Here is a 57,231-nt window from a genome sequence, read left to right as displayed (position 1 = left end):
CGGGATGCGACTTCGGCGGCAACACGTCCACGAATGGCTCGTCGGCGTAGCGTTGCTCGAATAGAGCCTGTAAGTCAGCGTCGGGAACGGTCAGGGTCGCGTACAAGGTGGCATGAATGCCGCGGATCATCGGGATCAGGTGCGGCACGAATACCAGATCCAGCGCATCGCTGGCCGCCAGCACCAACCCTTGGCGGATTTCCGGCAAATGGCGGTGCCCCGGCACGTTGTAGGCTTTGAAATTATCGCCGGCCTCGGCCAGCAGGATACCGATTTCGGCCTTGCGTCCGGCGCCGCTGACACCGGATTTGGCGTCGGCGATCAGCGATTGCGGATCGACCACACCGGCTTCCAGCAACGGTAAAAAGCCCAGTTGCACGGCTGTCGGATAGCAGCCGGGATTCGCCACCAAACGGGCGGAGCGGATCGCGGCGCGATTGACCTCGGGCAAGCCATATACAGCTTCCGCCAGCAAATCCGGGCAAGCGTGCGGCATTCCATACCAGCGTTCCCAGTCTTCGGTCCGCCGCAATCGGAAATCGGCGGCCAGATCAATGACCTTGACGCCTGCTTCCAGCAGCGCCGGTGTACTCCGCATGGCGGTGCCGTTGGGGGTGGCGAAAAACACCACGTCGCAACCCGTCAGTACGGTATCGTCCGGCTCGACGAAGGCCAGATCCACTCGACCGCGCAGGTTGGGAAACAACGTGCTGACCGGGAGGCCCTTTTCGCCACGCGAAGTGATCGCCGCCAGTTCCACCGCCGGATGCACCGCCAGCAACCGCAACAATTCGACGCCGGTATAGCCCGTCCCACCGACAATGCCTGCCTTGATCATGTTTCAGTACCCGCAATCGCTTTCTGAACGACGCACATCATACGGTGTTGGCTATCCCGCGCAAACCCGGTACGTTCTGGCATAATTAACGCGATGTTCGACTTTTCAGGCGATCAGGCTCTCAAACTGCAGGTCTGACCGACCGATTTGCCGGTTCATGAAAATACCCAAGGTGTGCGCCAAGATTTTTCGGGCGATCCGACTCGTTAAGTGCCAAACATCCCGCGCCCGGATTTTCTCAAAATGAAACTGCTCGGTCAGTTGACCGATGACGGTTTCCACGAGGCGGCGGGTTCTCGTCAGTTGTTGGATGATCCAAGGCGCACGGGAATCGGCCATGTTCGCCCGCAAGGGGGTTTGCAAATCGATCCCCGTGGTTGCCAGTTCCGCCTGAAGACAGGCGCTCAGGTATCCCTTGTCGCCAATGACCAAGCCGTGAACGCCGTCCGTCAAATCCCAAAGCGCTTCGCGTTCATCACCGGCGGCGGGGGTCACCGTCCACGCCGTGATCACGCCATCGAATGTGATCATCAAGTGACCATGAAGTCCATAATAATACTGCTTTTTTGCCGCGCAATAGCCGAAGCCGGCCGCCTCGGGAAAACATCGGCATTGCGGGGCACGGGTCAGCATACACACCGGCATGGGGCAGCCATCGACGAGGTGAATAGGGTCCGTCACCGCCCCCAAGTCGATCAGCAGATGCCGATGCAGCCGCTGTTTGACGACCCAGAGATTGGCCGCTTGCTGGGCAAACGTGGTTCGCGATCCGAGTCTTGGAAACCACGACGGCCAATGACGACGGAAATACTTCCAGATGCCCACATCGGTATCCAAACCCAGAAACTCACCCACCACCTCCATGGTGATCACTTCGCTGTCCGCCAACTTCGGGGCAAAACCACGCTGGCGCAAGCGATGATCCCCCAGCAGGGCTTCCAGGTGTTCTTCTACCCAGCAAAACACCGTGATGATAAAGTCTTCAAGCGGCATGGCGGTCTCTCCGTGCGGTTGAGGTGGTTGGTTCCTCTCAGCTTAGCTCGCACCGTCATGCCGCATCGGTCTGCCCTCATCTCTCCTCGAAAAAGTCGAACATCGCGTATAATTACGCCGCCACTTTTGACGGTTGCGGCGGTCTCATCCCGGCACTGGTTCGGTATTTCGACCGACCTCCACCGCAACCCCATCATAGCGGGAGATCCTTGCCGTGAAATTGCACAAAGAAACCGCCATCGCCGGCCTTGCGCTGGTGGTGGTTCTGGCATTCGCCGCGGTCTGGTTCATGCCCGCTAGCCTACGCGAGGCGCCGCCGCTGGTCGGTCAAACCCTGGACGGCCGTACCTTGACCCTGAAGCAGCTACGTGGCAAACCGGTGCTGGTCACGTTTTGGGCGACGACCTGCCCGTCCTGCGTCGAGGAAATACCGCACTTGATCGAACTTTATCGGGAACTAAACCCGAAAGGCTTGGAAATCATTGGAGTCGCCATGGCCTACGATCCACCAGAGCAAGTACGCACCATGGCGCGGCAACGACAAATCCCCTATCCCATCGTCCTGGATAGCGAGGAACGCATCGCCCGCGAGTTCGACAATGTACAGCTGACCCCCACCTCGGTGCTGGTCTCGCCGGAGGGGCGCATCGTGCAATATCGACTGGGCTTACTGGACATGTCCGAACTGCGGAACACGATTGCGGGAATGTTGTAGCGTGTGGGGACAAGGGGGTTAAAGCGGTTGCTCGCTACCCCCTCCTTGATGGATTCGTTCAGACGAAACAAGCGTTGGCTCGCTCCAGGCATTCGCAGGCCTGGTCGAGATCGGCGTGGCAACGCATCACCCAGGCATCGCCCCAGAAAAAATTGCAACTGGTTTCCGCCCGCAACACTCGCCAGTGCGCGTCCTCCAGCAAATCGAGCAACTCCGGACTGCGCGAACCGATATAGGCGGCGTTGCGCAGCGCGGCTTGCACGGCCTGGCTGATCTCATCGACCCGCGTCAGCGCATCTTGCTGCGCCGGCGAACCCTTCCATTGCAGGAAATCGCGACCGTCATGCCAGCCGGTGTTCCACGCGCCCGGCCCAACCGTCACCTCGCCGTCGGCGCCGAATCGATCGAGATAATCCTTGATGAAGGTCGGTCGGATCGCGTGCTGGCCGGCACGCGCCGCACTCAACAACGGCTTGTAAAAGGCGTCCCAGAAGTTGCTACCGGGGGTGACGTTGCGAAACCAGCCGCCGTTTCCACCATCGGTGCAAGTCATCACCAGCGGCGCAAAATCGCACTCTTTCGTCCGCTCCTGGACCTCCCGAACGAACCATTGCAGCTCCATGCCCGACTCCTGGGCATTCGACAGCTCCCGGTCCCGCACGATCACGATGATTTCCTCATCGCCGAATCGAGCGATGTGCGGCCGGTAGCGCAATTCCTGCCAGCTCATCGGCGTGACGGGTCGCACATGCTCGCAATCGACCAGCACGAAGCGGTAACCCATCCGGCGCAGCAAGGGGATCATCTCCATGCGGAACCCCATCTCCGGCGGCCAAAATCCCTGAAAATTACCGCGAAAGAACAAATGGCGGGCAATCCTTTGCCAGCGGTCCAAGTGAGCCTCCCAGTCGGCGGGCGGGATTAACGGCAATACGGGATGATAGTAACCGGTGCCGAGAATATCGATGACCCGGTTATTTTGCAGATACCAGAGCAACGAGCCGCAATCCACGGCTCCGTACACCCGGTTTTGAAAATCGGGATTCGACAGCACCTCCAATAAGGTGCCGGACAGCGCCAAGTGAATCCGGCCGATGTCCTGGTAATCCCACAGCGAACGGGGAATACGGTCCATGGCAAACAGAATTTCCCTGGCCTCCCATTCGTTGTGCTCCCACAAATGCTCCAGATTGCCGGGTGGCTGGTGCAGATTCAGCACCAGCGCATGATAGAAGGTGTCCGCCATGATTCATGCCTCCTCCTGTGATTCGTCGGCAATCGGCGCCGGGAAGACCTCGGCGCCCGCCACGACCCTACTTTTTATAATGATAAATCGGAAACCGGCACGGCGGAATAGCCCGGATGGCTAAAAATCGGTTTCGACGATGCTGCTGGCCCGCCGACAGATTTCGCGGCCGTAATCGGTCCACAGCCCCTGCCCCCAGTAGCGATAGCAACTGGTCTGCGAACACATCAGATGGAACAGCGCATTGCGAAAACGCGGATCGTTGGGAGAGACCTTCTTCGGCTTCAGCACCTTCTCGAAGAATTGCGAGCTGGCCTTTTCCATCGGCCCGAGCACGTTGTCGTAGCCGCGCACCCAGGAAATATCGTTGGTCCAACTGCCGCCATCCATGTGGAAGCGACCGTCTTCCTGCTTGAGTTCGGCGATGACCTTCTCCAGCTTTTCCGGCCCGCCACCCGGCTGAAACCGGTCCCAGATTCGTTTTTGGAACTGCGGTTGGAGCACCGGCAGGTCGGTTTCCTTGATCCCCAGGGCAAATAGATGCTCCAGATACTCGGTGGCGTTCATGAACGGCGTGTCGGACCCCGAAGCCTCGTTCACCGAATCGAAGAACTTGCCGGGGAACTCGTTCATCATCACCCCGCCGTTCTCGCCATCGGCGATCTGGGTCACCAGCGGTGGCACCGATTTTCCCGCCAGTTCCCAGCGTGACAGGCTCTTGGCTTCGTAGTAGGGCTGCATCTGCGCCACCAGCTTGGTGTCGCTGCCCTGGGTCTTGATGATGGCGATGATGCTGACCGTTTCGCCCTTGGAATTGGTGCAGACCAACCGGTGCGGCAGGTGCTTTTTCTCCGGCCCCGAGCCATTTTCCGGCTGCTCCACGGTGTGTTCCTGCACCAGCAGCCATTGATAGCCGCAGTCCACCAAGGTCTTGATGTACTCGTAGGCAATATCGGGATGGTTGGGCAGAGCCATTTCCGAGGGTGAAAACCCGCGCACCCGCTCCAGCGCCTCCAGCCCGAAGATGGCGGCGAAATGCTGTTGCCAAGCCTTGACGTGGAGGCGGAAATCCTGCGCGGGCGTCGAAGGCGCCACCGCATGGCCCCATGGACAACCCAGCCATTCCACCCCCCGCCGGTAGGCCGGGTTGCAGGTCGCATTCTTGAGCGCATCGAGCGCATCGTGCAGGCCCATGGCGCGCAAGCCGTGAAACAGCGTGCCGGAATATTCCAGCATCACGCGTGGCTCCTTGCCCTCCTCGATCAATTGCGGGACAAACTCACCGATGCGCTTGTAGCACCAATGAAACACCGGCGCATTGTAATTATCACCAATACCCTGATTCTCCATCATGTACTGGAGATTGCTGATGATAGCCGCGGTGTGCAAATCGCCGCCACCGGCTGGAATCAAGGGCTGATGCATGTGCAGGGCGATGGCGCAGGCGGCGCGGATGTGGCCGAAATCAACGCGGCTTTCCGGCAGAAACACCGGGCGGGCGCGACCGGCGCGCAAAGTCTCTTCCACGAGCGGCTCCGAACCGCAGATATTCGGCAAACCGTCAACGTACTCTGGAAGCTGGCTCATGCGTGGCGTTCTCCTGGACAATGGCTGGATGAATCGGGGACTGGCGGCTGGCCCGACGCCTGGACCCCATGCAATCTCGGGCGCGACCACCGGCGACGGCGATGCGCCCGATCGTTTACTTGCAACGGATGTGCTCGTAGATGTTCAGGTAATCCTGGCCCGGCCGAGCCCACGAATAATCGTAGCTCATGCCGTGGATCATCAGGCGGCGGAAATCGTCCGGATAGTTATGCCACAAGGCAATGGCGCGGTGCATGGCCGACTCGATGCCGGCGTGATCGACCCCCTGGAAAACATAGCCGTTGCGCTCCTCGAACGGTTTGTGGGAGTAATCCTTGTCGAACACCGTATCCTTGAGGCCGCCGACCTCACTCACAATCGGCACCGTGCCGTATTTCAACGCAATCATCTGGGTCAACCCGCAGGGCTCGAACAGGCTAGGCATGACCACCATGTCCGCCCCGGCATAGATCAAGTGCGATAACTCCTCATCGAAGCCCAGCTCCAGGTGACAATCCGGGCTGTCATTGAGATGCCGCTTCAAATTCCAGAAATGATGGTTGATGTGCGGGTCTGGACTGGAGCCGAGCAACACGAACTGGGCATTGTTGCGCAGGGCGTAAAAAATGGCGTGATGGATCAGATGGACGCCTTTCTGACTATCGAGCCGGCCGACGTAGGCGATGATCGGCTTGAACTCCTTGCTCAGCCATAGCCGATCGCGCAACGCTTCCTTGTTGGCATATTTGTCATCCAGGGTATCGATGCCGTAGCGGCTGGGAATATGCGGGTCGATTTCCGGGTTCCAGATCTCGTAATCGATGCCGTTCAGCACCCCACCGAACTTGCTGTTATGCACGTTCAGCGCATGGTTCAGCCCACTGCCCTGCTCGGTGAAACGCGCCTCGTGTGCGTGGGTCGGCGACACCGTGGTCACGAAATTCGAATAGACGATGCCGCCCTTCATCAAGCTGACGGCCGTGTGGTTGAAGTTGTCGCGCAGCCGGTCGAAGTTGAAATAGTGAGCGATATTGGTTAGGCCGGTCGCCCACAGCACGTACTCGCCGGTCAAACCCTGATGTTTGAAGTTGTGGATGGTGTAGCAGACCCGCTGCCAGTGCAGCCCGCCGTGCGCGTACTGTTCGAACAACAGCACCGGCACCAGCCCGGTCTGCCAGTCGTGGCAATGGATGATATCGGGACGACGGTTGTCCTTGAGCAGGAATTCCAAAGCCGCCTTGCTGAAGAACGCAAAGCGGCTGACATCGTCCGAGAAGCCGTAGTAATGCCCGCGGTTGAAGAAATTGTCCGGGGAGTGCGGCTCGATGAAAAAACATTTGCGACCATGGACGAAGCCGAACCAGACCGAGCAATGCACGGCGCCGTTGTACCAGGGGACCCACAGATCCTTCATGGTGACTTGCAAGCCCCAGATCTGGTCATAGCGCATGCAGTCGTACTTTGGCAGGATAATCTGGACCTCGTTGCCGCGAATTTCCAGCTCCCGGCTCAGGCCGAAAATCACGTCCGCCAACCCGCCAACTTTAGCCACTGGTGCGCATTCAGTAGCAATTTGAACGATATACATAACTGCCGTCCTGTATTATGTCGGGTTCCTAGGCCGGACGCGGCAGTCCGGGCCACCCCTACTCCAGAATGAAGACTCGAGCCGCGCCCGCGCGCCTCTCCCCGTTAAGCCGGCAAATGATCGCGGCTGGCGACCATCACGAAAGCCTGGCCTGGCCGCAAATCGTAACCGAAGGGTCGGGGAATGTATTCCAGGGTATGTTCCGGCGACACATCCAGCAGCGGAGCACCGGCCTGGATGTAGGTGCCCAGATTTTCGGCGTAGAAGTACTGATGGTTCCAGGGATCTTTATTGAGGATGATCAGTGCTTCTTCGTGGGTACGAACCGACGCTTTCCACATGAGCAGAATATTGGGATTCTGGTAGGGCAGGATCGTGGTCGGGGATTCCTCCCGGAAAATGGCGTACTGGCGCTTGATCGCATTGACGGCGGTGATGAACTCGCACAAATCGGCGTTGGGTTGTTCCCAGTCGCCGGGGCGGGTATTGACCACATGCAGGCGGCGACGGAACCCATACTCGAACCCAATCGGCATCATGACGCCGGCGGAAAACAGGGCGGAGAACAGATAGCGCTGCTTCATCGCCGCCACGTTGCCGTTGACTTCCTGGAACAGCCGATCGGTATCGTGGCTCTCGGCGAAGCTGATGGACGGGGCGATGTCGCGGACCAGTTGATACTGCTCCAGCAGCCAGGCCCCGTGGAAATCCCACCACTTGGAGCTGTTGAAGACGTAATCGAAACCGGCCTGGGCGGTCTGCTTGGTCTGGTCGGCGGTACAACCCAGAGTCTCGGCGGTAAATACCGTATCCGGATATTTTTGCCGGATCTCACGGATCAGCCGTCCCCAGATATGACCGGGAATCTGATAGGCCGCATCGCAGCGGAAGCCCTTGAAGCCCAGTTTCAGCAGATATTCGACGATCTTGTAGAAGAAGAGGTAGAGCCCTTCCGGATCGGAGGTGTGCTGGTGGTTGAAGCGGACCAGGTCGCCCCATACCACTTTGCGACCGTCCTCCATGCAGAACGGATGGGCGATGTCGCCGTTTTCCTCCATGAACCACTCGCGGTGCTCGCGCGTCAGTTCGGAGTCGAAGGCGCAATGGTTGATCACCAGGTCCACCATCACCTTGAGACCCAGCCGGTCGGCGGCGGCAAGCGCTCCCTGGATCTGTTGCTCGGGGGAAAGCTTGGACGCCGGGTCCACCATCAGGGGATTGAGTTTGAAGTAGTCGGCGATGGAATAGAGGCTGCCCGAGGAACCGGGTTTCTGGACCGGATTAACAAAAATCCAGTCGAACCCCATGTCGGCGGCCCGTTTGAAGTGCGGTTCCCAGTCCCCGAACGGCCCGGTCAACAAGGGAAAGAGGTTATAGATCAGCATCGGCGACTCCCCAAAATTTTTCATTCTGATGGCCGGGGCACAGCGACGCGCTCCGGCGGATGATGTTGGTTTGGCACGACAGGCCATTTGGTGGAATCGTAGCACGAAACCACCGCCTACAGCAGTCCGACCCGCACCCGGCCAGTGCTGGGCAACGGTGGAGCAGCCTCACATCTGGGCCTGGAGGTAATTAGGTAAACCCAGGCGTCCAATCAACGTCAACTGGGTTTCCAGCCAACTGATGTGTTCTTCCTCGCTGGCGAGGATGGCGGCCAGCAGATCGCGGGTGACGTAGTCGGCGCAACTCTCGCAGTAGCCAATGGCTTCCCGGTACAGCGGGTGGGCGTCGTATTCAAGTTTGAGATCTCCCCGGAAGATTTCCTCGACGTCTTCGCCGATGTAAAGCTTGCCGAGATCCTGCAAGTTGGGCAGACCCTCCAGATCCAAAATCCGCAGCACCAGCCGGTCGGCGTGCTTCATCTCGTCGATCGACTCATCGTATTCGTGCTTGCCCAGTTTGCCGAGTCCCCAGTTGTCGAACATGCGAGCGTGCAGGAAATATTGGTTGATGGCGGTCAACTCGCTTCTGAGGGCCTTGTTCAGGTACTCAATGACCTTGGCGTCGCCTTTCATCGGATTGCTCTCCTGGAAATCATAAGTCCACGGCAAACCAGGCTGCCCGCTGCGGGACGGGTTCGGGCGTAGCCTGCGGTGGCGTCACCTCAACCGCCGTCTTGGCGGTCGTTGGGGTTGATGGCGGGGCCAGCAAACAGGCATCGAGAAACTGGCGCACCTCGTCCAGGCACTTGCCGCATTCGGCGCCGAGCCCAAAGCGGGCGCTTATGTCGCCGATGGTGCGGGCGCCTTGATCGACCGCCTCGCGGACTTGTTTGTCGGAAACCGACTTGCAGATGCATAAAAACATGGAAATCATCCTCCCCGGTTGAACTGAAAGAACCTTGACCGATCACCCTAAAGACTGTCCGCAACCGGTTTGGTTGCCGAACCTTCACCGACTCTCCACCCTGGACCCGACCCATCCGCCATGTCCATCGCCCTCGTCTGGTTCCGCCGCGACCTGCGGCTTAGCGATCATCCCGCCCTGCGCCGCGCGGCGGCCGAGCACGGGCACATCATCCCGGTCTACATCCATGCCCCGCGCGAGGACGCGCCCTGGGAACCCGGCGCGGCGTCTCGCTGGTGGCTGCATCATAGCTTGGCCGCGTTGGATCAAGCGCTGCGGCGGCAGGGCTCGCGCCTGATCGTCCGGCGGGGTGACAGCTTGGCGGCACTGCGGGAGCTGCTGCGGGAAACCGGCGCCAAGGCGGTGTACTGGAACCGGCTGTACGAACCGGCCAGCATCGCCCGCGACCGTGCGATTAAGACCGCGCTGCGCGAGGATGGCGTCCTGGCCGAAAGCAGCCAAGCCGCGCTGCTGCTCGAACCCTGGACCCTGCTGAAGCCCGACGGGCAACCTTATCAGGTGTTTACGCCGTTCTGGAAGGCGTGCCTGCAACGCCTGCCGCCGCCGGCGCCGCTACCCGTTCCAGCATTGCCCGGTCCCGAGCAGTGGCCGGACTCGCTGTCGCTGGAAGCGCTGGAGCTGCTGCCGCGCACTCGCTGGGACGAGGGGCTGGCCGCCGCCTGGCGGCCCGGCGAAGCGGGAGCGCAAACACAACTGGAACGGTTTTGCGAATCCGGGCTGGCCGGCTACCAGCAAGGGCGCGACTGGCCGGGACGGGACGGCGTATCGCGACTGTCTCCGCATCTGCACTTCGGCGAAATCGGTCCCCGGCGGATCTGGGCCGAGGTCGCCGGCGCCACGGACGGCGATCCGCTGGGCGACCGGGGCGCGGAAAGCTATCTGCGGGAAATCGGCTGGCGGGAGTTCGCTCACTACGTGCTCTATCACTGGCCCCAGACACCGGAACAACCGTTGCGGGAGCGCTTCGCCGCCTATCCATGGCGGGAGGAATACGCCGATCTACTGCGCGCCTGGCAACAGGGTCGGACCGGCTACCCGATGGTGGACGCCGGGATGCGCCAACTGTGGCGCACCGGCTGGCTGCACAACCGGGCGCGGATGCTGGTGGCTTCGTTTCTGGTGAAAAACTGCCGTATTCCCTGGCGGGAAGGGGCGCGCTGGTTCTGGGACACGCTGGTGGATGCCGATCTGGCCAGCAACACCCTCGGCTGGCAATGGACCGCCGGCTGCGGCACCGACGCCGCACCCTATTTTCGTATTTTTAATCCGATCCGCCAGGGCAAGCAGTTCGACCCGGATGGCGCCTACGTCCGCCGTTGGGTACCGGAACTGGCGAAACTGCCCGCGCCGACCCTCCATCAACCCCGGGCACTGTCGCCGCTTGAACAGCAGGCGACGGGTTTTAGGCCGGGGATGCCTTATCCGTCGCCGGTCGTGGATTTCGCCGCCAGCCGCGCCGAGGCGCTGGCCGGCTACCAGCGGATCAAGGGTGATTGAACTCCGGGGTTTCCGACTCCGCAAACCAGCGGTCTTGAACCTAATGGGCTGCTTTGGGTCAGTTGCCGGTATCAACTCATCAACCCGGATGACGAAGGGTATTAACCATGCTGCTCCCCAGAAAAAACAAATATTTGAACGCCGCCACCTTCGGCGTACTGCTGCTCGCCGATGCCGCCCTGCCTGTCTGGGCCATGCCCGACAGCCGGCAGGAAGAGGTGTTCAGGGGGGTCGCTCGCGACGCGCGGGGCGAGATCGCCTACATCGAAGAGCACCGCATGATTTACGAAAACGGCCGCCCCCAGCGTAACGAGACCCGCTACCTGGACGCCGCCGGCAAGGAAATCGCGGTGCTGACCTCCAACTTCACGGCTCATCACCCCTACGTCCCAAACTACGCTTTCGAGGATCACCGCTTCGGGCGGCAGGACGGCACCTTCGTGGATGGTCGGTGGATCAAGGTTTACGGGCGCACCGATCAAAACGCGCCGGTCCAGCAGGACATGGTGCGGCTGGAGGACGACATGGTCACCGGACAGGGCCTGCACGTTTTTCTGCGCGACCACCTGGACGAGCTGGCCGAAGGCGACGCCATCAAGCAGGTTCAATTTCTGGTGCCCATGGAAGGCCGCGATTACACCTTCCGTATCCGTCGGCTGGACACGCCTAGCGACCCCGGAACCGTGACTTTCAACATCGAGGCCGACAGTTGGTTCCTGCGACTGTTCGCGCCGACGCTGGAAGCGCGCTACGATCGCGCCAGCCGCCGGCTGCTGTCCTACCAGGGTGCTTCCAACCTGCTGGGCGCCGACCGTGGCCCGCAGAACGTGACCATCACCTACCGCTATTCCGAATAGCCGCCGCCGCTCCGCCGGGGAACGACGGCGCAAAGCACGTCTTAGGCCCGGTCGGCCGTCCGAGCGTAGGCCAGCGTCAGCAGCACCACACCCACCACGATCAACGGCAGCGACAGTACCTGTCCCATGGTCACCCAACCGAAAGCCAGATAACCGAGCTGCGCGTCCGGCTGGCGGACGAACTCCACCAGAAAGCGGAAAATGCCGTAGCTCAGCGCGAACACGCCCGACACCGCCATGGTCGGGCGTGGCTTGGCCGAAAACAGCCAGACGATGGTGAACAGCGCCAGCCCTTCCAGCGCCGCCTCGTACAACTGCGACGGGTGGCGCGGCAGATTGTCACCGGTCTGGCGGAATACCGTCCCCCACGGCAGGTCGGTGACCCGGCCCCACAATTCCCCATTGATGAAATTGCCGATCCGTCCGAACAGGATGCCCGGCGCGATCAGCGGCGCGATGAAGTCGATGGTCGGCCAGAATCCTTTATGGTACTTGCGGGCAAACAGCAGCATGGCCAACAGCACGCCGAGAAACCCGCCGTGAAACGACATGCCGCCCTCCCAGACCCGAAACAACACCAGCGGATTGTCGAGGAAGGAATTGAAGCCATAGAACAGGATGTAGCCGATCCGGCCGCCGAGAATGACCCCCAAGGCGATGTAGAACACCAGGTCATCCATCTGTTCGGCGGTCCAGCCGGAGCCGGGCTGCTTGACGCGATAGCGACCCAGCGCCCAACCGACAAGGAAGCCCAGCAGATACATGAGACCGTACCAACGCACATGCAGCGGCCCCAGACTGAATGCCACCGGATCGAAATCGGGATGTACGAGCATGGAAAACTCCGTGAGAGTGTTCGGGCCACCGGCAATAGCCAGCGGCCATAACCGCTAAATCTTCAGGGATGCGCAGCCCGCAAGCGTGTTGAAATGATGCAAGGACGCCGCGCACTCAACGAAAGATGAGCCAAGTCAGGTAAGCGATGAGCACGATGAGAATAGGCAGGACCACCACCATCCCTTTGCGCGCGCCGGCGACCAGTTGCGCGCTCTTGGCCTGGATTTGCTCGGCGCGGTCCTGCAGGCGCTCCGCGCGTTCGGTCTGCTTCCGCACCAGCGCGAACTGCTCGCGTTGCAATCCCAGCGCCTCGGCCTGGCGTTCCAGTTGCAACTTTTGATGGTCGCGTATTTCTTCCAGCACCCGAACCAGGCGGTGGAAATCCTGCTCGCTCATCGTTCGAGATCCTTGAGTGGTTACATGGAATCCATCGTGTTTTCTTTCAGGCCGGCAGCACCCGCGCGAATACCGCCTTGAGGTAGTCGGTCTCGGGAATCGCCGGCAAAACCGGATGATCCGGTCCCTGCCGGCCCTGTTCCAGAATCAGCAGATTGCGATCCAGATGCCGCGACCCTTGCAACAGGGTATGCACCAACACATCGCGGGAGAACAACTGCGAGCAGGAACAGGACACCAGCAGCCCATCGCGCTCCAACACCTGCATCGCCATTTCGTTGAGCCGCCGGTAGGCCAGCGCGCCTTCCTTGAAGTCCTTGCGGCGCTTGATGAAGGCCGGCGGGTCCACGATCACCACATCGAAGCGTTCGCGAGCCTCGCGCAACGCCTTCAACACCTCGAAGGCGTCGCCCGGTTCGGTTCTGAGCTGCTCGCCGACCCCATTGAGTACCGCGTTGGCCATCGCTTGCTCCAGTGCCGTTGCGGACGAATCCACGCACAGCACCTCGCGAGCACCGCGCACCGCCGCCCGCACGCCCCAGGCACCGACGTAGCTGAACACATCCAGCACTCGACGACCGGCCACGTAACGATCCAGCCGGGCGCGGTTGTCGCGCTGGTCGTAGAACCAGCCGGTTTTCTGCCCGGTACGCGGCGATATCTGGAAACGTAGCCCGTCTTCCTCGATCGTCACGGTTTCCGGGACCGCGCCGACGGCATCGGCGACATAGCGTTCCAGCCCTTCCAGTTCCCGCACCCGACTGTCGTTGCGCCATAGTATCGAGGTCGGTTTCAATACCTTTTGCAGGGCGGCGAGAATCTCGTCCTTGAGTTGCTCCATGCCGGCGGTGGCCAGTTGCACCACGCACAAATCGCCGTAGCGATCCACGACCAAACCCGGCAGTCCGTCGCCCTCGCCGTAGACCAAGCGGTAGAACGGCTGCTCGTACAAGCGCTCACGCAGGCCCAGCGCCACGTTGAGGCGATGCACCAGCAGCGAAGGGTTGAGCGGATGCTCCAAGTCACGGGTGACCAGCCGGGCGCACAGCAGCGCGTGCGGGTTGATATAGCCGGTGCCGAGCGTCTTGCCGTTGCTGGCCTGAATCGCCACCGGTTGGCCGGGCTGGAAATCGCGCAGAGGAGTCACGCCGGTGTCGATTTCGTTGCTGTAGACCCAGAGATGACCGGCGCGCAGGCGGCGATCTTCATCCTTGCGCAGGCGCAACGGGGCGAATTCGGCGGGGGAAGCGGGGGTTGAGGGCATAGGGATTCTGGCTTTTGGAAACGGAACTCGTGAAATCAGCGCGCGGCAGCGACAAGTAGGATTCCCGCCACCGCGCGAGCTGTCAGAATAAGGCCGATAGCTTACCCCAAACCGTGAGTTCACCCATGCCCAAGATGCGCACCAGCTTTCAGGGTCTGATTCGGTTGCTGGCCCAGAGCCTGTACCCGGAACCGGACGTGTTCATCCGTGAACTGTTGCAGAACGCCCACGACAGTATCCAGTTGCGCCGGGGCCACGAACCGGAGCCGGCTGGCGAAATTCGCATCGAGGTGGACGAGCGCGCCCGCACCTTGAGCTTCAGCGACAACGGCACCGGCATGGACCAGCGGGACATCGAGGAATTCCTGAGCGTCATCGGCAGCACCGGCACCGGCGGTCGCGCCCGCGAACTGGCCGCCCGCGACGTGGCGGTCGCCACCATCGGCCAGTTCGGCATCGGCCTGCTCTCGGCGTTCGTGGTGGCGGAACGGATCGAGGTCCACACTCGCAAGCCGCGCGCCATCCATGCCTGGCGCTGGGTCAACCACGGTGGCGAGGATTATGAACTGGAGGCCCTGCCGGCGGACGCGCAACCGCCTGGCACACGAGTTGCGGTCACGCTGGCGCCCGACCGAACCGCCTTTCTCGACGGTCGCCTGATTCGCCAGACCGTGCGCCGCTATGCCGATTTCCTGCCGTTTCCGATTCTGCTGAACGGTTTCGGCCCCATCAACGCCGTCAATGCGCCCTGGCACGAACCCGACTGGCGCGATCCCATCGCGCGCGAGCGGTCATTGAGCGCCTTCCTGAGCCAACGCTACGCCGACCCGCCGCTGTTGGTGATTCCCATCGATCTCACGCAACCGCGCACGCTCGGCGGCTTGTTCGTCCCCGCTCGCTACACGCCGGGCGGGCAAGCCGGCGGTACGGTGGACCTGTTCCAGGCCCGGATGTGCATCCGCGCCAACGATCCCGAACTGCTGCCGGAGTGGACCCGATTCGTGCGCGGGGTGCTGGATTGTCCCGACCTGCAACCGACCGCCGCCCGCGACAACGTCATGCGCGATACCGCCTATCACGCCCTGCGCGAAGCGTTGGGGGCGTCGATCGTCGCCGCCCTGCTCGATCTGGCCGTTCGCGACCGACCGCGCTTCCTGCAACTGTGCGACTGGCATCACGACGCCATCAAGGGCATGGCCGCGCGACACGCGGAATTTGGCGCGGCGGTGCTCGATCAGCTGCCGTTCGAAACCAACCAGGGGCTGTTGACCCTGCCCGACTACCTCTCGCGCCAGCCAGCGACGACCGAGGGCAAACGACCGCTGTATTTCTTTACCCATGAAGCCGACGCCAACCAATTCTATGCCCTGTGCCAAGCGCACGACTTGCTGGCCGTTAATACCGGTCGCCCCTTCGACGAAACCCTGCTGCGCCGTTACGCCAGCCAGCACCCGGATACCCTTGTACTCAAGCCGCTGGATCGACTGGACGATCCGACCTTGTACCAGCGGCTGGACGCAACGGAGCAGACTGCGTACACCCGGCTGGAACGGGCGCTGGAACGGGCGCTGGCGGAACGGGAAACGCCGGTGCGGGCGCGGGCCAGTCGCTTCCAACCCGAGAACTTGAGCGTGGTGCTGCTTGCGGGGCAGCGCGTCACCGCTTTCGATGAGATGGAACGGGTGCTGGAAAAACCGTTTCTACTGGGGGGGCTGGCCGAATTGGCCGGCGAAGTACACAATCACCTGCGCAGCCAACCGCTGACGTTGTTACTGAACGTGAATCATCCGCTGGTGCGGCGCCTGGGCGAACTGCCCGACCCCGACAATCCGCGCTACCGACCGCTGCTTGTCGGCTTGTATCACGGAGCCTTGCTCAACGCTCAGCACCGGTTGACACCCGCCGCCGCTCGTCGTTTTCATACCGATTTGCAGGCGCTACTACTCGACCATCTGGAATTGCGGCTTCGACAAGAACCGCCCGGCCCGACAACGGCCGAACGGCATTGATCGGATCACTGAGCGGGCGGCTGGTAGTCGGGGACTCGGTTGCGAACCGGCGGCACGGTTTGCAAATACCGGAACATCGCCCGCAAATCGTCCTCGGTCAAATGCGATAACGCTTGCCAGGGCATCGGCGGCATGATTGGTCGACCAACCCCCGCATGTTTGCCGGTTTTGATCGCCTGTACAAACTCGCTTTCCTTCCATGACCCCAGTCCGGTTTCCTTATCCGAGCTCAGATTGGCGGCGTAACTGATGCCCCAAGGACCGGCATAGGCGGTATTGGTGGCGGAACCAAACCAAACCCAGGACGCATCGGCCTTGGGCGGCGGCGAGAGTTTGAGTTGTTCTGGATGGCCAGAAAATTGGCGCGACAGGTCGGGTTCGGGACCCTTGGGACCCATTTTCATCGGCGTATGGCAATCGGCGCAGCCGCTCGCCGCCATCAGATAAGCGCCTCGCAAAACCAGGTCGCCACCCTCGGACGCCGCCCAGAGCGGCGGTCCACCCACGACCAGCGCCACCAAGCCGATCACCGTCAGCTTTTTGCAAGACAAGCGAAAAACAGCATTCCGATATGGAAACGCAACACAATTTTTCATCATTGGCCTCACGTTCACACGACCGGCAAGTTCCGGCGAAAATCAGTATAGATCGTGGATTGAGACGCGCTGGCAACTGCTGATGAAAATGCTTTGCATTGCGAATCCGCTCGTGCCGACGCGGTTCAACCCGGCGGCCAACCCAACTCCCGGCCCGCCAACAAATGCATGTGGACATGGAAAACAAGCTGGCCGGCGTCGCGATTGCAGTTGATCACCGTGCGGTAGCCGCTTTCGGCCACGCCCAATTCCGCCGCTATCTGCTTGCCCGCCAAATACAGCCGACCGACCAGCGCGGCGTCCGCTTCGCTCAAAGCGTTCAGGGTGGCAATATGACGGCGGGGAATGAGCAAAAGATGGATGGGAGCTTCGGGGTTGATATCCCGAAAGGCCAACACCTCGCCGTCGTCGTACACGATATCGGCGGGGATCTCGCCAGCGGCGATCTTGCAAAAAATACAGTCGTTCATGATGCGTGCTCCGTTCGACTCACAAATCCCGACGACCGACAAAGGCGTGCGCCAGTGTGCCGCCGTCCACGGATTCCAATTCTCCGCCCAACGGCACGCCGTGGGCGATGCGAGTGGCGCGGATACCGCGCTCGCGGGCCAGCTCGGCGATGTAGTAGGCGGTCGCCTCGCCTTCCACGGTCGGATTGGTGGCGAGAATCATTTCGCGCACCTCGCCCTCATCCAGGCGCGCCTCCAGAATCTCCAGCCCCAACTCCGCCGGCCCGATCCCATCCAGGGGCGACAAATGACCCATTAGCACGAAATACAAGCCCTGAAAACCGGTGGATTGCTCCACCGCCAGCACATCGGCCGGAGTTTCGATCACACACAGCAGCGAACGGTCGCGACGCGGGTGGGCACACAAAGCGCAAATCTCGGTTTCGCTCAGATCGCGGCACCGCCGACAGTGGCCGATCCGGTCCAGCGCCGTCCGTAGCGCCTCGACTAAACGCGCGGCCCCATCGCGATCCCGTTCCAGCAGATGCAGCGCCATCCGTTGCGCCGATTTTGGCCCCACTCCCGGCAGGCAGCGCAGCGCCACCATCAACTGGACCAGCAGCGGCGAAGCGGCCACGCCAGTGTCAGAACGGCAGTTTCAAGTCGCCCATCATGCCCGGCGGCAAACCCATGCCAGCGGTCAACCCACCCATTTTTTCCTGCGTGGTCCGCTCGACCTTGTGGACAGCGTCGTTGAACGCCGCGGCGACCAGATCTTCCAGCATGTCCTTGTCGTCACTCACCAGGCTGTCGTCGATCCGAATCCGCCGGACCTCGTAGCGACCGGTGATCACCACGCTGACCAGCCCGCCGCCAGATTCTCCGATGATCTCCATCGCCGCGATTTCCGCTTGCGCCTTTTGCAGGTTTTCCTGCATCTTTTGCGCCTGTTTCATCAAATTACCCAAACCGCCTTTCATCGTTGCTCTCCTTAAAAATCAGTCGCAATGGGGTCGTGGCCGCCGATGGGGAATCGTCAGCCGTCGGTTTCATCCAGCGGATGGACCGCCACGATTTGCGCACCGAACGTTTTCTGCATATCCCGCACATGCGGGTCCTGAGCGATCTGCTCGGCGACAACTTGCTGTCGTTCCGCCTGTTGCTGGAACCGCTGGCGGGCTGGGGTGTCCTCCACCGCGCCGCCCACTTGAATCCGCAAACCAACCGGCGCGCCAAGTTGTTGCTCCAGCGCTGCTTTCAACCGATCCTCAATCGATTTGTTGAACAACTGGGCATGACCGGGTTCCAGGGCCAACCGAAAATCGTTACCCTGCCGCTCGATCAAGGCGCAATTCATCGCCACCTGCTTGGCGATGCCGGTCAGTTTAAGTTGCCCGACCAGAGCACCCCATTCCGAGCTAGTCGCTTGGGCCGAAGCGCCAGTCGCCGGCGAAGCGGGCCGCGAAGCGGGCACAACGGCCGGTACTGGAGCGGGCCTGGCTTCGGGCAGAACCGGCGCCGCGATTTCCCGAGCCGCCGGCCGGAAACACAGCATCCGCAGCAACACCATTTCGAAGCCGCCGCGCGGTTCGGGCATCAATGGCAGATCGCGCCGGCCCAATAAGGCAATTTGATAGAATAACTGTACATCCTCCGGCGGCAAGGCCCGCGCCAATTGCCGCAGATCCTCTGGGTCGGCCACGCCATCCTCCGGCACGGCATCGGGCAGCACCTGCGCCAGCGCCACCTGCTGCAACAGCGATAGCAGTTCGGCCAGCACCACCGCATAGTCCGGGGCCAGTTCGTCCAGTTCGGCGACCTGCCGCATCACCACCTGCGCCTCGCCGGTCGCCAGCGCCCGCAGCAGGTTCACCACCCGCCGCCGATCGATACTGCCGAGCATGGCCTCGACCGCGGCCGCTTCCACCCGACCACCACCGAAAGCAATCGCCTGATCCAATAGGCTCAAGGCATCGCGCATGCTGCCGTCGCCGGCGCGGGCGATAAGCTGCACCGCCGCTGGCTCACGAGGGACATCCTCGCGTTCCAAAACCTGATCCAGATATCCGGCGATCTGGCTCACCGGCAAGCGCTTGAGGTTGAACTGGAGGCAGCGCGACAGGACCGTGACCGGCAGCTTCTGCGGATCGGTGGTCGCCAGCAGGAATTTCACGGGCGGCGGCGGCTCCTCCAAGGTCTTCAACAATGCATTGAAGCTGTGCGCGGACAACATGTGGACTTCATCGATCAGGTATACCTTGAAGCGACCCCGGCCGGGCGCGTACTGCACGTTCTCCAGCAGTTCGCGGGTATCCTCAACCTTGGTGCGGGAGGCGGCATCGACCTCGATCAGGTCCACGAAGCGGCCGGCATCGATTTCCCGGCAAGCGGCACACTGTCCGCAAGGCGTGGAGGACACGCCGACCTCGCAGTTCAGCGACTTGGCGAAAATCCGGGCGATGGTGGTTTTGCCCACTCCGCGCGTGCCGGTAAACAGAAAGGCGTGGTGCAGTCGCTGCTGGTCGAGCGCGTTGGTCAACGCGCGGACCACATGCTCCTGGCCGATCAATTCGTGAAAGGTACGGGGGCGCCATTTGCGGGCCAGAACCTGATAGCTCATGAGGTTCCTCTAATGGCGAAAAAAGGCGGTGATCCTGCCGTCATCCTTGACCCACGCATCCTGAGGGAGGGTGGCGGCCCCTATCAGCCACACCCCGGCGCCCGAGGCCACTGCTGCCGCTGCTCCCTTCCGGGCCTGACGGGGTTCACAGTTTGTCGTCGCGGAGGGACCGATATGGGCCACCATTGCAACCAGATTGGGAGTTGGTCGATCTGGCGGAGAGAGAGGGATTCGAACCCTCGTTAGAGTTACCCCTAAACAGCATTTCCAGTGCTGCGCCTTCAACCGCTCGGCCACCTCTCCAAAGCTTTGCCGCGCTTCCACGGCAAGATTGGGAAATATACTCGAAGCAACCACGCCAAGGCAAGAAACCATGCCCCAGGCGATTTCCGATTTCAGTCCAGACCCTTCATGCTCAGACGCACACGGCCCTGCTTGTCGATTTCCAGTACCCGAACCTTGATCACGTCGCCGACCGTCAGTTTGTCGCTCACGTTTTGCACGCGCTCCTCGCAAATCTGGGAAATATGCACCATTCCATCGCGGCCGGGCAGAATGGCCACGAATGCACCGAAATCCATGATCCGAACCACCTTGCCCTCGTAGATCTGCCCGACTTCCACATCGGCGGTGATCTGTTCGATGCGGCGGCGGGCTTCGTCGCCGGCCGCCTTGTCCACGGCGGCGATTTTCACCACACCGTCGTCGGTGATGTCGATGGTGGCGCCGGTTTCCTCGGTGATGGAACGAATGGTGACGCCACCCTTGCCGATCACGTCGCGGATCTTCTCCGGATTGATGCGCAGGGTGGTATAGCGCGGCGCGTACTCGGACAGTTCCAGCTTCGGCGCGTCGATGACCGCACCCATTTTGTCGAGGATGTGCAAACGCCCTTCGCGGGCCTGGGCCAGCGCCTGCTCCATGATCTCGCGGGTGATGCCGTCGATCTTGATGTCCATCTGCAGGGCGGTCACCCCGGCGGTGGTACCAGCCACCTTGAAGTCCATATCGCCCAGATGATCCTCATCGCCGATGATGTCGGTCAACACCGCGAAGCGATCCTGCTCCTTGATCAGGCCCATGGCGATGCCCGCCACCGGCGCCTTGATCGATACGCCCGCGTCCATCAGCGACAAACTGGCGCCGCAGACCGAGGCCATCGAGCTGGAACCGTTGGATTCGGTGATTTCCGACACGATCCGCACGGTGTAAGGAAAATTCTCCGGCTTGGGCATCACGGCCTGCACACCGCGCTTGGCCAAGCGGCCATGCCCGATTTCCCGGCGCTTGGGGCTGCCGATCTGACCGATCTCGCCCACCGAATACGGCGGGAAGTTGTAATGCAACAGGAACGGCTGGCGGTACTCGCCCTCAATGGCATCGATGATCTGGGCATCGCGATCGGTGCCGAGCGTGGTGACCACCAACGCCTGGGTTTCGCCGCGGGTGAACAGCGCCGAACCATGGGCGCGCGGCAGCACGCCCACGCGGACGGAAATCGGCCGCACCGTCCGGGTGTCTCGGCCGTCGATCCGCGGTTGGCCGGACAGGATACGCCCGCGCACGATTACGCTTTCCAGTGCTGAGTAGGCACTGTCGATCGCCTGCGTGGTCCAGCGTTCCGGTTCCTGGGCCGTCAGTTGCGCAACCAATTGGTCGTGGATTTCATGCACCCGCTGCTGGCGGACCAGCTTTTCGGGGATCTGATAGGCCGCGGCCAGCGCGGCTTCGGCGGTGGCGCGCACCGCGCCCTCCAGTACCGCGTCGTCGGCCGGCGGCTGCCAGTTCCACGATGGCGCGCCGGCTTCCGCCGCCAGTTCCTTGATGGCGCGAATGGCCGCCTGCATCTGTTCGTGACCGAACATGACCGCGCCGAGCATGACCGCCTCGGACAGCTCCTCGGCCTCGGACTCCACCATCAGAACCGCTCGTTCGGTCCCGGCCACCACCAAATCCAACCGCGAATCCTTCAACTCGCGGCGGGTTGGATTGAGCAGGTATTGACCTTCACGGTAACCGACTCGGGCCGCGCCGATCGGACCCTGGAACGGTGCGCCGGACAGCGCCACCGCCGCCGAAGCGCCGAGCAGCGCCGGGATTTCCGGATCCACCTGGTTGTTCAGCGACATCACGGTGGCGACGATCTGCACCTCGTTGGTGAACCCCTCCGGAAACAGCGGGCGCAACGGCCGATCGATCAGTCGGGCAGTCAGGATTTCGCTCTCGGAAGGACGACCCTCGCGGCGGAAAAAACCGCCGGGAATGCGACCCGCCGCGTAACTACGCTCCTGGTAGTCCACCCGCAGCGGCAGAAAATCCCGGTCTGCTTTGGTCTTCCGGTCGGCGACCACGGTGACCAGCACCACGGTATCGGCCATGTTGACCACCACCGCACCGCTGGCCTGCCGGGCGATTTCACCGGTTTCCAAGGTCACCGTGTGCTGGCCGTACTGAAAAGTCTTTTTGATGGGCGTCACGAAAGCGTCCTATGCAATAAAAGATCGATGGAAAACCTCAGCGGCGCAGGCCAAGGCGGCTAATCAGATTCTGATAGCATTGCAAATCCTTTCTTTTCAGATAATCCAGCAGCTTGCGGCGCTGGTTGACCATTTTTAGCAACCCGCGGCGGGAGTGATGGTCCTTTTTATGATCACTGAAATGCGATTGCAGGCCGTTGATGCGGGTGGTCAGCAGCGCAACCTGCACCTCCGGGGAACCCGTATCGACGGGGCCGCGCTGAAAATCCCGCACGACCTGAGTTTTTTGTTCGATGTTGAGCGGCATAAAGTCAAACTCCAATTCAGATTCGATCAGTCAATTCAATAAAGCGAGGGATGTTAGCTCTATTCAAGGTCAGGCAACAAGCAAACCTTGTCACGGAACTTCACAGGCCAGCAACCGGCGCGGCGCGACCCGGCCATCGTCGAGGATTTCGCCGATACCGAAAAAACACTGTTCATCCTGATACAAACGCACCCAGCCTTGGGAAGGAGCGCGCGGCACCAGCACCGGCTGGCCCTGCCGCAAATAAAAGGCGGCATCCCCCACCACCCGCACCACCGGCCACCGCACCACCGCGCTGTCCGGAGGCAGCAGCTCCGCATCCAGCGCCGCCAGCCCCTGTTCGGCTCGCTCGCGCAACGACTCCAGTGTTACCATCCTCGCGGCATCGTAGGGCTCCACCGCGGTGCGCCGCAACGCCGCAACGTGCGCGCCGCACCCCAGCATCTCCCCCAGGTCAGCGGCCAGCGTCCGGACATAAGTGCCCTTGGAACAACGCAGCTCACACTCCAACTCCTCGTCTTCCAGGCGCAGCAAACGCAACTCGCGGACGGTCACCTCGCGCGGTGCGCGTTCGATCTCAATTCCCTTGCGTGCCAGCTTGTACAGCGGCTGGCCGTTATGCTTCAGCGCGGAGTACATCGGCGGGATTTGCTGGATCGTGCCCACGAACCGCCGCAGCGCCGCCTCCATCGATTCCCGGCTTAGCGGTCCCACTGGGCGAACGGCCACTACTTCACCTTCGGCGTCGCCGGTCGCGGTGGTCACTCCCAACCGGCAGGTAAATCGGTACCCCTTGTCGGCGTTCAACAAAAATCCGGACAGCTTGGTGGCCTCGCCCAGACAAATCGGCAACAGGCCGCTGGCCAGCGGATCGAGGCTGCCGGTATGCCCGGCCTTGGCGGCCTGATACAAGTGCTTGACTGCTTGCAGCGCCGCGTTCGAAGTCCAGCCGACCGGCTTGTCCAGCAGCAGCACGCCGCTCACCGCACGGCGCGGACGGCGCTCGCTCATTCCTGGCGCTCCTCCGGACCGGCGCCATCGTCTACCGCCGGCTCATCGTGGTGGCGGTCGGCGTCGGCGGCCACCGCGGCATCGATCAACGCCGACAGCCGGGCGGCGCGCTCCACCACCTCGTCGTAGCGGAATTCCAACTTTGGCACGATACGGATGTGCATGCGCCGGCCCAGCTCGCGACGCAGGAGTGGCGCGGCGCGATTGAGTTCGGCGACCTGCTCGACCCGTTCGGCCGGCTCGCCCATCGAGGTGACGTAAATTCGGGCATATGCCAAATCGCGGCTAACCTCGACGCTGGTCATCGACACCAGGGTCAGCCGTGGATCGCGCAGTTCGGCGCGGATCAGATCCGCCAGTTCCCGACGGATCTGTTCACCCACCCGACGGGTACGGGAGGAGGGTTTCATCATCGCTCGATCACTCCGCGGTGTCCGCTACAAGGTGCGCTCCACCTGCACCCGCTCGAAGACTTCGATATGGTCGCCCTGGCGGATGTCGTTATAGTTGCGTACGCCCACACCGCATTCGGTACCGGCGCGCACTTCGCCAACATCGTCCTTGAACCGCCGCAATGAATCCAGCGCGCCTTCGAAAATCACCACGTTGTTGCGCAGCACCCGAATCGGATTGTTGCGGCGCACCACCCCATCCACCACCATGCAGCCGGCCACCACGCCGAACTTGGGCGAGCGGAACACATCGCGCACCTCGGCCAAGCCGACGATCTCTTCCTTGAAGGCTGGCTTGAGCATGCCGACCATCGCGCGTTTTACGTCGTCGATGAGTTCGTAGATGATGCTGTAATAGTGCAGCTTCAGCCCTTCCTCTTCGGCCAGCCGCTTGGCGACACTGTCGGCGCGAACGTTGAAACCGATGATGATGGCCTTGGAGGTCTTCGCCAGATTGATATCGGATTCGTTGATGCCACCGACGCCGCTGGCGATGATCTTGACCTGCACTTCGGCGGTGGACAATCGGGCCAGCGCGTCCACGATGGCCTCGGCGGAACCCTGCACATCGGCCTTCAGCACCACATTAAGCATATTGATTTCCCCGGCCTCGAATTGCCGGGAGATGCCGTCGATATCCATGACTGGCTTGCGAGTCTGTTCCTCGCGGGCCTTGCCTTGGCGGAACAGGGCGATTTCGCGGGCCTTGCGCTCGTCGGCAACCGCGATGACGTCATCGCCCGCCTTGGGGGTGCCGGACAGGCCGAGCACTTCCACCGGAATCGAGGGGCCAGCTTCGCTTGTATTCTGCCCAGTCTCGCTGAGCATGGCGCGCACCCGACCGTATTCGAGGCCGCTCAGAATCACATCGCCCTTGCGCAAGGTGCCGCTTTGCACCAGCACGGTCGCCACCGGGCCTCGGCCCTTGTCCAGCCGCGATTCGATCACCACGCCCTTGGCCAAACCATCCACTGGCGCGTGTAATTCCAGCACTTCGGCCTGCACCAGAATTTGGTCGAGCAACTCGTCCACACCCGCGCCGCTCTTGGCGGACACATAGGTAAACAGGGTGTCACCACCCCACTCTTCGGAGATGACGCCCTGGGCCGACAGCTCGCTCTTGACCCGGTCCGGATCGGCGCCGGCCTTGTCCATTTTGTTGACCGCCACCACGATCGGCACCCCGGCGGCGCGGGCATGTTGAACGGCTTCGATCGTTTGTGGCATCACACCGTCGTCGGCCGCCACCACCAGCACCACGACGTCGGTGGCCTTGGCGCCGCGTGCGCGCATGGCGGTGAACGCGGCGTGACCTGGCGTGTCGAGGAAGGTAATCACGCCTTTCGGAGTACGCAAGTGATACGCGCCGATGTGCTGGGTGATACCACCCGCCTCGCCAGCCGCGACCCGGGTCCGACGAATATAATCGAGCAACGAGGTCTTGCCGTGGTCCACATGACCCATGATGGTGACCACCGGCGGGCGCGGCATCGCCTCGCCGCCAGTTTCGGCGGTCAGTTCTTCTTCCAGCGCGTTTTCGTTGAGGAGCTTGTAGGTATGCCCCATCTCCTCGACAGCCAGCGCGGCGGTTTCCTGGTCGATCATCTGGTTGATGGTGACCATCATCCCCATCTTCAACAGCGTCTTGATGACTTCGGTGGCTTTGACCGACATCTTCTGGGCCAGATCAATGACGCTGATGGTTTCGGGCAGCGCCACCTCGCGCACCACTGGCGCGGTGGGCTTGGCAAAACCATGCCGCTGCGGCGGCGCGGAGGACTTCGCCCCCCTGCTCTTCCTGGGTTTGCGCCGGTCGCCCTTGTTGGATATCGCTTCCTTCGATTCACCGCGCCCAGGCGAGAACCGCTCCCCGCCACTCCCCGCTTCCCGGCGCTGGCCCGGCGCACCGGCTCCGCTTTCGCCGCGTGGCTTGGGCGTGCTCCGGGCCGGTGCCTCGGGACGCTTTCTGACCGCTTTTGGCTCCGACACCGGCTCCGGCGATTTCCCGCCTTTAACGCCTTTAACGCCTCTCTCTGCTGAGGCACTCGGTTCGGCGCGCCGCTCAATTTGGACCAATACCGGCGTGGTATCGGTGATCCGGCGAGCCGTCGTTTCGGTGGATTGGGAGATAGCGGCTGCTTGTTGCGCCCGACGGGCTTCTTCCTCGGCTTCGGCCAGGCGACGGGCTTCTTCCTCGGCTTCGGCCAGGCGACGGGCTTCTTCCTCGGCTTCGGCCAGGCGACGGGCTTCCTGTTCCGACGGCTGCGGTTGCACTGCTGTCACCACCGCTGGCTCGGACCGCGCGTTACTGGCTTCTTCTCCATGATGGAGCCGTTCTTCCGCGTCCACCGTTGGCGCGAACGACTCGACCGGTGTGGGCTCACGCTGACGGGAAGTGTCTTCCTCAGCCAAACCGCGCTTGACATAGGTACGCTTTTTGCGCACCTCGACGCTGACGGTTTTAATTTGCCCACCACCCCCGCCAGCCATCTTGATTTCACTATGGGTCTTACGCTTAAGCGTAATCCGTTTGGGTTCGGCCGCCGTGCCTTGGAGCGGTCGGTTACCGTGGCTCTTGCGCAAGTGCGCCAATAGATCCATTTTCTGCTTTTCCGTAATCGTCACTTCCGCGCCGCCAACCGGTATACCGGCTTCAGCAAACTGTTCCAACAGGCGATCCACCGGTATGCCGACGACCGTTGCAAACTGCTTGACCGTTACATCCGTCATTTACCACCCCCAGCCCAAGCTCGTTCCCATCTACCGCTCGTCATTCGAAAACCAAGGCGCTCGCGCCGTCATGATCAGTTTCGCGGCCCGTTCGTCATCCAATCCGGCTATATCGTTGAGATCGTCCACCGATAGCTCGGCCAAATCCTCCATGGTCGTGATCCCGCTACTAGCCAACATAAAAGCCAATTCCTCATCCATGCCGTCCATCCCCAGCAAATCCTCGGCCGGCCGGGTGCTGTCAATCTCTTCTTCGGCGGCGATGGCACGCGTCAGCAGCACATCGCGCGCGTGCCCACGCAATTCCTCGACGATCTCCTGATCGAACTCCGGAATCTCCAGCATCTCGTGGACAGGTACGTAGGCGACTTCTTCCAAGCCGGCGAACCCTTCACGCACCAGGATCGTGGCGATCTCTTCATCGACCCCCAACTGCTCCACAAACATGCGCGACAAGCCTTCGTCCTCCTGACCACGCTTGGCCTGGGCCTGGGTCCGGGTCATCACGTTCAGCGTCCAGCCAGTCAGCCGGCTCGCCAACTGCACGTTCTGCCCCCCCTTGCCGATCGCCTGCGCCAACTGTTTTTCGTCGGCGACGATGATATCCATGCTGTGCGCGTCCTCGTCGACGATGACCGATTCAACTTCGGCCGGCGACATCGCATTCATCACAAAGCGGACCGGATCGTCATCCCATTGCACGATATCCACCCGCTCGCCGGCCAACTCGTTGGTCACGCTTTGCACCCGGGCACCACGCATGCCCACGCAGGCGCCGATGGGATCAATGCGGGCATCCTTGCTCTTGACCGCGATCTTGGCTCGCGAGCCGGGATCACGCGCCGCACCCTTGATCTCAATGATGCCTTGGTTGATTTCGGGTACTTCCAGCGAGAACAGCGCACTCAGAAATTCTGGCGCCACCCGGCTGACGAAGAGCTGGGGACCGCGGCTTTCGGCGCGAACATCCTTCAGGTAGCCCCGCACCCGCTCGCCAGTCCGGAACGATTCGCGGGGAATCTGATCCTCGCCCATGATTTTGGCTTCAACGTTGCCACCCACATCCAGGATCACATCGCTACGCTCCGACCGCTCGCTACGCTCCGACCGTCGATCCCGATCCCGATCCCGCTCCAGGCGCTTGACCACCCCACCGATCAACTCACCCTTGCGGTGCAGATAGGCATCCACGATCTGCGCTCGCTCGGCGTCCCGCACTTTCTGGACGATGACTTGCTTGGCGGTCTGCGCGGCAATGCGGCCGCCAAAATCGGCGTTCTCCAGGAGGATCTCGATATAGCCACCGGCCTGGACATCCGCCTGGATTCGGCTCGCATCTTCAAGGTTCATCTGCCGATCGGGACTCTCGATCTGCGTGGCATCTTCCACGACCAGCCAACGCCGGAAGGTTTCATAACTGCCGATCCGCCGGTTGATCGTCACCCGCACGTCGGGATCGCCCTCGTAGCGCTTCTTGGCCGCCGATGCCAGCGCAATTTCCAGGGCGCTAAAAATGATTTCCTTGCTGACGCCTCTTTCATTGGAAACGGCGTCCACAACCAGCAGAATTTCTTTGTGGCCTTCTTTGCTGTCTTTAGCGCTAACGCTATCTTTAACGCGCATGTCGTTCTGCCTCCCAGCCGGAGCCGCACGCTGTCATCCTGCCTTTAGAGTTGGGGTACCAACCGAGCTTTCTCGATCCGCTCAAGCGGCACCTCCCATTCCTGCCCGTCGCTGCCCGCGATCACCACGTCATCGCCGCGCATCCCAAGTAGGTGCCCGACCAGTTTCCGCCGCCCATCCAGCGGTTCTCTGAGCTGGATTCGAACCACCGCGCCGGCAAAGCGCGCAAAATGCTTGGCCTCGAACAGCGGACGGTCCAACCCGGGCGAAGAAATCTCCAGGGTGTATGACCCGGCGATTGGGTCCTCGACATCCAGCACGCCGCTCAGTTGATGACTGACCCGCTGGCAGTCATCCAGAGTGATTCCGTTTTCGCCGTCGATATAAATTCGCAACAGCGCGTTGGTGGAGCGCGGGTGGAACTCCACGCCTACCAGTTCATAGCCCATCGATTCCACTGTGGCGGCCACTATCCGCCGGAGCATCTGAAAATCCTGGCGCATCTCGATCACCAAATAAAAAGTGGGCCAGCGGCCCACTTCGTTCGCCAATCTGCCTGATCCCTCACGGCACAAAAAAACACAAGCTGGGGTAGTTCCATCGCCTATCCGTGTGCGCCGTCTTCTCCATCAGTCCCGGTGGGCATCCGTCTTGCCGATCCGCCGATTTATCAGTTCGAACGCGCCTGACTTTGAACGCGCCTGACGCAGCCCCATAAAAAAAGCCCTTGACGGGCTTCCTTGGAATTTGGTAGCGGGGGCAGGATTTGAACCTACGACCTTCGGGTTATGAGCCCGACGAGCTACCGGACTGCTCCACCCCGCACCAGAGTTGGTCATGCTAACATGGTTAATTGAATCTTTACAAGCAATGTAGACCATGCCAGCAATATGGACCACGCCAGGACCGTGGGGTTCATCGCTCCTTGGGTTTTACCCTGGACGCGCCGCTCTCAAGCCGAACAACGTGAGCGGCGGGAGCAACGATCAGCCCGCTGGCCGCCGCTCGCCACTCCCGGGATCGGGAGCGAGCATACAGAACCGCGCCCAAAAACAGCAACACGCTAAATCCGATTTCGAGCCATGCCATCCAAGGATGAACCATGGGTCCCGCAACATTGAAAACCCCGGCCGCAAAATAAAACAGCGCGAGGAAACTGGTCCAGGCATGGGTATAAGGGCGGCCGTGCAGCAGGCCTCGCAAAGGCACCAGCAGCGGCCCCACCAGCAGGATCAACACCAAAGCGATCGGCAACCGGCTCGACGGCTCCAACCAGGCATACCAAAGCAACAACACGCCGAACAGGCCGAAGTAACCCGTTAATGCAACCCCACCCCAAAATCGGCTCACGCTGCCTCCAATCGCCGCGCGATCCGCGCCAACCGCTGACCCAAAGCGCGACACAACCGTTTTTCCTCGGCGGTCAGCACGGCGTTGGATTCCGGCCCGGACCAGTGACTCGGGCCGTAAGGCGTTCCGCCGCCGCGGGTTTCATGCAACGCCGCCTCCGTGAAAGGGATCCCCACCAACAGCATCCCGTGATGTAGCAACGGTAGCATCATGCTCAGCAAAGTGGATTCGTGACCGCCGTGCAAGGTCGAGACCGAAGCGAATACCGCCGCCGGTTTTCCCGCCAGCGCCCCCGCCAGCCAGAGCCCTCCCGTGGAATCCAGAAAGTACTTGAGCGGTGCCGCCATATTGCCGAAACGGGTCGGACTACCCAAAGCCAGGCCGACGCACTCCCGCAGATCGTCCAGACTCGCATACGGCGATCCATCGCTTGGAATTTCGTCTTCGACCGCCTCGCAAACCGTCGAAACCGCGGGTACGGTACGCAACCGAGCTATCATGCCTTCCACTTCCTCCACGCCCCGAGCCACTTGGCGCGCCATCTCGGCGGTGCCTCCAGTGCGGCTGTAGTACAAGATCAATATTTCCGCCATGTTTTCCACACCTTGGACTTTCAGCGATAAGTTTACCCGACACAACGGAATCGCATTGCGTTCATCGGGCGCCTCTCTCTTCCGCACTGGCTTGACGACTTCGACAACCAGTGCTAGTTTACGTAGTGAATTCATCGTTTTACTAGCCAGGCCCAGTAGCCTGCCGCCTTCTCAGATTCAAAGCATTGTCCACTCGCGGATCCACCCTGTTGATTGTTACGGTATTGGCGCTGGCCGCTTGCGCGAGCGCCCCCGTGCAAGAGATGAGCGACGCCCGACAGGCTATTTGGTCGGCCGAGGCCAGCGGCGCGGCGCGGCGCGCGCCCAACGCCTTGCAGGCGGCCTGGATTCTGCTGCAAAAAGCCCAAGCGCATTTGGAAACGGGCGCCTACGAAGATGCACGTCGGTATGCCCTGGACGCACGCGACGAAGCGATCAAGGCCCGAGAGGATGCGGTACGCGATGCCGCGGTTCGATCGGACTCTCCCTAGACTTGCCGCTCCACACGGAGCCCCGAAACCGAGATTCCCAGTGCCCCCCATCGCCTCATGTCGCTCTTATCGGACCGATTTCCGGCCGACGCTGTTACTGCTGGCATTGCTGGCGTTGAACCCTCTCTCCCGCGCGCAAGGCATGGACTTTACCCAGCCCGGCATAGACGGCCAGCCGGTACGACTGGCCGATTTCCGCGGCCGGTGGGTCATCGTCAATTTCTGGGCAACCTGGTGCACGCCTTGTCTGTTGGAAATGCCGGAATTACAGACGTTTCACGAGCAGCACCACGAACGCGCCACCGTGGTCGGCGTCAATTTTGAGGATATTGCCCCCTCCGAAATCCGTGCCTTTGTCGAACGACTGGCCATCACCTTCCCCGTCGCGCTGAGCGGCGGGGAGCCTCTGCCCGGATTTGAGCTGAAGGGCTTGCCCACCACATTCCTGATTTCACCCGCCGGGGAACTCGTCGATACCCACTTGGGCACCGTGAACGCCGCCATGCTCGCGGAGCGGTTGGCCGAACTGGAATCGGCCGGCGGTTCGTCTCGCTAGCCCGATTTGGGAGGAAGCGCCTTGAAAACCCTGTGCCTCCACTGCCATGTGACCGGCCGCGTTCAGGGCGTCGGCTTCCGTTATGCCACCGCTGAAAAAGCCTGGGGGTTGGGCGTCAACGGCTCTGTGCGCAACCTGCCGGATCGACGGGTGGAGGTATTGGTCTGCGGGGAAGAAAGAGCGGTTATCGCTCTACGCAACTGGCTGTGGCAAGGCCCGCAATTCGCCCGAGTCACTGACGTCCATTGCGAAATATTGCCCTATCAGGATTTTCACGATTTTCGGATTGACTAGACGGAAAACAATTTTTTTATTTTAAGAAAGCTTGACTTATCCACAGGCTTATGCGCCTTCCTTTCTTGGCGATTGCCGCTCGCCATTTCGGCATAAATTCCTCATCAGACTCCAGTTATCAACATAACTAATTGATAATAAAGAAACCATGAGCTGGTCAAAAAGTCATCAAACTGTCATTCTTCTATTCACGACGCGGAGTTAGGTCCATAGAGCGAAAGTTATCCACAGAGTTATCCACAGGTTCTGTGGATAACTCCGCATATCCTTCCACGGCATGCCCTCGCCGCTCTCTCGCCGCTCTCTCGCCGCTCTCTCGCCGCTCTCTCGCCGCTCTAATGCTGCTCCACCGTCAGCCGCTCCCGCAACCAGCCGAGCAATTCCGCTCGCGCCACCCGCGTGTGGTCCGGATCACGCCGACCGCGGTACTCCACCTGACCGGCGGCCAAGTTTCGCTCGCTAACCACCACGCGATGCGGGATGCCGATCAATTCCATGTCGGCGAACATGACACCGGGCCGGGCATCTCGGTCGTCCAGCAAGACCTCGATACCCGCGGCCACCAGTTCCCGATACAGCGCCTCGGTGGCCTCGCGTACCGCCGCCGAGCGCGCCGCGCCAATTGGCAGCAGCGCCACCTGAAACGGGGTCATCGCCGCCGGCCAGACGATACCGCGCTCGTCGTGGTTCTGCTCGATGGCCGCCGCCACCACTCGCGATACTCCGATACCGTAGCAACCCATGGTGACGGTTGCCGGCTGGCCATCCTCGCCGAGTACCTCGGCCTGCATGGCGGCGCTGTACTTGCGGCCAAGTTGAAAGATATGGCCGACCTCGATGCCGCGAGCGATAGCCAGCGTACCCTGTTCGTCGGGGCTGGGGTCGCCCTGGACCACGCTACGGATGTCGGCGACTAGCGGTTCCGGGCAGTCGCGGCCGAAATTGACGCCCGTCAGATGCCAGTCGTCCTGGTTCGCGCCAGCCACCATATCGGCCATGTTCGCCACAGTGCGGTCGGCGATCACCACACCGTCGAAACCGACCGCGCCGAGCGAGCCGGGATTGGCGCCAAATGCCGCCCGGATCGCCTCGGGACTGGCGAAAGCCAACGGCGCCTTCACCTGTGGCAGTTTTTCGGCCTTGATCGTATTCACTTCGTGGTCGCCACGCACCAGCAGCAACACCGGCTGCCCGTCCTCGCCCTCGACCACCACCGCCTTCACTGTCCGCTCGGCGGGAACCTTGAGGAAATCGCATAGCTCGGCGATGGTCTTGACTCCGGGGGTATGCGTGCGCGTCAACGCCTCGGCCGGCGCCGGACGCTCGCCGGGCGGGGCCAACGCTTCGGCCAGTTCGACGTTGGCGGCGTAGTCGCCAACGTCGGAAAAGGCGATGGCGTCCTCGCCGGACTCGGCCAGCACATGAAATTCGTGGGAATGCGCGCCGCCGATGCTACCGGTATCGGCCAGCACCGCGCGAAACCGCAGCCCCAACCGGGTGAAGATGCGCGAGTAGGCGTCATACATCCGCTCATAGGTTTCCTGCAACGAGGCGGGGTCCAGATGAAAGGAATAAGCGTCCTTCATCAGGAACTCGCGGGCCCGCATCACCCCAAATCGCGGCCTGACTTCGTCGCGGAACTTGGTCTGGATCTGGTAGAAGTTGACCGGCAGTTGCTTGTAACTTTTGATCTCGCGGCGAAACAGATCGGTGATCACTTCCTCGTGAGTCGGACCGAAGCAGAAATCGCGTTCGTGCCGATCCTTGATCCGCAACAACTCCGGGCCGTACTTCCGCCAGCGGCCGGATTCCTGCCACAGTTCGGCGGGCTGGACGGCGGGCATGGACAATTCCAGCGCGCCGGCCTGGTTCATTTCCTCGCGCACCACCGCCTCGGTCTTGCGCAGCACACGCAGGCCCAACGGCAGCCAGGTGTAGATACCGGCGGCGAGCTTGCGAATCAGGCCTGCTCGCAACATGAGCTGATGGCTGACAACCTCGGCGTCGGCCGGAGTTTCCTTGACGGTGAATAACGGAAAGCGGGATACGCGCATGAATCGGCCTTATTGATGAGTCGATGGATCAGGGGTTGCAGAAATAATCCTGGTCTTTCTGAGCCTTTTGCAATTCCGTCGCGCGCTGCTGGGCGTCGAGTGCCACCTTGTTACCCTGCGCATCGGTCTTGACCACCGCCCGGTCGCTCTGCAGCGTTTCCACATTTTTCTTGGCGATCTCGCAGTTCTTGGCGCGCACATCCTCCTCCTTCCGCGCCTGTTCTTGCTGCTGCTGCTGTGTCTTGGCTTCTTCCTCGGCCAATTTTTTGGCCAATTCCTCCTGTTCCTTGGCCAGATCGCGGGCCTGGCCGCTTTCCTGCCCGAAGCCGGCGGGCTTGCGTACCGTCTCATAGGGCACACCGGACGGCGGCGGCAACTCGGAGTACTGTATCTGCCCCTGCTCGTCGTTCCATTTGTAGATGAACTGCTGCGCCTGCCCCGTGGCGACGATCCCGCAGCCAACCAACACCAATACCAATAACCGCATTCGTTTCGACATACAGCCTCCAATCGACCCTGGAATTACCGGAGAGGAAACAGCGCGCCGGGCGCCCGGCATCCCGTGCCCATTCCCCGCCAGCACGGCGGGATTTTGCTCAAAAATAAAGTTTATGTAGTATAAGCGGCTAGCAAGACCCGCGCCCAGCGCGTACCGGCGACTTTCATGACGGGTTGCGCCCGCCGGCGCCACCCCCACCGCGCGGCGGTCACCCCGCCCTGTCGCGGACCCGGCCTACCACTGCACGGACCCGGCCATGATACGCCCGTACTGCGGCGAAAGAATGGTTCTGCTGCCTTACCTATCTCTTAACCCCGATTCGCCATGAGGAGTGAACGCTGATGGAACTCATCACGGGTGCTGAAATTCTCGTCCGTTGCCTCAAGGAAGAAGGCGTCGAATGCATGTTCGGTTATCCGGGCGGCGCCGTGCTTCACATCTATGACGCCCTGTACGCTCAGGACCACATCAAGCATGTGCTGGTCCGCCACGAACAGGCCGCTGTCCACGCCGCCGAAGGTTACGCCCGCGCCAGCGGCAAAACCGGCGTGGTGCTGGTCACCTCCGGCCCCGGCGTCACCAACGCCGTTACCGGCATCGCCGACGCCTACATGGATTCCATTCCGCTGGTGGTGTTCTCCGGTCAGGTGCCCACGGCGCTGATCGGCAACGACGCTTTTCAGGAAGTCGACGCGGTCGGCATCACCCGGCCTTGCGTCAAGCATAATTTCCTGGTCAGGGACATCAAGGATCTGGCCGAAACCGTCAAGAAAGCCTTCTATATCGCCAGCACCGGCCGCCCCGGCCCGGTGTTGATCGACCTGCCGAAGGACATCACCATCGGCAAGGCGGAATTTCACTATCCGAAAAAAATCAAGCTGCGCTCCTACAATCCGACGGTCAAGGGCCACGCCGGCCAGATCCGCAAGGCGGTGGATTTGATCCTGTCCGCCAAGCGGCCGATGCTTTATACCGGTGGTGGGGTGATTCTGAGCGAAGGCTCACCGGAACTGGTCGAACTCACCCAGTTGCTCGGTTATCCAATCACCAACACCCTGATGGGATTGGGTGCCTACCCGGCCACCGACCGGCAATTCATCGGCATGTTGGGCATGCACGGCACCTATGAAGCCAACATGGCGATGCACCATTGCGATGTGTTGATCGCCATCGGCGCCCGCTTCGACGACCGGGTCACCGGTAAGGTCGATAAGTTCTGCCCGGAGGCCAAGATCGTCCATGTAGACATCGACCCGGCATCGATCTCCAAGAACGTCCAGGTCGATATTCCCATTGTCGGCTCGGTGCCGAGCGTGCTGCGCGGCATGATCAACGTCATCCGCGATGAAAAGCTCAAGCCCGACGCCGAGGCGCTGGACCGCTGGTGGCGGCAAATCGACGAGTGGCGGGCCGTGAAGTCGCTGAGCTACCGTTACAGCGATGAAGTGATCAAGCCGCAGTACGTGATTCAGAAGCTGTACCAGGTGACCGAAGGCAAGGCCATCATCGCTTCCGATGTCGGCCAGCATCAGATGTGGGCGGCCCAGTACTATCTGTTCGACCGGCCACGGCAGTGGATCAACTCCGGCGGGTTGGGCACCATGGGTTTCGGGCTACCGGCGGCGATGGGCGCCAAGCTGGCCTTTCCTGATCAGGACGTGGCCTGCGTCACCGGTGACGGCAGCATTCAGATGATGCTGCAGGAACTGTCGACCATGAAGCAGTACTACACGCCGGTCAAGATCGTGAATCTGAATAACGGCTACCTCGGCATGGTGCGGCAATGGCAGGAGTTTTTCTACCAGAAACGCTATAGCATGACCTACATGGAAGCGCTGCCGAATTTCGTGATGCTGGCCGAGGCCTATGGCCATGTCGGCATGCGCATCGAAAAACCGGGTGATGTGGAAGGCGCGCTGCGCGAGGCGTTCGCCATGAAGGATCGCACGGTGTTTCTGGACTTCATTACTGATCAGGGCGAGAACGTGTTCCCAATGATCCCCTCGGGTGGTGGCCAGAACGAAATGCTGCTGGCCGAACGCGACGAAATGGTCTCGACCCACGACGAAGGGATGGTGCTGCTGTGAACAACAACAATCGTCATTTGATTTCGATCCTGATGGAAAACGAGGCCGGCGCCCTGTCGCGGGTGGCCAACCTGTTCTCGGCGCGCGGCTACAACATCGAAAGCCTGACGGTCGCGCCCACCGACGACCCGACCCTGTCGCGGCTGACTCTGGTCACCTACGGCAACGAGCAGATCATCGAGCAGATCGTCAAGCAGCTCAACAAGCTGATCGACGTGGTCAAACTGATCGACCTGAGCGAAACCGACGCCATCGAACGCGAGTTGATGCTGGTCAAAACCAAGGCCAATGGCGAGCAACGGGCCGAAATGAAGCGGCTGGCCGACATTTTCGGCGGGCATGTGCTCGACGTGACCGAGGCGACCTACACCATCGAACTGACCGGCACCGGCAGCAAGCTGGATAACTTCCTGCGCGCGATCGAGAAGGAAGCCATCCTCGAGGTCGTCCGTTCCGGCGCCACCGGTATCGCCCTTGGGCAGAAGGCGCTGCGCGCCTGATCTCCCACCAACCCCGCGCCGTCCTCACCGGGTCCGCCGGTCGGGATGGCCTGTTTTTCACCGTTCAGGAAATTGCCCCATGAATATCTATTACGACAAAGACGCCGACCTGTCGCTGATCAAGGGTAAAACCGTCGCCATCATCGGCTACGGCTCCCAGGGCCACGCCCACGCGCTCAATCTGCGCGATTCCGGCGTCGAGGTGATCGTCGGCCTGCGGCCGGGCTCCGCTTCGGCGGTCAAGGCCGAAACCGCCGGCCTGACGGTCAAGCCGGTCGAGGACGCGGCGGCGGCGGCGGACGTGGTAATGATCCTCGCGCCCGACGAGCATCAGGGTCAGATTTATCGACAAATCGAAGCGAAACTCAAGCAAGGCGCGGCGCTGGCTTTTGCCCACGGCTTCAACATTCACTTCGGCCAGATCGTGCCGCGCGCCGATCTGGACGTGATCATGATCGCGCCGAAGGGTCCGGGCCATCTGGTCCGCTCCACCTACACCCAGGGTGGTGGCGTACCTTCCCTGATCGCCGTGGCGCAGGATGCCTCCGGCCAAGCCAAGGAACTCGCGCTGTCCTACGCTTCCGCCAATGGTGGAGGCCGGGCCGGCGTGATCGAGACCAGCTTCCGCGAGGAGTGCGAGACCGACCTGTTCGGCGAACAGGTGGTGCTGTGCGGCGGCCTGACCTCGCTGATCCAGGCGGGTTTCGAGACGCTGGTGGAGGCCGGCTACGCGCCGGAGATGGCCTATTTCGAGTGCCTGCACGAGGTAAAGCTGATCGTGGATCTGATCTACGAGGGCGGTATCGCCAACATGCGCTACTCGATCTCCAACACCGCCGAGTACGGCGACTTCAGCCGTGGGCCGCGCATCGTCACCGAACAGACCAAAGCCGAGATGCGCAAAATTCTGAACGAGATCCAGACTGGCCAGTTCGCCCGCGAGTTCATCCTGGAAAATCAGGCTGGCGCGCCGGTCCTTAAGGCCAACCGCCGCATCAGCCGCGAGCACCCGGTCGAGCAGGTCGGCGACAAGTTGCGCGGCATGATGCCGTGGATCAAGGCCAACCGGCTGGTGGACACCAGTAAGAATTGATGTAGTAAACAGCTAGTAAGCGGGGCACGATGTTCGTTATTTTCCATTCGTGCTCCGCTTCCTGGACTCACATCGGGCCGCTTCTTGACAATGAACATTGACCTTCCAATCCAGCGTCGGCTTGCGGTTCTGATCGACGCGGACAATGCCCAGCCAGCGATCATTGAAGGGCTCGTCCGGGAAATCGTCAAATATGGGATCCCTAGCGTCAAGCGCATTTACGGCGACTGGACCACGCCGAACCTGGCGGGATGGAAGTCGGTTCTGTTAGATCACTCCATCCAGCCCATCCAGCAATTCCGCTACACGGTCGGCAAAAACGCGACCGATAGCGCCATGATCATCGACGCGATGGATTTGCTCTACACCCGTCGATTCGATGGCTTCTGCCTGGTTTCCAGCGATAGCGACTTTACGCGCTTGGCATCGCGTATCCGGGAAGAAGGTCTGCTGGTGTACGGCTTCGGTGAGGAAAAAACACCAAAAGCTTTTGTATCCGCCTGCGATAAATTCATTTTTACCAAAGTCCTTCTTACCGAGGAAAATCCAGATACCGCCATCCGCGAGCAAGAAACCAAAAAGCTTAAGGGAGATACCAAACTCGTGAACCTCTTTCGAAATGCCCTGGAAGCGGCTTCTGATACCGTTTACCGATAGGTTTTGTATTTTCAGGTCAAAAACAGCGCCATTCGTCATACCTGCTTTCGCGGGTATGACGGAATAGCAAGAGCCATGAAAGCGAAAACCTACCGGGAAACGGTATGACGATAGTGGATGGGCTCATCTTGGCGCGGTCGGCCATCACATCGTCAAGCAGGTTCCTGAGTTCGATTCTCGAAACTATGGCTACAAAAAGCTGGTTGACTTGGTATCGGCCATTACTTTGTTCGAGATCGACAGGCGATCTCAGGGCACCGTTTATATCCGGAACAAGCGCGGCAAACTCCAACCCTAAACGGGCCGGAACAATAACGACCTAAAGCGTCCACTCAACCCGATGACCAGCGAAGAAACTCCCGAAACCCGCCGCTCCCGCGGCGTTTATCTGCTACCCAACCTGTTCACCACCGCCGCGCTGTTCTGCGGCTTCTACTCCATCATCGCTGCCTTGCGAGGCCACTTCGAACCCGCCGCCATCGCGGTTTTCATCGCCATGGTGCTGGATGGGCTGGATGGCCGGGTCGCCCGGCTGACCCACACCGAAAGCGAGTTCGGCGCTCAGTACGACAGCATGGCCGATCTGGTCTCCTTCGGGCTGGCGCCGGCCCTGATCATGTACACATGGGCTTTGGGCACCATGGCGGGCATGGGGCCATTTCTGTCCAAGCTCGGCTGGCTGGCGGCATTTTTCTACACGGTGATGGCGGCGCTGCGGCTGGCCCGCTTCAATGTGCAGATCGGCAGCACCGACAAGCGCTACTTCACCGGCCTGCCCAGCCCTTCGGCGGCGGCCATCGTGACCGGGCTGGTCTGGTTCTGCACCGATCTCGGCCTGACCGGCGCGCAGATGCTATGGCCCGCGCTGGTCGTCACCATCGGCGCCGGCGCGCTGATGTTTAGCAATATCCTGTATTTCAGCTTCAAACAGGTTGATTTACGCGGACCGGTGCCCTTCATGGCGGTCTTGATCGTGGTGCTGGTCTTCGTGCTCACCTCCATCGACCCGCCCAAGGTCCTGTTCTTCGGTTTCCTGCTGTACGGACTATCGGGGCCGATGCTGTTCCTGGCGCGGTTGCGGCAGCGCGCCCGCCGCCGCGCCCAAGGCCCGGAACCCCCCGAACCCAAGTAGGCGCATGGGCGGGGGCGGTACAACCCTCGTCAGTTCTGTACCGACTCGTTGACCAGCAGCGCCACCGGGAAATGCTCGAACACTTCCCGCAGCCACAATGCCTCCTCGCCCTGCACGGTCTGTCCGGTCAGGACATTGTGCCAGCGCAGGCGCGAGCCGGTCGGTGGCAATACCCGGGTTTCATGCCAGACCGCCTCGCCCAGCGGATACTCGCCATCATTGACCAGGCTACTCGGGAAGCGCGGCACCACCACCAGCGCCCGCCGCTCGCCCAGATCCCGGGCGAATGCCACCACATGCGACTTGAGACTGCCGATCACCGTCAATTTCTGGTAAGCGCCGTGCTGGAACAATTCCGATTCGGTGCGCCGCGCCTGCAGGGCTCGATAGATCAGAAACAGCTTGATCCGGCCATCCTCCGGCATGGCCAGCAGTTCCGTGATCAAGCGTGGAATGTTTCCCCCACCGTAGTTCTGCAACGCCTTGAGCAGAGCACCACGCCGCTCGAAATCGACTGGCCGCCGGTTGTCTGGATCGACCAGGCTCAAATCCCATAATTCGGTGCCTTGGTAGAAATCAGGCAGGCCGGGCGTGGTCAGCTTGAGCAGGGTCTGGCTGAGCGAGTTGAGAATGCCATAGTGTTGAATCCGCCGCTGGAACGGCAGGAACGATTGCAGAAAAAGATTGTCCTTGCCCGGTTGCATCACTCGCTCGGCGAAAGTCAGCAAGGCTTCCTCGTATGGACCATCGGGCTCCAACCAGTTGGTGTGAACCTTGGCTTCACGGGTGGCTTTGATCAAATAGTCCTTGACCCGCTCGATGAAGCCCGGATAGTCCGCCAGATCGAAAGGATAGGCGCCCAGCAAGGTCTGATAGAGCAGGTATTCGTCATCGTTCTCGGGGGCCGTCCGGGTGCCGATTTGCACCTTGCGCGACTGGTTGATCTCGTGCCATTCCCGCAACTGCCGTTCCCACTCCTCCGGCATCTCCGACAACACGTTCAATCGGGCACGGACATCTTCGCCCCGCTTGGTGTCATGGGTGGCGCTGGCATTCATCGCATGGGGCCAGGAAGCGACCCGCTGCTGGTTGAAGGCGTGAAACTCCTCAAGATCGATGCCGAACTGCAACGGCCCCGCGCCGACTTCATTGAGCGATAGGAGCCGGTTATACACATAGAACACCGTATCCTCGACGCCCTTGGCCATCAGCGGCCCGGTGAACTGCTGCAAGCGCATGATGAAATGCAGCCACTGGTCCTTGTCCTCGGCCGCCATGTGCTCATCGAATTCCAGACGCAGGAACCGTTCGATGAAATTCAATTCATTACGGAAGTTGGGAATGTTAAGCCGAGCTTGGGCGATGACCTGCCGGATGTATTCCTGATCCGCCCGGCTGGAGCCGGTTCGATCGATGTAGGTGCGATAGACCGGAAACAGCACCAGAATCTCAATCAGCGCTACTTGGAGTCCATACAGGGTGAAATCGCTGGCGTAACGGTAACGCTCGGAGATGTGCTTGAGCATGTGCGCCAGATTATCGATATCGCCGGCCAGATGCTTGTCCACGATCATGCGCTTGTTGTCGTCGATCAGCATCTGGCAGGACGTGGTGTTAGCGATGAACGAATGATAAATCCGGGTGAACTCCGCCTCAGCGGCTGGTTGGCAGAACAGGCTATTGATCATGCCGAGAAAGTCGTAGCCACTGGTGCCCTGGCACGGCCAGTTCACCGGCAACTCCTCGCCGTGCTCCAGAATCTTTTCCACGACCAGGTAGACATAAGGCACCTGTTCGCGCAGGCGATGCAGATACTGCACCGGGTCGTAGAGACCATCGATATGGTCGATCCGCAAGCCGCTGATCTTCCCCTCGGCCACCAGCTTCAGGATCAACTCATGAGTGAAATCAAAGACTTTATTATCCTCGATCCGTAGCGAAATCAGGTCGTTGATGGTGAAAAACCGCCGATAATTCAGTTCCTCGTTGCCCACCTTCCAGTAGGACAGCCGGAAGAATTGCTCGTCGAGCAGACTGTCCAGCAGATCGAAACTCCCAGGGTTACCCGCCTCGCCGTTGAAGATACGGATATTCTCCTCGATGAACTCACGCACTTCGGGGCTGCCGTTCCACAGTTCCCACAACATCTGCTTGATGAAGGAAATCTGGTCGTAGCGCTCGTGCCCTTCCTCGCCGGCGGGGATGTACTTGAGCAGATAGAGCACCCCCAGGAATTTGACGAAGTGCGGATGAGCACGATCGAGGAGGGCGCGCAACCGCCCCAGATCGTAGGTCAGCAAGCGATAATAGGATTCGATGCGGATCGGGAAGCGGAAATCATAGTAGTGAACCGCCAGTCCCTGCTCGCTGTAGCGCAATTGCAATTCCCCGCTTTCCAGGCAATCGCCGTAGAACTTGCCGAGAAACGGCGCCAGCACCCGACCACGAATCCCTTCGTAGAGATGATTCCAGTTGATGTCAAAGAACTCGTGATAGAGCGAGTCCGGACCGTTCTCCAGCACATCCACCAGTATCCGGTTCTGGCTATCGAAGGCCATGTGGTTGGGTACGATGTCCTGCACCCAGCCAATGCCCTGTTCCTTCAGCACCTGACTCAGCAGCTCGAACCGCTCCATGCCGCCCAATTCGGGGCTGATGGCGTGCGCGTCCACCACGTCGTAACCGTGCTGGCTGCCGTGACGCGGCGTGAGGATCGGCGAGGCGTAGATATCGGATACCCCCAGTTCGGCCAGATAGGGGGCGATGACGGTTGCGGCGTCGAAGCCGAAATCCGGGGTAAATTGCAGGCGATAGGTCGCGACGGGAATACGCATTATGAATCGGCTCCTTGTCGATGAGCGTTCAGGCGGAAACGCCGGCGGCGTAGATCACCACGGCGTAAGGCGGAAGGGTGAGCGGGTTCGGAGTCGTTCCATCGGCCAGTTGCGCCGGCAGCTTGGAACCGTCACCACCCCAGGCCGGCTCGGCCGCATCCAGCAACCGGCGCCACGCACCCGCGCCCGGCGCCACGGCCACGGTCGCCGGATCGGCGGCGAAATTCATCCAGACGACGATACGGTTGTCATCGCACCAGCGCCGCAATTCCAGCACGGTCGGAGCAACCACGGTCGCGGTCAGGCTGGCATTGTCCAACCGGGCCAGCGCTGGCAGTTCCCGCCGCAGCCGCAGCAATTCGCGATAGAAGGCGCGCAATTGTCCATTTCGGCCCGTTTTTCCGAGTTCCCATTGCAGTTTCGAGCTCTGGAACGTCGCTTCGGACTGCGGATCGGGCGCTTCGCCTTTAGCGTGGAAGGCGGCAAATTCCTTTTTTCGGCCCTCACGAACCCCTTCGATCAACGCCGGGTCGCCGTGGCTGATGAAATAGAGGAATGGGTGAGGCTCGCCATATTCCTCGCCCATGAACAGCATCGGAAGGTAAGGCGACAGCAGCACCGCCGCCGCCGCCAGCTTCAGGGCCGGAAACGGCAGCAGGCCCGAAAATCGGTCACCCAGCGCCCGATTGCCCACCTGATCATGATTCTGACTGCACACCACGAAGCGCCAGGCCGGGCAGTCACTGGGATCGTCACCGTGGAAACGCTGGCGGTGTGGGGAGTAGTCCCAGGCATAGACGAACGGCCGGCGATAGATCTGCGCCATCTGCTCCAGGGCGCCGAAATCCTCGTAATAACCATGCCGCTCGCCGGTCAGCACCGTATGTAAGGCGTGGTGAAAATCGTCGCTCCATTGCGCGTCCAGCCCGTAACCGCCCGTGCTCAACGGGCGCACGATGCGCGGATCGTTGAGATCGCTTTCGGCGATGAGATAGAACGGTCGGCCCTGGCGTTGTTCGCAATCCGCGGCGGCTTCGGCCAGTTCCGCCAGGATGTGGCGCGCGCCGAAATCGTAGATGGCGTGAACCGCATCCAGCCGCAGCGCATCGCAGTGGCAGGTCTCGAACCAGTAGCGGGTGTTACCGACCACGTATTCGCGGACACCGGGACTGTGGGGACCATCGTAGTTGACGGCATCGCCCCAGGGGGTGCGGTACTGGTTGGTGAAATAGGTTCCCAGTCCCCACAGGTAATTGCCTTCGGGACCCAGATGGTTGTAGACCACATCCATGATGACCGCCAAACCCTCACGGTGGCAGGCATCGACCAGCCGCTTGAGACCCTCGACTCCACCGTAGGAATCCTGCGCCGCGTAGGGGTAAACGCCATCGTAGCCCCAGTTGCGGTCGCCGGGGCATTGCGCGACCGGCAGTAGTTCCAAAGCGTTCACGCCCAGCTCCCGCAACTCCGGCAGGCGCGGGATGATGGCGTCGAAGGTGCCTTCGGCGGTAAACGTCCCGACGTGCAGCTCGTACATCACCCACTGTGTCAGCGGCGGCGGTTGCCAGCCCGTGTCCGTCCAGGCGAAGGCGTGGTCCACCACCCGCGATGGGCCATGCACGCCTTGCGGCTGGCTGTGGGAAACGGGATCGGGACGGTCGGTTTCCCCATCCCACCGATAGAAGTAAAGCGCACCGGGTTCGATGCCGGTGACGGTGGCGTGCCAGTAACCGCGTTCGTCGCGGATCATGGGAACCCGCCGGTCCTCGGGCGCGACCAAGTGGACCGCCGCCTGCTTCAACAAGGGCGCCCACAGGGTGAACGCACATTGGCGATCACCGAGGTAATGCGACCCCAGGGTAAATTGACTCATAAGATCATACCTCTGTTAAGCAAATGCCAAACTCGGCCAGCCAGCGTCGCCAGCAGCCACCGTTTCAAAGGCTCGATTACGGGAGTGAGAAGAGCGAGCGGGGTTCAATCCGCGGCCGACGCGGCATCCTGCCGCTGCAGCACCACCAGCGCCCGCCAGGCCACCGGGACGGTGGGTGCTTCAGTGCCGTAGCAACGGCCGCGCTGTAGAAAGCGTGGCTGGGCGGTATCCATGACGGTGCGCCATTCCCAACCCAGCAGTTCCTCGGGCAGGCTGAACTCGACCGTCTCGTCATCCGCGTTGAACAACAAAATGAAACTGTCGTCGATGACCTGCTCGCCGCGCCGATTGGGAGTGGCGATTTCCTCGCCGTTCAGAAAGATCCCAATGGCCTTGGCCAATCCGTCATGCCATTGCTCATCGGTCATCTTGCCGCCATCCGGGTTGAACCAGATGATGTCATGGACACCAGAACCGTGGATCGAGCGCCCCTGGAACCATTTACGGCGGCGCAACACCGGATGGTCGTAACGGAATGCCATTAATTCGCGGACAAATTCCAACAGCGCCGCGTTTTCCTCCGGCAGATCCCAGTTCAGCCAGGACAACTCGTTGTCCTGGCAGTAAGCATTATTGTTGCCGTGCTGGGTGCGGCCCATCTCGTCGCCGGCCAGCAGCATGGGAATGCCCTGCGACAGGAACAGCGTCGCCAGGAAATTGCGCTGCTGGCGCTGGCGCAGTTGCAGAACCGCCGGATCGTCGGTTTCACCCTCGGCGCCACAATTCCAGGAACGGTTGTGGCTTTCCCCGTCGCGGCTGCCCTCGTTGTTGGCTTCGTTGTGCTTTTCGTTGTAGCTGACCAGATCGTGCAGGGTGAAACCGTCGTGGGCGATGATGAAGTTGATGCTGGCGCTGGGGTTGCGGCCATTGGGCTGGTAGAGATCGGAACTGCCGGTGAAGCGAAAGGCGAATTCGGCCAGCCGGCTCGGTTCGCCGCGCCAGAAGTCGCGCACCGTATCCCGATAGCGACCATTCCATTCCGACCACAGCAAGGGGAAGCCGCCGACGTGATAGCCACCTTCGCCAATGTCCCACGGCTCGGCGATCAATTTCACATCGGACAGCACCGGGTCCTGATGAATAATGTCGAAAAATGCCGCCAGCCGGTCAACCGCATACAGTTCCCGCGCCAGCGCCGAGGCCAGATCAAAACGGAAACCGTCGACATGCATTTCCAGCACCCAGTAGCGCAGGCTGTCCATGATCAGCTTGAGCACCTGCGGATGGCGGACGTTGAGCGAATTGCCGCAACCGGTGAAGTCCATGTAGTAGCGTGGATTGTCTTCGACCAAGCGGTAGTAGGCGGCATTATCCACCCCCCGCAAGGTCAGGGTCGGCCCCATCTGGCTGCCTTCGCCGGTGTGGTTGTAAACCACGTCCAGAATCACCTCGATACCCGCCCGGTGCAGCGCCTTGACCATCTCCTTGAATTCGCGCACCTGTTGGCCCTGGCTGCCGCTGGCGCTGTAGCCGGAGTAGGGGGAGAGAAAACTCAGCGAGTCGTAACCCCAATAATTGCGCAGCCCGGTGTCCGCCAGATGCCCTGGATGGGCCAGGTAGTGATGCACCGGCATCAGTTCGACTGCTGTCACATCGATCGAGCGCAGATGGGCGATGGCGGCGGGATGCGCCAAACCGGCGTAAGTGCCGCGCAACTCCGGCGGAATGTCCGGGTGCAGGCGGGTGAATCCCCGGACATGCATCTCGTAAATCACGGTCTCGTGCCAGGGTGTGCGCAGCAGCTCGTCGCCTTCCCAGTCGAAACGCGGGTCGACCACCACGGCCTTCGGCATCAGCGGCGCGCTGTCGCTTTCGGAAAAGGCCAGATCATCTTCGGGCTGGTCCCACGGATAGCCGAAAATGGCTTCGCCCGGCTGGACGTCGCCGTCAAGCGCCTTGGCGTAGGGATCGATCAGCAGCTTGTTCGGGTTGAAGCGATGCCCCTCGTGCGGCGCGAACGGCCCATGTACCCGAAATCCATAGCGCTGCCCCGGTTCGATTTCCGGGGCGTACCCATGCCAAATAAACTTATTGACCTCTGTAAGCTCCAGCCGGGTTTCGCGGTTTTGCTCATCGAACAGGCACAGTTCGACTTTGGTGGCGTTCTCCGAAAACAGCGCGAAATTGGTACCTTTGCCATTCCAATAAGCACCCAGCGGATAGGGTTTGCCAGGCCAAAGTGGTTGGGACATAAAATCTCCTTACTCCATGATTAGGATTTATTATTGTAACAGGCTATCGCCAGCCGTCCGACGAAAAGCACGCCGACTCCCTGATACCGGCCGCCGCGCGACGAGCCGGGCAGAAGCCCGGCACCACTCAACATTCGGCTGACAAAGCTCGCAAAATCGCCATAATCAACCGCCATGATCCGCCGGCTTCGCCAGCCACCGGCGCGGCGATCAAACTTCACTGGAGAACACCCGCATGAACAAACTGATTATCTTTGATACCACCCTGCGCGACGGCGAGCAAAGCCCCGGCGCCTCCATGACCAAGGAAGAAAAAGTCCGCATCGCCAAGATGCTGGAGCGGATGCGGGTAGACGTGATCGAAGCCGGTTTTCCGATTGCCAGCCCCGGCGATTTCGAAGCGGTGCGGGCGGTGGCGCGGGTGGTCAAGGACAGTGTGGTCTGTGGTCTGGCCCGCGCCGCCGACGCCGACATCGATCGGGCCGGCGAGGCGTTGAAAGAGGCGGCGGCGGGCCGTATTCACACCTTTATCGCCACCTCGCCGATCCATATGAAGATGAAGCTGCGCATGGAACCGGACCAGGTGGTGGAGCGGGCGGTCGAGGCGGTGCGCCGCGCCCGGCGCTGGACCGACGACGTGGAATTCTCCGCCGAGGACGCCGGCCGTTCGGAGCTGGATTTTCTGTGCCGGATCACCGAGGCGGTGATCGACGCCGGCGCTCGCACCATCAATATTCCCGATACGGTCGGCTACAACGTCCCCGAGCAGTTTGCCCACACCATTCGCAGTTTGATCGAGCGGGTGCCGAACGCCGACAAAGCCATCTTCTCCGTCCACTGTCACAACGATCTGGGTCTGGCGGTGGCCAACTCGCTGGCGGCGGTACTGGCCGGCGCGCGCCAGGTGGAATGCACCATCAACGGCCTGGGCGAGCGGGCCGGCAACGCCTCGCTGGAAGAGATCGTGATGACGGTGCGCACCCGCCACGACGTATTCCAACTGGAAACCGGCATCGACACCACCCAGATCGTACCGGCCTCGCGGCTGGTAGCCAACATCACCGGCTTCCCGGTGCAACCGAACAAGGCCATCGTCGGCGCCAACGCCTTCGCCCACGAATCCGGTATTCATCAGGACGGCGTGCTCAAGCACCGGGAAACCTACGAGATCATGCGCGCGGAAGATGTGGGCTGGAGCGCCAATCGCATGGTCATGGGCAAGCACTCGGGCCGCAATGCCTTCCGCACGCGACTGGAGGAATTGGGCGTCAGTTTCGCCACCGAGGAAGAATTGAATGATGCCTTCGCCCGCTTCAAGGAGCTGGCCGATAAAAAGCATGAGGTGTATGACGAAGACTTGCAGGCACTGGTCACCGATGCTTATCTGACGGCGGAAAATGAGCGGGTCAAGCTGCTTTACCTGCGGGTCTGCTCGGAAACCGGCGAAACTCCGAGCGCCCAAGTCACCCTGTCGGTGGATGGCAAGGAATGCAACGCGACCGCGGAGGGCGGCGGTCCGGTGGATGCCTCGTTCAAGGCGATCGAAAGCATCTTGCGGACAGGCACCGACCTGCTGCTGTACTCGGTCAACAACATCACCAGCGGCACCGATTCCCAGGGCGAGGTAACGGTGCGCGTCTCCAAGAGCGGCCGGATCGTCAACGGTCAGGGCGCGGATACCGACATTGTGATCGCCTCGGCCAAGGCTTATGTGAACGCGCTCAACAAGATGTTGCAACCGGCCGAGCGGGCGCATCCGCAACTGTTGTGAGCAGACCACCGTGACCGACGACCGCAAGCGCGAGTATCTGGCCGCGCTGGGCATTCCGCTGTGGCTGCCGCGTCGGCCACTGGCCGGGCATCCGCAAGCTCCTCCCGTAACGGCGGGGTTGGATGCTTCCGCTCCCGCGTCCAATCCCTCCGCCGCGAGTTCCCCCCCCGCCGAGCTGGAGTACTCTCAGGATCAACCGCAGCCGATGGCCATGAGGGATGCGGAGGAGTTCGAATCTTTACCCCCTGATGACTGGACACCGCCCATGACGGACGATTGGGAACCGGTATTCGAAACCGCCGTCGATCACGCCTCCACGCCGCCAGCCGCCAGCCGCGAAGCGCGCATCGCCCGGATGGATTGGGAGGAACTTGCGGCGGAAGCCCGGCAGTGCACCGCCTGCGGCCTGTGCGCCACCCGTACCCAGGCCGTGTTCGGAACCGGTGACCGTGAAACCAACTGGCTGGTGATCGGCGAGGCGCCGGGCGCCGACGAGGACCGGCTCGGCGAGCCGTTCGTCGGTCGGGCCGGCAAGCTGCTCAATCCGATGCTGTTGGCGATCGGCCTGAAACGCGAACAGGCGTACATCGCGAATATTTTGAAATGCCGCCCGCCGGAAAACCGCGACCCGGCGCCCGCCGAGGCCAAGCTCTGCCGACCGTTCCTGGAACGCCAGATCGAACTGATCCGGCCACGCATCATCTTCGCGCTGGGTCGCATCGCCGCCCAGAACCTGCTGGATACCGACACGCAAATCGGCAAGCTGCGCGGCCGGGTCCACCACTTCGGTCCGGCGCAAATTCCGCTGGTGGTGACCTACCATCCCGCCTATCTGCTGCGCGCGCCGCGCGAGAAACGCAAGGTCTGGGACGACCTGCGGCTGGCGCGCCGCGCCGCGGCCACCGCCTCTCCGAGCGAACCGGACCCGAGGCCCTCAAGTTCATGAATGTGTTAAAAGAACACCGGATTGGCCGATTCCGAAAAATGCTCTACGCCGATCTCCGGGAAGTGCTCACGATCGAGAAACGCGCCTATGAATTCTCCTGGACCGAAAGCATCTTTCGCGACTGTATCCGGGTCGGTTACCACTGCCAGGTATTGGAAACCCCACACGGCTTCATTCAGACCTACGGCGTGATGTCGGCGGCGGCCGGCGAAGCCCATATCCTTAACCTTTGCGTGCGACCGGAACTGCGGGGACATGGGCTGTCACGGCGCATGCTGGAGCACCTGCTCGAACTGGCGCGCACCGCCGAGGTGCAGAGCGTGTTCCTGGAGGTTCGCCCCACCAACACCGCCGCCGTGCGGCTTTACCACTCCGCCGGCTTTTGTGAAATCGGCTTGCGGCCGAGCTATTATCCCGCCGCCGGTGGGCGGGAAGACGCCCTGGTGATGGCCAAGGAACTCTGATGAGAACAGGGATTAAGAGCAAAAACGGCCCGCACGAAAATCAACTTGCCCTACCGATGGGCTTCGCCTATAGTTTTGGTGCGTATGATTTTTAAGTGGTGAATTTGTTCGTCCGCTGTAACGACCGCTGGTTATTCAGTCCGTCATTTTCCCCGCCTTGAATTCGTGCGGCTTGTTCGGGTTTCTACCCGATTGTTCCAATACCCTTAGTTCTCAGGAAATGCATCAATATGGTCACTGGTACCGTCAAGTGGTTTAACGAATCCAAGGGGTTCGGTTTCATTACGCCCGATAACGGCGGCGACGACGTGTTTGCGCACTTTTCCGCGATTCAGGCGCGCGGCTTCAAGACGCTCAAGGAAAATCAGAAGGTTTCCTTCGACGTCACCATGGGGCCAAAAGGCAAGCAAGCCACCAATATCAAGCCCCTGGACGAGGACTAGATTTTTCGTTCGGCCGTCCAGATTTCTAAAAAAGCCCGGTATTCCCGGGCTTTTTTTCTTCCTCCGCCAATACATTACATCCCGTTTCAGGCCGCTGAGGGAGCAGCGTTAAAACCCGGTAAAATCGATAGGCGCAGCGCCGGCGCGACTTGCTCGGGATTTTCACCGTATGGAAGCACCCCCAGCAACGGCGCATTCAGCCGGGCGCGGAGCGTGTCGAGATTCGCTTCGAAACAGTCCATGGCCGAATCGATGCGATTGGCGACCCACCCCGCCACCGTCAACCCTCGCCGGGTAATCGCCTCGGCGGTGAGCAGCGCGTGATTGAGGCAACCCAGCCGCATACCAACCACCAGAATTACCGGAAAAGCCAGCATGCGCGCCAAATCGGCGGTGTCGTACCGCTCGTCCAGCGGCACCTGAAACCCGCCCACGCCTTCCACCCACACCACCTCCGCCAGAGCCTGCAAACGCTCGAACGCCTGCTGGATCACCGATATCCTGATGGGCCGACCCGCCGCGTGGGCGGCGATATGCGGAGCGATGAAAGGATCGTACAGAAAGGGGTTGACCCAATCGCGCGGCGGCGTGATGGAACCCGCCGCCAGCAGGCGCGTGACGTCTTCGTTATGTCCGTCATCCCCAACACCCGCCGCGATCGGCTTCATGCCGACCGTGGTCCAACCTCGCCGGCGCGTGGCGTGCAGCAAGGCACAGGTCACATGGGTCTTGCCTACCCCGGTATCGGTGCCGGTCACGAAAAAAGCCTGTTTCATGGAAATCGCTCAACCCGTTCTCGTGGCGATCAGCCATACCGCATCGTAGGTCAACGGCAGTCCAGCGGCTTCCCGCAGCTGTTCGTAGCGCGCGGTGATGGCCCGCCAGGCGCCACGGCTCAAGGGCGTGGGACGACGCTGTTCGACCTCGCGTGCTCCGACCGCCTTGACCGCCCGAAGCAGGGTCCGCACATCGGGATAATGTCGGCGCACCGGCTGCCGTTGCCAAATCCGCATTTCCCAATCCCCAGCCCGGCAATCCGCCAGCAGGCGCTCGGGCGGTGCAATGGTCAGTACGTGGCTGTATTCATCGATTTCGGCAAAGGCATGGCGCAACTCGGGAAAGTTATCGGTTCCCAAAGTAGCGACCGCCAACACGCCGCCGGCTTTCAATACCCGTCCGGCCTCGGCCAAGCACCCACCTGGATCGTTCCACTGCCAAGCCAGACTGGACCAGTACAGATCAAAACCGCGATCAGCCAGCGGCAGGGATTCGATATCAGCGCAGATTCGCTCCACTCCGGCGCCGTGGGCACGAGTGGCCACCAACATACCGGGTGCAAAATCGATCAACGCCAAGCGGGCGCGTGGCCAGCGCCGCCGCAACCAGAACGCGCCGTAACCGGTACCGCAGCCCGCGTCCAGAATGGCGGCGGGATCCCGTGTTAGACCGGTCTGGTCCCAGCAAAGCGCCAGTCGGTCGCACACCTCCCGCTGGACATCGGCGGCGGCATCGTAGGTCGCCGCCGCCTGGTCGAAGGCTTGCCGGATGCGCTGCTTGGCCGGCAGTGTGACGGGCGGGCTAGTGAGGGTGATCGGCACAGTCATGTAGGGTCGTAATGAGGGTGTCAAGCTGACTGGCATCGTGCGCGGCGGAGAGGGAAACCCGCAAGCGGGCGGTCCCGACCGGCACGGTGGGCGGCCGGATGGCCGGCACCCACAGGCCGCGTTCGAACAAGCGTTCGGACAGCCGCACGGCGGCTTCGTTGTCGCCGACCAGCAGCGGCTGGATCGCTGTCCGGGATGGCAACAGGCACCACCGTGGGTCGGCGAGCCCGGCCCGCAAGCGGGCGATCAGCTGTTGCAGGTGAGCGCGCCGGTCGTCGCCCGCGGCGATCAGTTCCAGACTGGCCAGCAGCACGGCGGCCATGATCGGACTGGCGGCGGTGGTGAAAATATAGGGGCGCGCCCGCTGCGCCAGCCATTCGATCACGCACCGGTCGCCGGCCACGAACGCGCCGGACCCACCGGCCGCCTTGCCGAGTGTCCCCATCAGGATCAAGCGCGGCGAGGGCGGCAACTCGAAATGGGCGAGGCTGCCCCGACCCGCCGGGCCGAGTACCCCGAAGCCGTGCGCGTCGTCGACCACCAACCAGGCATCGAAGCGTTCAGCCAGTTCGAACAGCTCCGGCAACGGCGCCAGATCGCCATCCATGCTGAACACCGCGTCGGTGAGGATCAGTTTGCGCCGGGCTGAACTCCGTCCCAGACGCTGGGCGAGCGCCTCCATGTCACCATGCGGATAACGCAGGTGCTCGGCGCGCGCCAGCAGGGCGGCGTCGATCAGCGAAGCGTGATTCAGCTTGTCGGCGAACACGGCGTCGTCGCGCCCCACCAGCGCTGGCACGATCGCCAGATTGGCCATGTAACCGGTACCGAAATACAGCGCCCGCTCGCGGCCCACGAAGGCCGCCAGTCGTTCTTCCAATTCCTGATGGGGCCGCAGGTGTCCGCTCACCACATGTGAGGCGCCACTGCCCACGCCCCAGCGTTCGGCCGCCTCCCGCGCCGCCGCGACCAGGGTCGGATGGTTGGCCAAACCGAGGTAATCGTTGCTGCAAAACGCGATCAGCCGCTGGCCATCGACCAGTGCCTCCGGACCGCAAGGCGCCTCCAGGGTACGACGACGGCGCAGCAGCCCCTCCGCCCTCAGTTGGGCAAGACCCCCGTCCAGTTCGTCCCAAATCATGCCAGCGTGGCATCCAGCGCCGCCACCGCGCGTTCGGCCAGCAAGACTGCTTCTTCGTCGTCGAGAATGTAGGGCGGCATAAAGTACAGCGTGGTTCCCAGCGGTCGCAGCAGTAGTTCGCGTTGCAGCGCCTCGCGAAAGAAACGCAAGCGAAAATCGGGATCGGCGCTGTCGATATCGACAGCCCAGATCATGCCGCGCTGGCGAAAATGCCGCGCCCGCGGGTGCTGCGCCAGTGGCGCCAGCAGATCGGTGAAACGTTCGGCAAAGCGCCGGTTGCGCGCCAATACCTCGTCCTCGGCGAAAATGTCCAGGGTCGCCAGTGCTGCCCGGCAGGCCAGGGTATTGCCGGTATAGGAGTGGGAATGCAGGAAAGCACGGTTGTAGCTGTCGTCGTAGAAGGCACCGTACAGATCGTCGGTGCCCAGCACCACCGACAACGGCAGGTAACCGCCGGTGATTCCCTTGGACAGACAGAGCAGATCGGGGCGGATGCCGGCCTGTTCGTGGGCGAACAGGGTGCCGGTGCGGCCGAATCCGACCATGATTTCGTCGGCGATCAGGTGAATCCGGTAGCGGTCGCACAGGGCGCGAGCCAGCCGCAGGTACTCGGGGTCGTACATCACCATCCCGCCGGCGCCCTGCACCAGCGGCTCGACGATCAGCGCGGCGACCGATTCATGCCGGGCCGCCAGCATCGCTTCCAGTCCGGCCGCGGCGCGGCGCGCGACATCGGCGGCCGTCTCTCCGACCTCGGCCTGACGGGCATCGGGAGAAGGGACCGCGATGGCATGATGCATCAGCGGCCCATAGGCCTCCTTGTATAAACCGACATCGCTGACCCCCAGCGCGCCCAGCGTCTCGCCATGGTAGCTGCCGGCCAGACAGAGGAATGCCTGCTTGCCGGGCTGAGCATGATTGCGCCAGTAGTGATGCGACATTTTCAGGGCGATCTCCACCGCCGCCGAACCGTCCGAGGCATAGAAACAATGACCCAGCTCGCCGTTGGTCAGGGCCGACAGCCGCTCCGACAGTTCCACCACCGGCGCGTGGGTGAATCCGGCCAGAATCACATGTTCGAGCCGGTCAAGCTGATCCTTCACGGCGGCGCTGATGCGGGGGTTGGCATGGCCGAACAGGTTCACCCACCACGAACCGATGGCATCCAGATAACGCCGACCGTCGAAGTCGTACAGCCACGCACCCGCGCCACGGTTCACCGGTATCAGCGGCAACGCCCCGGTGTCGTGATACTTCATCTGGGTACAGGGATGCCAAACCGCTTTCAGGCTGCGATTCAACCAGTCAGCATTGGTCATGGGCGGTCGTCGTTCAGATGCCGTGCAACCCGAGCTTTTCAAAAAGCGTGTTATCCAGAGGCGTTTGCGGATTGCTGGTGGTCAGCAGGTGGTCACCGTAGAAAATCGAGTTGGCCCCGGCCAGAAAGCACAGCGCCTGTTCGGACTCGTTCATCTGCTCCCGTCCGGCCGACAGGCGCACATAGCTGCGTGGCATGGTGATGCGAGCGGCGGCAATGGTGCGGGCAAACTCGAAAATATCGATCGGATCGCTGTTGGCCAGCGGCGTGCCGGGAATCGGCACCAGGTTGTTGATCGGCACCGATTCCGGCGGTGGGTCGAGACTGGCCAGTTTGGCGATCAAGCCGGCACGATGCTGGCGCGATTCGCCCATGCCGACGATGCCGCCGCTACAGACCTTCAAGCCAGCCTCGCGCACGGTCTGCAAGGTATCCAGCCGATCCTGATAAGTGTGCGTGGTGACGACATCCCCGTAAAACTCCGGGGCGGTATCGAGATTATGGTTGTAGTAGTCCAGCCCGGCTTCCTTCAACTGTTCGGCCTGGCCATCCCTGAGAATGCCCAGGGTCACGCAGGTCTCCAACCCGAGTGCCTTGACGGCGCTGACCATCTCCATGACCGCGGGCAGGTCTTTTTCCTTGGGGCCGCGCCAGGCCGCGCCCATGCAGAATCGGCCGGCGCCCTGTTCCTTAGCTGCTTTGGCCGCTGCCAGCACTTCCTCGGTGGATAACAAGCGTTGCGTCTCCAACCCGGTCTGGTAGCGCTTGGACTGCGAGCAGTAGCCGCAATCCTCCGAGCAGTTACCGGTCTTGATCGACAGCAAGGTCGAACGCTGCACCGCGTTGGGGTCGAAATGCTTGCGCAATGCTTCCTGAGCCTGAAACAGCAGATCGGCGAAAGGCAGTTCGAATAACGCTAAAACCGATTCGACACTCCAGCGCGGCGTGCAGGGAACCGGTGGCCGGGCGTGGGTTACGGCTTGGGAAAGTAGAGCGGTATCATTCATGGATGTGATTCTCAAGGATGGTCTGCGTGAGTCGCTGATAAGGCTTCGGAAACGTGGCGAGGTTGGGTATGTCGAGGGTCGAGGGCCGAGGGTCGAGGCACCGCGGCGGTGCCAGAGCCGCCCGCCGGCCCCCTGAGCGGCCTTAAGATAGCATTCCCCGTCTGGAAAACCATCCCCCAATGCCCCCGGCACGCCGGTTACCATGCCACAACGAACGTGCCGGAGAACACGAGACGCGGGATAGCCCGCCGATCCTTATTCCGAGCCTGGCCAGTAGGTGCTCGAACCCGCAACGTTAGGGGGCCTTGCAAATAGACGGAAAGCCCACCAGGCTTGGAGAGGGCGACCGAGAATGATCATCAACCCACAAACAGCTATCCGTGGGCGATTTTTTTCTCCGTAAACAGGTAATCCTTGAGTTCCTTGTCGAAGGTCGGGTCCCTCCTGCGAATCCATTCCAGCACCATGGCGGCATGTTCCTTTTCCTCATCCCGATTATGAGCGAGGATCGCCTTCAACTCCTCATCTCGGCAAGCATCCACTCTCTGATTGTACCAATCCACCGCTTCCAGTTCTTCCATAAGCGAAATGATCGCGCGATGCATGTCCCGTGTATCATTGGAAAGTTCCGAAATCGGTTCGTGATAACCTTCATGAGCCATTTTATTGCCTCCTGTCATTTGAAAAATGCGGATTTGCACAACTGCACTCTATAAAATTTACAGAGTATCAATGTAGCAAATTTTCTTCCAGTATGCTCGTTACTGGAACAGGTCGCCCAATATGATACCCTTGGGCATAGTCAATTCGATATTTATCGAGCAGAGCGAGCGTTTCCTGATCCTCCACATACTCGGCAACCGTCTTTTTACCGAAGGCATGGGCTATTTCCGCCATGGCTTTAACCAAGATCTGGTCATCCGTGCGCGAGCTAAGCTTTCGAATGAACGAGCCGTCAATCTTGATATAGTCAAATGGTAGTTCCTTTAAATATTGGAATGAAGAAAATCCTGTTCCAAAATCGTCCAGCGCAAAACGGCAGCCGATCTCATTGATCGCCTCCATAAATCGACGAGCCGCCACCAAATCTGCAATTGCAGCCGTTTCAGTCATTTCGAATATAATGCGCTGAGGAGCAAGCCTGGTTTCCTGCAAAAGCTGCTTGAGATAGCTTAATAGATCAGGATTGTTAAACGCATGAGCGGATAGATTTACGGTAAAGATAACTCGCAATCCCTGTCTTTCCGCAAGGAATTGATAATGGATTGCCTTCGATATCACCATGCGATCAATGGAGTGAATCAGCCCTGATTTTTCCGCAACCTCGATAAATTGGCTTGGCCGTATTATCTCTCCGTCGTCGCCCTGCATTCTCAAGAGTATTTCGTAATGAGAGACCGTCCGGTCACGGACCGCCAGGATCGGTTGAGCGTACAGTAGAAAGCGATCGTTGACGAGTGCGTACTCCACTCGTTGCTTCCAGAGCACACGAGTACGCATGAGTCGCTGGCTCTGATCATCATCCGACGGAAGATGCCATCCTCCGCGCCCACTATCCTTGACTCGATACATGGCGAGATCCGCTTGGGCCAGCAATTCTTCGATATTGGTGCCGTGACTCGGAAATAGCGCGATACCGATGCTGGCCGATAATTTGTGTATTTGATCATCGACTTGAAATTCTATTTCACTGATGCTGGCAAGAATTTTTCTAGTCACTTGCACTGCTTCTTCGCTCGTGGACTGTGTGAGGATCACCGCGAATTCATCGCCTCCCAAGCGACCAATCACATCAACTTCGCGCAGGATG

The 57,231-nt window shown here is 61.2% G+C and carries 55 protein-coding genes, 2 tRNA genes and 1 other RNA gene (2 of these 58 only partly in view); 17 read left to right on the top strand and 41 right to left on the bottom strand.

Going from position 1 to position 57,231, the window contains the following annotated elements; all coding sequences use genetic code 11:
* Positions 1–838, bottom strand: the 5' portion of a protein-coding gene (locus tag IPM89_16120; protein ID QQS54287.1) for an N-acetyl-gamma-glutamyl-phosphate reductase. Its footprint begins 194 nt before the window's first position; the window shows 838 of its 1,032 coding nt (coding positions 1–838); the start codon lies at positions 836–838; its stop codon lies beyond the left edge, outside the window.
* A 105-nt stretch (positions 839–943) separates the two neighbouring features.
* Positions 944–1,831 carry an IS982 family transposase gene (locus IPM89_16115; protein QQS54286.1) on the bottom strand — a complete coding sequence of 296 codons (888 nt, stop codon included), beginning with the start codon at positions 1,829–1,831 and terminating at the stop codon, positions 944–946.
* Between the two features lie 289 nt (positions 1,832–2,120).
* Between IPM89_16115 and IPM89_16110 the strand changes: the two genes are divergently transcribed.
* Positions 2,121–2,546 (top strand): TlpA family protein disulfide reductase, encoded by a 426-nt coding sequence (locus IPM89_16110; protein QQS55984.1) that lies wholly within the window; start codon positions 2,121–2,123, stop codon positions 2,544–2,546.
* A 58-nt stretch (positions 2,547–2,604) separates the two neighbouring features.
* Here the strand turns inward: IPM89_16110 and IPM89_16105 are convergent, their stop codons facing one another.
* The 6 genes from IPM89_16105 to IPM89_16080 all read right to left on the bottom strand — a co-directional run bounded on the left by IPM89_16105 (position 2,605) and on the right by IPM89_16080 (position 9,277).
* Complete coding sequence (locus tag IPM89_16105) at positions 2,605–3,792, bottom strand: glycoside hydrolase family 57 (protein ID QQS54285.1); 1,188 nt, start codon at positions 3,790–3,792, stop codon at positions 2,605–2,607.
* A 120-nt stretch (positions 3,793–3,912) separates the two neighbouring features.
* Positions 3,913–5,379, bottom strand: coding sequence for a glycosyl hydrolase family 57 (locus tag IPM89_16100; GenBank protein ID QQS54284.1), 1,467 nt, complete (start codon positions 5,377–5,379; stop codon positions 3,913–3,915).
* Between the two features lie 115 nt (positions 5,380–5,494).
* Positions 5,495–6,967 (bottom strand): glycogen synthase GlgA, encoded by a 1,473-nt coding sequence (gene glgA / locus IPM89_16095; protein QQS54283.1) that lies wholly within the window; start codon positions 6,965–6,967, stop codon positions 5,495–5,497.
* A 104-nt stretch (positions 6,968–7,071) separates the two neighbouring features.
* Complete coding sequence (locus IPM89_16090; GenBank protein ID QQS54282.1) at positions 7,072–8,352, bottom strand: alpha-amylase; 1,281 nt, start codon at positions 8,350–8,352, stop codon at positions 7,072–7,074.
* Positions 8,353–8,520: 168 nt separating this feature from the next.
* Positions 8,521–8,985 (bottom strand): bacterioferritin, encoded by a 465-nt coding sequence (gene bfr, locus IPM89_16085; protein ID QQS54281.1) that lies wholly within the window; start codon positions 8,983–8,985, stop codon positions 8,521–8,523.
* Positions 8,986–9,004: 19 nt separating this feature from the next.
* A complete protein-coding gene (locus IPM89_16080; protein QQS54280.1) occupies positions 9,005–9,277 on the bottom strand; it encodes a (2Fe-2S)-binding protein in 273 nt (90 codons plus the stop codon).
* A gap of 120 nt (positions 9,278–9,397) precedes the next feature.
* Between IPM89_16080 and IPM89_16075 the strand changes: the two genes are divergently transcribed.
* Complete coding sequence (locus IPM89_16075; protein QQS54279.1) at positions 9,398–10,834, top strand: deoxyribodipyrimidine photo-lyase; 1,437 nt, start codon at positions 9,398–9,400, stop codon at positions 10,832–10,834.
* Between the two features lie 107 nt (positions 10,835–10,941).
* Positions 10,942–11,691, top strand: coding sequence for a hypothetical protein (locus IPM89_16070; GenBank protein QQS54278.1), 750 nt, complete (start codon positions 10,942–10,944; stop codon positions 11,689–11,691).
* Positions 11,692–11,732: 41 nt separating this feature from the next.
* Here IPM89_16070 and IPM89_16065 read toward each other — a convergent pair whose 3' ends face one another.
* The 3 genes from IPM89_16065 to IPM89_16055 form a co-directional block, all read right to left on the bottom strand.
* Entirely contained in the window at positions 11,733–12,527 is a 795-nt protein-coding gene (locus IPM89_16065; protein QQS54277.1) for a prolipoprotein diacylglyceryl transferase, read from the bottom strand.
* 115 nt (positions 12,528–12,642) lie between these two features.
* A complete protein-coding gene (locus IPM89_16060) occupies positions 12,643–12,924 on the bottom strand; it encodes a hypothetical protein (GenBank protein ID QQS54276.1) in 282 nt (93 codons plus the stop codon).
* Positions 12,925–12,970: 46 nt separating this feature from the next.
* Positions 12,971–14,188, bottom strand: a complete 1,218-nt coding sequence (locus IPM89_16055; GenBank protein QQS54275.1) for a class I SAM-dependent rRNA methyltransferase — start codon at positions 14,186–14,188, stop codon at positions 12,971–12,973.
* 125 nt (positions 14,189–14,313) lie between these two features.
* Between IPM89_16055 and IPM89_16050 the strand changes: the two genes are divergently transcribed.
* On the top strand, positions 14,314–16,197 hold the full coding sequence (locus IPM89_16050) for an ATP-binding protein (protein QQS54274.1): 1,884 nt from the start codon (positions 14,314–14,316) through the stop codon (positions 16,195–16,197).
* A gap of 5 nt (positions 16,198–16,202) precedes the next feature.
* Here IPM89_16050 and IPM89_16045 read toward each other — a convergent pair whose 3' ends face one another.
* From IPM89_16045 to wrbA, 17 genes are all read right to left on the bottom strand, one after another.
* Positions 16,203–16,793 carry a c-type cytochrome gene (locus IPM89_16045; GenBank protein ID QQS55983.1) on the bottom strand — a complete coding sequence of 197 codons (591 nt, stop codon included), beginning with the start codon at positions 16,791–16,793 and terminating at the stop codon, positions 16,203–16,205.
* Between the two features lie 125 nt (positions 16,794–16,918).
* Positions 16,919–17,263: a histidine triad nucleotide-binding protein gene (locus IPM89_16040; GenBank protein ID QQS54273.1), complete on the bottom strand. Its 345-nt coding sequence runs from the start codon at positions 17,261–17,263 to the stop codon at positions 16,919–16,921.
* Between the two features lie 19 nt (positions 17,264–17,282).
* Complete coding sequence (recR, locus tag IPM89_16035) at positions 17,283–17,879, bottom strand: recombination protein RecR (protein QQS54272.1); 597 nt, start codon at positions 17,877–17,879, stop codon at positions 17,283–17,285.
* 7 nt (positions 17,880–17,886) lie between these two features.
* Positions 17,887–18,222 carry a YbaB/EbfC family nucleoid-associated protein gene (locus IPM89_16030; protein QQS54271.1) on the bottom strand — a complete coding sequence of 112 codons (336 nt, stop codon included), beginning with the start codon at positions 18,220–18,222 and terminating at the stop codon, positions 17,887–17,889.
* 56 nt (positions 18,223–18,278) lie between these two features.
* A complete protein-coding gene (gene dnaX, locus IPM89_16025; protein QQS54270.1) occupies positions 18,279–19,862 on the bottom strand; it encodes a DNA polymerase III subunit gamma/tau in 1,584 nt (527 codons plus the stop codon).
* A gap of 78 nt (positions 19,863–19,940) precedes the next feature.
* Positions 19,941–20,037: signal recognition particle sRNA small type (gene ffs / locus IPM89_16020), an RNA gene on the bottom strand.
* A 38-nt stretch (positions 20,038–20,075) separates the two neighbouring features.
* Positions 20,076–20,165, bottom strand: a tRNA-Ser gene (locus tag IPM89_16015).
* A 92-nt stretch (positions 20,166–20,257) separates the two neighbouring features.
* Positions 20,258–22,339, bottom strand: coding sequence for a polyribonucleotide nucleotidyltransferase (gene pnp, locus IPM89_16010; GenBank protein ID QQS54269.1), 2,082 nt, complete (start codon positions 22,337–22,339; stop codon positions 20,258–20,260).
* 37 nt (positions 22,340–22,376) lie between these two features.
* Positions 22,377–22,646: a 30S ribosomal protein S15 gene (rpsO, locus tag IPM89_16005; GenBank protein ID QQS54268.1), complete on the bottom strand. Its 270-nt coding sequence runs from the start codon at positions 22,644–22,646 to the stop codon at positions 22,377–22,379.
* Positions 22,647–22,736: 90 nt separating this feature from the next.
* On the bottom strand, positions 22,737–23,657 hold the full coding sequence (gene truB, locus IPM89_16000) for a tRNA pseudouridine(55) synthase TruB (GenBank protein ID QQS54267.1): 921 nt from the start codon (positions 23,655–23,657) through the stop codon (positions 22,737–22,739).
* A complete protein-coding gene (gene rbfA / locus IPM89_15995) occupies positions 23,654–24,070 on the bottom strand; it encodes a 30S ribosome-binding factor RbfA (GenBank protein ID QQS54266.1) in 417 nt (138 codons plus the stop codon). Before rbfA ends, truB begins: the two co-directional genes overlap by 4 nt.
* 24 nt (positions 24,071–24,094) lie before the next feature.
* Positions 24,095–26,839, bottom strand: coding sequence for a translation initiation factor IF-2 (gene infB / locus IPM89_15990; protein ID QQS54265.1), 2,745 nt, complete (start codon positions 26,837–26,839; stop codon positions 24,095–24,097).
* 30 nt (positions 26,840–26,869) lie between these two features.
* Positions 26,870–28,462: a transcription termination/antitermination protein NusA gene (gene nusA / locus IPM89_15985; GenBank protein ID QQS54264.1), complete on the bottom strand. Its 1,593-nt coding sequence runs from the start codon at positions 28,460–28,462 to the stop codon at positions 26,870–26,872.
* A gap of 44 nt (positions 28,463–28,506) precedes the next feature.
* Entirely contained in the window at positions 28,507–28,965 is a 459-nt protein-coding gene (gene rimP, locus IPM89_15980; GenBank protein QQS55982.1) for a ribosome maturation factor RimP, read from the bottom strand.
* Positions 28,966–29,210: 245 nt separating this feature from the next.
* Positions 29,211–29,287: transfer RNA gene (locus IPM89_15975), tRNA-Met, on the bottom strand.
* Positions 29,288–29,377: 90 nt separating this feature from the next.
* Positions 29,378–29,812, bottom strand: coding sequence for a DUF2069 domain-containing protein (locus IPM89_15970; GenBank protein ID QQS54263.1), 435 nt, complete (start codon positions 29,810–29,812; stop codon positions 29,378–29,380).
* Positions 29,809–30,405, bottom strand: coding sequence for an NAD(P)H:quinone oxidoreductase (gene wrbA, locus IPM89_15965; GenBank protein ID QQS54262.1), 597 nt, complete (start codon positions 30,403–30,405; stop codon positions 29,809–29,811). Before wrbA ends, IPM89_15970 begins: the two co-directional genes overlap by 4 nt.
* Positions 30,406–30,668: 263 nt before the next feature.
* Between wrbA and IPM89_15960 the strand changes: the two genes are divergently transcribed.
* The 3 genes from IPM89_15960 to IPM89_15950 are packed head-to-tail and all read left to right on the top strand — an operon-like array spanning position 30,669 to position 31,746.
* Complete coding sequence (locus IPM89_15960; GenBank protein QQS55981.1) at positions 30,669–30,896, top strand: DUF4398 domain-containing protein; 228 nt, start codon at positions 30,669–30,671, stop codon at positions 30,894–30,896.
* Between the two features lie 40 nt (positions 30,897–30,936).
* Positions 30,937–31,452, top strand: a complete 516-nt coding sequence (locus IPM89_15955; protein ID QQS54261.1) for a TlpA family protein disulfide reductase — start codon at positions 30,937–30,939, stop codon at positions 31,450–31,452.
* A gap of 21 nt (positions 31,453–31,473) precedes the next feature.
* Positions 31,474–31,746, top strand: coding sequence for an acylphosphatase (locus IPM89_15950; GenBank protein ID QQS54260.1), 273 nt, complete (start codon positions 31,474–31,476; stop codon positions 31,744–31,746).
* Positions 31,747–32,081: 335 nt separating this feature from the next.
* On the opposite strand, the gene IPM89_15945 is transcribed toward IPM89_15950, so the two are convergent.
* Both IPM89_15945 and IPM89_15940 read right to left on the bottom strand, forming a co-directional pair.
* Positions 32,082–33,800, bottom strand: a complete 1,719-nt coding sequence (locus tag IPM89_15945; GenBank protein ID QQS54259.1) for a proline--tRNA ligase — start codon at positions 33,798–33,800, stop codon at positions 32,082–32,084.
* A gap of 28 nt (positions 33,801–33,828) precedes the next feature.
* Positions 33,829–34,299: a DUF4124 domain-containing protein gene (locus IPM89_15940; protein ID QQS54258.1), complete on the bottom strand. Its 471-nt coding sequence runs from the start codon at positions 34,297–34,299 to the stop codon at positions 33,829–33,831.
* 341 nt (positions 34,300–34,640) lie between these two features.
* Here IPM89_15940 and IPM89_15935 point away from each other — a divergent pair, with 341 nt between their 5' ends.
* The 6 genes from IPM89_15935 to pssA all read left to right on the top strand — a co-directional run bounded on the left by IPM89_15935 (position 34,641) and on the right by pssA (position 39,768).
* Entirely contained in the window at positions 34,641–36,386 is a 1,746-nt protein-coding gene (locus IPM89_15935; GenBank protein ID QQS54257.1) for an acetolactate synthase 3 large subunit, read from the top strand.
* A 32-nt stretch (positions 36,387–36,418) separates the two neighbouring features.
* Positions 36,419–36,886 (top strand): acetolactate synthase small subunit, encoded by a 468-nt coding sequence (gene ilvN / locus IPM89_15930; protein QQS55980.1) that lies wholly within the window; start codon positions 36,419–36,421, stop codon positions 36,884–36,886.
* 79 nt (positions 36,887–36,965) lie between these two features.
* On the top strand, positions 36,966–37,979 hold the full coding sequence (gene ilvC, locus IPM89_15925; protein ID QQS54256.1) for a ketol-acid reductoisomerase: 1,014 nt from the start codon (positions 36,966–36,968) through the stop codon (positions 37,977–37,979).
* Between the two features lie 90 nt (positions 37,980–38,069).
* Positions 38,070–38,636, top strand: coding sequence for an NYN domain-containing protein (locus tag IPM89_15920; GenBank protein QQS54255.1), 567 nt, complete (start codon positions 38,070–38,072; stop codon positions 38,634–38,636).
* 148 nt (positions 38,637–38,784) lie between these two features.
* A complete protein-coding gene (locus tag IPM89_15915) occupies positions 38,785–38,934 on the top strand; it encodes an OST-HTH/LOTUS domain-containing protein (GenBank protein QQS55979.1) in 150 nt (49 codons plus the stop codon).
* A 42-nt stretch (positions 38,935–38,976) separates the two neighbouring features.
* Positions 38,977–39,768, top strand: a complete 792-nt coding sequence (gene pssA / locus IPM89_15910; GenBank protein ID QQS54254.1) for a CDP-diacylglycerol--serine O-phosphatidyltransferase — start codon at positions 38,977–38,979, stop codon at positions 39,766–39,768.
* 29 nt (positions 39,769–39,797) lie between these two features.
* Here pssA and treY read toward each other — a convergent pair whose 3' ends face one another.
* The 4 genes from treY to IPM89_15890 form a co-directional block, all read right to left on the bottom strand.
* Entirely contained in the window at positions 39,798–42,602 is a 2,805-nt protein-coding gene (gene treY, locus IPM89_15905; GenBank protein QQS54253.1) for a malto-oligosyltrehalose synthase, read from the bottom strand.
* A 28-nt stretch (positions 42,603–42,630) separates the two neighbouring features.
* On the bottom strand, positions 42,631–44,475 hold the full coding sequence (gene treZ, locus IPM89_15900; protein ID QQS54252.1) for a malto-oligosyltrehalose trehalohydrolase: 1,845 nt from the start codon (positions 44,473–44,475) through the stop codon (positions 42,631–42,633).
* Between the two features lie 104 nt (positions 44,476–44,579).
* On the bottom strand, positions 44,580–46,727 hold the full coding sequence (gene glgX / locus IPM89_15895) for a glycogen debranching protein GlgX (GenBank protein ID QQS54251.1): 2,148 nt from the start codon (positions 46,725–46,727) through the stop codon (positions 44,580–44,582).
* Between the two features lie 20 nt (positions 46,728–46,747).
* Positions 46,748–46,948 carry a hypothetical protein gene (locus IPM89_15890; protein QQS54250.1) on the bottom strand — a complete coding sequence of 67 codons (201 nt, stop codon included), beginning with the start codon at positions 46,946–46,948 and terminating at the stop codon, positions 46,748–46,750.
* 14 nt (positions 46,949–46,962) lie between these two features.
* Here IPM89_15890 and IPM89_15885 point away from each other — a divergent pair, with 14 nt between their 5' ends.
* From IPM89_15885 to IPM89_15870, 4 genes are all read left to right on the top strand, one after another.
* Positions 46,963–48,498, top strand: coding sequence for a 2-isopropylmalate synthase (locus IPM89_15885; GenBank protein ID QQS54249.1), 1,536 nt, complete (start codon positions 46,963–46,965; stop codon positions 48,496–48,498).
* Positions 48,499–48,508: 10 nt separating this feature from the next.
* The gene (locus IPM89_15880) at positions 48,509–49,444 is read left to right on the top strand and encodes a uracil-DNA glycosylase (protein ID QQS54248.1); all 936 of its coding nucleotides are present in this window, start codon (positions 48,509–48,511) and stop codon (positions 49,442–49,444) included.
* On the top strand, positions 49,441–49,908 hold the full coding sequence (rimI, locus tag IPM89_15875; protein ID QQS54247.1) for a ribosomal protein S18-alanine N-acetyltransferase: 468 nt from the start codon (positions 49,441–49,443) through the stop codon (positions 49,906–49,908). The genes IPM89_15880 and rimI overlap by 4 nt, the downstream gene beginning before the upstream one ends.
* A gap of 230 nt (positions 49,909–50,138) precedes the next feature.
* Entirely contained in the window at positions 50,139–50,351 is a 213-nt protein-coding gene (locus tag IPM89_15870; protein QQS54246.1) for a cold-shock protein, read from the top strand.
* Positions 50,352–50,437: 86 nt separating this feature from the next.
* Here the strand turns inward: IPM89_15870 and bioD are convergent, their stop codons facing one another.
* From bioD to IPM89_15835, 7 genes are all read right to left on the bottom strand, one after another.
* On the bottom strand, positions 50,438–51,127 hold the full coding sequence (gene bioD / locus IPM89_15865) for a dethiobiotin synthase (GenBank protein QQS54245.1): 690 nt from the start codon (positions 51,125–51,127) through the stop codon (positions 50,438–50,440).
* A gap of 9 nt (positions 51,128–51,136) precedes the next feature.
* Complete coding sequence (gene bioC, locus IPM89_15860; GenBank protein QQS55978.1) at positions 51,137–51,955, bottom strand: malonyl-ACP O-methyltransferase BioC; 819 nt, start codon at positions 51,953–51,955, stop codon at positions 51,137–51,139.
* The gene (bioF, locus tag IPM89_15855) at positions 51,930–53,096 is read right to left on the bottom strand and encodes an 8-amino-7-oxononanoate synthase (protein QQS54244.1); all 1,167 of its coding nucleotides are present in this window, start codon (positions 53,094–53,096) and stop codon (positions 51,930–51,932) included. Before bioF ends, bioC begins: the two co-directional genes overlap by 26 nt.
* A complete protein-coding gene (locus IPM89_15850) occupies positions 53,093–54,415 on the bottom strand; it encodes an adenosylmethionine--8-amino-7-oxononanoate transaminase (GenBank protein ID QQS54243.1) in 1,323 nt (440 codons plus the stop codon). The genes bioF and IPM89_15850 overlap by 4 nt, the downstream gene beginning before the upstream one ends.
* Before the next feature lie 13 nt (positions 54,416–54,428).
* A complete protein-coding gene (gene bioB / locus IPM89_15845) occupies positions 54,429–55,421 on the bottom strand; it encodes a biotin synthase BioB (protein QQS54242.1) in 993 nt (330 codons plus the stop codon).
* 374 nt (positions 55,422–55,795) lie between these two features.
* Positions 55,796–56,083, bottom strand: a complete 288-nt coding sequence (locus IPM89_15840) for a ferritin (protein QQS54241.1) — start codon at positions 56,081–56,083, stop codon at positions 55,796–55,798.
* Between the two features lie 67 nt (positions 56,084–56,150).
* Positions 56,151–57,231: the 3' portion of an EAL domain-containing protein gene (locus tag IPM89_15835; protein QQS54240.1), read on the bottom strand. 1,793 nt of this gene lie beyond the right edge of the window; only the last 1,081 of its 2,874 coding nucleotides appear in the window; its start codon lies off the right edge, out of view; it ends in the stop codon at positions 56,151–56,153.

It is taken from the genome of Candidatus Competibacteraceae bacterium (assembly GCA_016699715.1).
Lineage (GTDB): Bacteria > Pseudomonadota > Gammaproteobacteria > Competibacterales > Competibacteraceae > Competibacter.
This window is presented reverse-complemented; position numbering and strand designations above follow the sequence as displayed.

Bases quoted from the DNA above. Each gene is read 5' to 3' on its own strand.
- IPM89_16115 (QQS54286.1), bottom strand. From the start codon at position 1,831: ATGCCGCTTGAAGACTTTATCATCACGGTGTTTTGCTGGGTAGAAGAA.
- IPM89_16110 (QQS55984.1), top strand. From the start codon at position 2,121: ATGCCCGCTAGCCTACGCGAGGCGCCGCCGCTGGTCGGTCAAACCCTG.
- IPM89_16105 (QQS54285.1), bottom strand. From the start codon at position 3,792: ATGGCGGACACCTTCTATCATGCGCTGGTGCTGAATCTGCACCAGCCA.
- IPM89_16100 (QQS54284.1), bottom strand. From the start codon at position 5,379: ATGAGCCAGCTTCCAGAGTACGTTGACGGTTTGCCGAATATCTGCGGT.
- glgA (QQS54283.1), bottom strand. From the start codon at position 6,967: ATGTATATCGTTCAAATTGCTACTGAATGCGCACCAGTGGCTAAAGTT.
- IPM89_16090 (QQS54282.1), bottom strand. From the start codon at position 8,352: ATGCTGATCTATAACCTCTTTCCCTTGTTGACCGGGCCGTTCGGGGAC.
- bfr (QQS54281.1), bottom strand. From the start codon at position 8,985: ATGAAAGGCGACGCCAAGGTCATTGAGTACCTGAACAAGGCCCTCAGA.
- IPM89_16080 (QQS54280.1), bottom strand. From the start codon at position 9,277: ATGTTTTTATGCATCTGCAAGTCGGTTTCCGACAAACAAGTCCGCGAG.
- IPM89_16075 (QQS54279.1), top strand. From the start codon at position 9,398: ATGTCCATCGCCCTCGTCTGGTTCCGCCGCGACCTGCGGCTTAGCGAT.
- IPM89_16070 (QQS54278.1), top strand. From the start codon at position 10,942: ATGCTGCTCCCCAGAAAAAACAAATATTTGAACGCCGCCACCTTCGGC.
- IPM89_16065 (QQS54277.1), bottom strand. From the start codon at position 12,527: ATGCTCGTACATCCCGATTTCGATCCGGTGGCATTCAGTCTGGGGCCG.
- IPM89_16060 (QQS54276.1), bottom strand. From the start codon at position 12,924: ATGAGCGAGCAGGATTTCCACCGCCTGGTTCGGGTGCTGGAAGAAATA.
- IPM89_16055 (QQS54275.1), bottom strand. From the start codon at position 14,188: ATGCCCTCAACCCCCGCTTCCCCCGCCGAATTCGCCCCGTTGCGCCTG.
- IPM89_16050 (QQS54274.1), top strand. From the start codon at position 14,314: ATGCCCAAGATGCGCACCAGCTTTCAGGGTCTGATTCGGTTGCTGGCC.
- IPM89_16045 (QQS55983.1), bottom strand. From the start codon at position 16,793: ATGAAAAATTGTGTTGCGTTTCCATATCGGAATGCTGTTTTTCGCTTG.
- IPM89_16040 (QQS54273.1), bottom strand. From the start codon at position 17,263: ATGAACGACTGTATTTTTTGCAAGATCGCCGCTGGCGAGATCCCCGCC.
- IPM89_16030 (QQS54271.1), bottom strand. From the start codon at position 18,222: ATGAAAGGCGGTTTGGGTAATTTGATGAAACAGGCGCAAAAGATGCAG.
- dnaX (QQS54270.1), bottom strand. From the start codon at position 19,862: ATGAGCTATCAGGTTCTGGCCCGCAAATGGCGCCCCCGTACCTTTCAC.
- rpsO (QQS54268.1), bottom strand. From the start codon at position 22,646: ATGCCGCTCAACATCGAACAAAAAACTCAGGTCGTGCGGGATTTTCAG.
- truB (QQS54267.1), bottom strand. From the start codon at position 23,657: ATGAGCGAGCGCCGTCCGCGCCGTGCGGTGAGCGGCGTGCTGCTGCTG.
- rbfA (QQS54266.1), bottom strand. From the start codon at position 24,070: ATGATGAAACCCTCCTCCCGTACCCGTCGGGTGGGTGAACAGATCCGT.
- infB (QQS54265.1), bottom strand. From the start codon at position 26,839: ATGACGGATGTAACGGTCAAGCAGTTTGCAACGGTCGTCGGCATACCG.
- nusA (QQS54264.1), bottom strand. From the start codon at position 28,462: ATGCGCGTTAAAGATAGCGTTAGCGCTAAAGACAGCAAAGAAGGCCAC.
- rimP (QQS55982.1), bottom strand. From the start codon at position 28,965: ATGCGCCAGGATTTTCAGATGCTCCGGCGGATAGTGGCCGCCACAGTG.
- wrbA (QQS54262.1), bottom strand. From the start codon at position 30,405: ATGGCGGAAATATTGATCTTGTACTACAGCCGCACTGGAGGCACCGCC.
- IPM89_15960 (QQS55981.1), top strand. From the start codon at position 30,669: ATGAGCGACGCCCGACAGGCTATTTGGTCGGCCGAGGCCAGCGGCGCG.
- IPM89_15945 (QQS54259.1), bottom strand. From the start codon at position 33,800: ATGCGCGTATCCCGCTTTCCGTTATTCACCGTCAAGGAAACTCCGGCC.
- IPM89_15940 (QQS54258.1), bottom strand. From the start codon at position 34,299: ATGTCGAAACGAATGCGGTTATTGGTATTGGTGTTGGTTGGCTGCGGG.
- IPM89_15935 (QQS54257.1), top strand. From the start codon at position 34,641: ATGGAACTCATCACGGGTGCTGAAATTCTCGTCCGTTGCCTCAAGGAA.
- ilvN (QQS55980.1), top strand. From the start codon at position 36,419: ATGGAAAACGAGGCCGGCGCCCTGTCGCGGGTGGCCAACCTGTTCTCG.
- ilvC (QQS54256.1), top strand. From the start codon at position 36,966: ATGAATATCTATTACGACAAAGACGCCGACCTGTCGCTGATCAAGGGT.
- IPM89_15920 (QQS54255.1), top strand. From the start codon at position 38,070: ATGAACATTGACCTTCCAATCCAGCGTCGGCTTGCGGTTCTGATCGAC.
- pssA (QQS54254.1), top strand. From the start codon at position 38,977: ATGACCAGCGAAGAAACTCCCGAAACCCGCCGCTCCCGCGGCGTTTAT.
- treY (QQS54253.1), bottom strand. From the start codon at position 42,602: ATGCGTATTCCCGTCGCGACCTATCGCCTGCAATTTACCCCGGATTTC.
- treZ (QQS54252.1), bottom strand. From the start codon at position 44,475: ATGAGTCAATTTACCCTGGGGTCGCATTACCTCGGTGATCGCCAATGT.
- glgX (QQS54251.1), bottom strand. From the start codon at position 46,727: ATGTCCCAACCACTTTGGCCTGGCAAACCCTATCCGCTGGGTGCTTAT.
- IPM89_15885 (QQS54249.1), top strand. From the start codon at position 46,963: ATGAACAAACTGATTATCTTTGATACCACCCTGCGCGACGGCGAGCAA.
- rimI (QQS54247.1), top strand. From the start codon at position 49,441: ATGAATGTGTTAAAAGAACACCGGATTGGCCGATTCCGAAAAATGCTC.
- IPM89_15870 (QQS54246.1), top strand. From the start codon at position 50,139: ATGGTCACTGGTACCGTCAAGTGGTTTAACGAATCCAAGGGGTTCGGT.
- bioD (QQS54245.1), bottom strand. From the start codon at position 51,127: ATGAAACAGGCTTTTTTCGTGACCGGCACCGATACCGGGGTAGGCAAG.
- bioC (QQS55978.1), bottom strand. From the start codon at position 51,955: ATGACTGTGCCGATCACCCTCACTAGCCCGCCCGTCACACTGCCGGCC.
- bioF (QQS54244.1), bottom strand. From the start codon at position 53,096: ATGATTTGGGACGAACTGGACGGGGGTCTTGCCCAACTGAGGGCGGAG.
- IPM89_15850 (QQS54243.1), bottom strand. From the start codon at position 54,415: ATGACCAATGCTGACTGGTTGAATCGCAGCCTGAAAGCGGTTTGGCAT.
- bioB (QQS54242.1), bottom strand. From the start codon at position 55,421: ATGAATGATACCGCTCTACTTTCCCAAGCCGTAACCCACGCCCGGCCA.
- IPM89_15840 (QQS54241.1), bottom strand. From the start codon at position 56,083: ATGGCTCATGAAGGTTATCACGAACCGATTTCGGAACTTTCCAATGAT.